The sequence below is a fragment of the Mesorhizobium sp. M1423 genome (assembly GCF_040317575.1).
Classification (GTDB): Bacteria; Pseudomonadota; Alphaproteobacteria; order Rhizobiales; family Rhizobiaceae; genus Mesorhizobium.
Genome location: NZ_JAMYKU010000009.1, coordinates 56,287 through 109,193, shown reverse-complemented (window position 1 = coordinate 109,193; position 52,907 = coordinate 56,287). Strand labels below are relative to the sequence as shown.

Here is a 52,907-nt window from a genome sequence, read left to right as displayed (position 1 = left end):
TGCTGCGGCCCGGGCAGCCATTCACGGTCATTGTCGGTTTCGGCGCGGATGGCTTTCCAGTCCTCGCGCGACAGCCGGATCATTTCCATGAGATGGCGGCGTGCCGCTTGCCGGCGCTCAGGCTCGACCACTTGCCAGTTGATGAGGTGCACCAGGGAGATGAAGTCGGCGAGGCGCCATTCGGACGTCAGGATGCCGCCGCCCATGCCGCCGTCCAGCGGCACGAGCGTGTCCTGAAGCGGCAGGTTGGCGTGGGGGAACAGCATATGGAAGGAGCCGTCGAACGTGTTCCTGAAATCATGCGCCAGCCAGAAGTCGGCCTGCGCCATCAGGAACTCGGCATAGCCCTGCAGCCAATAACCGTCGGCGCGGTCGAAGCGGAACGTGAAGGCGGGTGCGGCCGCGTCTGGCGCACCACCGCCGCGTGACAGAGACGCCATGATCGCGGCGGCGCTTTCGTCCGGCGCGATCGTGCCGTCCTCATTGAGGTCGATGCCGAGACGGATGAGGTCGATGACCATGCCGATGTCGGCGTCGGCGGGTACCGAGCCCAGCGTGGCTGCGGATTTCTCCAACCGGTCGCGGAAGGCGACGAGAATGGCGCGGAATTGTTCGTAGGTCAGCGGCTCGGGATCGGCATTGTCCGGCACCGGCAGCCGCATCAGCGGCAGCATGAACGATTGCGGGCTTTCGAAACCGTGGCGGTGCAGACCGCCGGCCAGGATCTCCAGCGCGGTGAAGAATTCACCGGCGCCGGTGGCATAGGCCGATGCAGGATCGCCGGGCGCGGCGGCTTCCAGCGCGGCTAGCGCGCTGTCGCGCTCGGCCACGGTTTTTGCCTCGAACAGGGCCGCCGGTTCGGGAGCTGCGGTGCTGGCCGCGGACAGCGGCAGGAGAAGAACGATGGCGCATGCCACCAGCCTGGAAAAACGCGTCATCGTGATCGCCCCTTCGTCGCTCCGCAGTGGATCATACACGCATTTGGTTCGCGCGCCTGTAGCCCTGTGATTCACCGATAACAGTCGACGCTTCAATCAATCCGGCGGACGGTTTACACAGGGCAAACGATTGGGCGTCGCGTGTCGAATTATCCGCTTTCCTACAAACTGTCCTGGCTGCCCCGTTTCCTCCGGCCTTCGCTCGGCGGCGCGGCTCGCGGCTTCGCTCCGATGGCGGCAGCCCTGCTCGAACCGGCGCCGGCGCGGACGGTGCGGCTGGCATTCGTCGGCGACATCTCGGCGGTGGCCAATCGTCGTGCGCCGGACTGCGATCCGGCGATCGCGGCGCTGCTCGCCTCGGCCGATCTCGTGGTCGGCAATTGCGAAAGCCCGGTCGTGGAACGGCCGAGCTCTGTTTTGGGTACGAGGTTCGGCACGCACCATGCGATGAGCGAGCGGTTTCTTGCCGAGGCGCTGGCCGCCGCCGGCATTTCGCTGGAAAGACTGGTGCTGTCGCTGGCCAACAACCATGTGCTCGACCAGGGCATTGCCGGCTTCGACGAGACTGTCGCCGCGATAGCGCGGCTCGGCAGCCGCACCATCGGTGCTGGGGCTCCAGTCGAACGGTTTGCGGTCGGGCCGCTGACCATCGGCCTTGCCGGCTTTACCCTGTGGCGCAACGCCGGCGCGGCTCAATTCGCGGGCCGAGTCTCGATGCAAGGCGATCCGACGCAATGGCCGCGCGGTGCCGCATCGGGTGTCGATCTCCTCTGCGCGGTGCCGCATTGGGATTGGGAGTTCCGGCATTTTCCGCGCGCAGAAACGCGAAAGCTCGCCCAGCGCCTGGCCGAACATGGCGTCGGCCTGGTCGCCGGACATCATGCCCATGTCGTGCAGCCAATCGAGCGGCTCGGCAAGACGCTCGTCGCCTATGGGCTCGGCGATTTCTTCGGCACCGCCTTCGCGCGCCAGCCATGGCCGAGCCGTATCGGCGCCATTCTCGTCGTCGACATCAGCGCCGATCCCGGCACGCGCGGGGCCATCGCCGCCTACCGGCTGCATGCCTTCATGCGGCTGCGCACCGGCGATCATGAGCGGCTGGTGCCGGTTGAAGCGCTGGCGGGAAAATCGAGGCAAAGGGTTCTGGCCCGCCTTGATGCGATCTTCGCCGCGCGCTGACGGCTGCGCTGACGCGGTCCACAAAACCGGCTATCATGCGCTACGCGGGCAGGCTTGTGGCGGCGGGTGGGCGATGGAAACAGCGGATTTCATGCCGAGCGAAGCGGTGATCGCCGGCATCAGGAAGAACATCGAGGCCTACGAGGCCGAAAGAGCTTCGGCCCATCGCCAGACGCGCTGGCGGGTGCCGATGTTCATCGGACTGCTGCTGGTGTTCGTGGCGCTTGTGGCCTGGCTTTTCAACGGGGTTGCCGACCCGAACGAGCAGTGGTTCTCGACCCCGCATGTGTTCCTCTATATCGGCGGCTTCCTGGCGGCGATCCTGCTCTATTTCCAGGCGATCAAGCCGGCGGGCAAATTGCAGCAGTCGTTCCGCAGCACGCTGCTGCCGATCGTCTTCGGCTTCATCGAGGACATGCGGTACCGGCACAATATCAAGCCGAATTCGTTCGACCGGCTGCCGCGCGAGACGGTTGGTCCGTTCAGCCGGCAGTCTTTCGACGATGTTTTTTCCGGCCGCTATGAAGGGTTTCCGTTCGAGCTTTACGAAGCAGATCTCCGGGAAGGGACGGGCAAGAGCACGACAGCAGTGTTCAAGGGCGTCATCGTCGCCTTCGAGACGATCGTGCCGTTCCCAGGCACATTGGTCGCCGCGCGCCGGACCAACAAGGTCGTCGGCTTCTTCCGCGGCATCTTCGGCAGCAAGATGCAGGAACTGTCCAGCGGCGCGCCGGAGCTCGATGCCGCCTACGAGTTCCGCACCGACAATATCGAGGCGGCGCGGCCGCTGGTGACCGGCCGGCTGGCGCAGGCGCTGCAATGGCTCGGCGAAACCCGGCCGCACGATCCGGCACGCATTGCGCTCAGCGGCAGTGACGGTTTCCTGCTGCTGCCGCAGGAAAGGAATTTCTTCGAGCTGCCGGATATCTCCACGCGTCTCGACTACACCAAACACGTCGCGCCGATGATCGCCGACATGGGCGCGATCCTGGCGACCGCGGCACTGGTGCGAAAGATCGGCGTGAACGATGTAGAGGCCAGTTGAACTGGAATTCAGCCGTCAACAATCGAAGCCATAGTTCTGGCGATAATAGTCGGCGTCATCCTTCGACATTTTTTTGAAGAGAACGCAGACAGTGAAACTTCCCACCCTGCGGCCGTTCTTCATGTAGCCCCAGTCGGAAATATCGTCCCGGCTGAATTCGATCTCCTGGCCTGCCACGACGTTGTGAACGGTCTGCGGCTCGTTGTCCAAGGTTCCCGCAAATCCGGCCGCCGTACGGTGGAAGGGAATGACCCAGAAATGTTCCGTGGCGTCCCCGTCCCTGACCATGACTTTCAATTGGAAGTCGGCGGTTCCGGATGGCGGCGCGTCGGCCAATGCCAGGAAGTCGTCGAGACCGGCACGCGCCTGCTCGATAGCGGCCGCCATTTCCGGATCGTCGCCAGCTACGCTGACGACTTTGTCGTCGCCCTGACCAGGGGTTTGCGCGTCGGCTGATACCGCAGCAAACGCGAGCAACAGGGCAAGCGCGGTACGGGCTGCAAGCTTCATGGTGCGACTGCTTTCGACATTTCCGCCAGACAAACCGGATCATCATTCGCCGAACGTCTGATTGGCAACTGGTTTTTGTCTCCATCAGGCGCTATTCCTGGGACAGTGGGGTGGGGCTATGATCGAGGAACGCAAGGGGTTTCGCCTGTCGCGGCGGTTGCTGCTTGGTGCGGCGGTGGTCGGCGGCGCGATGGTCTGGGGCGGGACGACCGTGGCGCGGCTGGCCCGCGGCCCGTCGGCGCAGAAGAATTCCGGGCGCATTGCCGACATTGACGGCATCGACCTGGCGCTGAAGCCGCTGGAGAACGCGCCGGCATACGATCCATCGCTGCCATGGCTGAGCAAGGGTGGCGACATCAACGATGCCAGCGGCCTGTCGGTGACGCCGGTCTACGGCGTTATCGAAGTCAGCGAGGAAAACCACATTGCGAGCGCGCTGGGCTTTGCCCGCGCCAATGGCCTAAAGATCTCGGTCGCGGCGGTGCGCCACTCGATGGGCGGCCACGCCTTCGACGACAATGCGCTGGTGCTCGACATGCGCAAATTCAACAAGGTCAGCGTCGATGCGGCGGCGAAGACGATGACCTTGCAGCCGGGCGCGCGCTGGCACGACATCCAGGACCTTTTGCACCCGCGCTTCGCTGTGAAGGCGATGCAGTCAACCGACATCTTTTCGGTGGGTGGCTCGCTGTCGGTCAACGCCCACGGCATGGACCATCAGGCCGGCTCGGTCGCCGGCTCGATCCGTTCGATTCGGGTGATGCTGGCCGACGGCTCGGTGACGACTTGCTCACCGACCGAAAACACCGAGCTGTTCCGCCACGTCGTCGGCGGCTACGGCCTGTTCGGCGTGGTGCTGGAGGCGACGCTCGACATCGTCGACAACGCCGTCTACCGGACCTCGCGCGAGATCATCAAATCGGACGATTTTCCGAAATTCTTCGCCGAGGTGCTGGAACCCAACAGGGACATCGGCCTGTTCTACGGCCATTTGTCGACGGCGCCGGGCAATTTCCTCGAAGACATGATCGTCTACCGCTACGACAAGGTGGCCGACCAGCCGTCGGCCGACCAGCCGGCAATCGGCGAACCGGGTTCGGTTGGGCTCAAGCGGGTGATCATCAACCTGGCGAAATGGGGCAGCCTGTTCCAGGAGCTGAAATGGTTCACCGAAAAGACGCTGGAGCCGAAATTCGAGAGCTGCACTGTGGCCCGGACGACGGCAATGGCCGAAGGTGAGGCCTGCCTGGTCACGCGCAACAACCCGATGCACGATTCAGTGCCCTATCTGTTCAACGATCTGCTCGACGAGACCGATATCCTGCACGAATATTTCATCCCGCGGGCAGCCTATAATCCGTTCATCGCGGAAGCGCGCGAGATCCTGCGCAACCAGAGCCTGCCGGTGCTCAACGCGTCGGTGCGCATCGTCCACAAAGAGGATGTGGCGCTGAATTATGCGCCGGAGCCGGCCTATTCGCTGGTGCTCTACATCAATCAGCCGACCGACGCCGACGGCAATGCCAGGATGCGGGCGCTGACAAGGGCGCTGATCGACGTGACGATCAAGCATGGCGGGCGGTTTTTCCTGCCTTACCAGCTCCATTATACGGGCAAGGAGCTGCTTGCCTCCTATCCGGAACTGCCGTCTTTCCTGGCGAAGAAGCGGCAATACGATCCGGGCGAGCTGTTTTCGTCTACTTTTTATCGCGCCATCAAAGCACTGATCGGAACGGCCTGAGGGCCGGTTACAGACCGTCAGGCAGTTTCGCCGCCAGCCAGTTCGCCGAGCGCTTGGCGATGCCGATCGTTGCCGATGCGGCGCGGCCGAGATCGCTCTTGACCACGGCGTAACCGGTCTTCGTGCGGTAGAGCATGGCGCGGCCGCCATCGACCGCCGCTTCGTAGGCGACCGGCCGGACGGCTTCTGTTTCCGTCGCCGTCGCCTGCGTTCCGACCGCAGCGCTGGGCCGATGGCTCAGTTCCGATGGCAGCGGATCTGTCGCGGCCGTGCTAGCCGTCGTCAATTCAGGCTCGGAAGCGGTCGCGAGCTGCGATGACGAAGACGAGTTCTGTGTCCGGCAGATGCCCGAGACCAGCGGATAATCGAAATTGCGCTCGCGCAGCATCTGGCTTTTCATCGCCGCTTCGCATTCAGCGATGGTCGACCACTTGGCGGGCGTCTCGCCGATATATTCGCAAAGCCTGGCGTCGCAGTCGCAGCCGACGATGGTCATGGCGACAAGGGCGGTCTTGATCACGGTCTTGTCCCTCCGAATTGCCCGGCGCATGTGCGCAAGATCAAAGTGCTACGGCATCATCAATCGTTGCGGAACAAGGCGGGATTTGGCCGCGATTGTGGAATGAGCGTGGCGGAGCGTCACGCAGCGTCTTGCCGAGGCCGGCTGTGACTGAAAGGCCTCAGTAATCGTAGACGTGTTCGAGCCTGGCGCCTGCCGTCATCAGCGCCGGCAGCACGATGTGCAGCTTGCGCACGGCGACGGTCAGGCCGGTGCGGCGCGTCGAAGGTTCCGCCGGAAGCGGGTAGCTGAACAAGGTGCGTGCGCCTTGGGGAACATTGATCTCGTCATTGGAAAGCACGGTGACCATGATCTCGTCATTGCCGCCGATCTCGACGAAGGAGACGCCCTTGCCGATCAGGCGCGGGATCATGTCGGTGAACACCTGATAGCGCCTGGTGACGAAGACCGTGCCGTCGGCGCCGAGATCGCGCTCCAGCAAGGTGTCGGGCTCGTTGCGGGTCACCTCGCTGACCGGACCCTTGGCCCAGACGTGGATGTCGAGCAAGGCCGGGTCGGTGGTGGCGGCGAGCGCCGACTTGATCAGATCGGCGTAACCCTGCTTGATGGTGTAGGCGAGGCCGAAGGCGAGCTTGCGTTCGCTGGTGCGGACGGCGCTGTCGTCCGCTGCCGGCTGGACGGCAAACAGGCCGGCACGCTTTTCGGCATAGGGAAACTGGTACCACGGCACCTGGTCGAGAAAACCAGCATAATCGGCCGCTACCTTGGCCTGGTAGATGTCGACGGCGGTGCGCTTGCCGGCCGTCGCTTCGGTAATGCGGCCGACCGTATTTTCATAGGCCCACTGGATTGCGTGCTCGATCGTGTGGCTGGTGCCGATGATCACCAGCATCTGGTGGTTGTCGAGGTTGAACTTGTAGGCGGAGCTGGCGCGGACGACCATCGCATAGTCCTGCCAGAAGCGGCCGATATAGGAGAGATAGGGAAAACCACTCGGCTGGTTCTTGTCGATGAAGCCGGCATATTCGCGGGCGGCGTAGACGATGGCCCATTCCGGATAGGTGAGAAAGGTCGATTCCTCCGGCCGCTGGTAGCCGGGGATCTCGGCACGGACCTTGTCGGCCAGCGCCGTCGGCGGGGCACCCTCAGTGACGCCCGGCAATGGTGTTGTGTCCAGCGACGGCGTCGTGAGAAAGCCGTAGGCCAGCCCGGCGATCGGGATCAACACGACAATGACGACGAGCCAGAGGATCGCCTTGATAATGCGCTTCAGCCAGCGGAACAGGAACATGGCCGGTCAGGCCGTGGCGAAATGGTCGTACACGCGTTTCGACAGCCAGAACCCGACATAGACGGCGAAGCCGCCGATGACGATGTGAGGCAGGTTGGCGAAGAAGCGGGCGGGGAATTCGATGTCGTTCAAGGAGCGGAAGCCGTTGATGAAAATGCCGCCATCGAGGCAGCCGGAACCGGTGACCAGGCCGAGCACGCCGTCGAACAGATAGACCGATCCGAACAGCTTGAAATAGAACACCGCCTGGCGGTGCGAGATGAAGGCGGCGGCCAGCGCCCACACGCCGGAGAAGGCGTGCAGCAAATCGTCATACCATTGCAGCGAGAACAGGCCGAACAGATTGCCGCCGGCATCGTTGAAGGCCGGCACATAGCCGATGGCAACAACACCGAAGAACAGGAAAGCATAGGCAACAGCAAGCTTCTGGATGAGCGTCATGAAGTATCCCCCTGCCGTCAGCCTTCTCAAACGGCCCCCGACGGCTAATGGATAGTAGCTGATTTTGGCGCAGGGTGAAGCGTCGCCGGCAAAATCGTCAGGCGGAGCCACAAAGACAGTCGGCGCCGGGATTTCTCCCAGCGCCTCCCTGTCAGATCAGGACACGGTCGCGGCAGCAACTCCCGAAAGATGTCCCGCCATGCCGGCCTTGATTTTGACGGTCCCGCCAGTCGCCACCCGAGGGCAGCGTCCGTTCCGGACCACGCCAGTCTCCACTCTTGCGAGCTTTGCCCAGCGCGCCATCGAAGGTTTTTGCCGTCCTTCATGGCAGCATCGGTCCGCCGTTGGCGTTCGCACGCTTTCCGCGGCCCCGTAGGTCTCGGCTTCCATCCCTCCAACAAGCAAGCCTGTTCTCGTTCAGGGCCGTACGGGCCTCAGGAAATCCGCCGTTCCGCTTTGCCTTTCGGCGTGGCGATCGGTAGCCGCCTGAGATGGGTTTAATGTACGCCGGATAAGCGTTTGGCGAAACTGCCGCGCGCCTGTGGATAGCGGGATTATCGGGGACTAAGGCGCGTATTCGCAGAGGGGTTCGTGGGCAGTTGATTGGCGGTGCCCGCCTGCCAAGCCGTCAATGCAGGGTGTCAGCCATGTGCCTGAGCTTATCGGGGTTGCGCACGACATAGATGGCGACGACGCGACCATCCTCAATCTCCAGCGCAGTCGTTTGGAGAATGTCGCCTCGCTCGATGGTGATGAACCCCGGCAGGCCGTTGATAAAGCCATAGCGCAGCAGGCGAGATCGGCTCACCGCATAGACAGACGCGAACGTCGCGTACTGGCGCATCACATCATCGAGCCCAATGGCCGGGGCCTTTCGCGCCGGTGCCTTGCCGCCGCCATCGGCGTAGAGCGTGACGTCCGCCGCGAGCAGTGCGCGCAGGCTGTCCAACTTGCCGTCCCGGGACGCGGCGAAGAAGGCTTCGGCGATCTCCAGGCCCTGTTCCCGCGGCACGGGATAGCGAGGGCGGTCGGCGCGGACATGGGCTCTCGCCCGGCTGGCGAGCTGGCGACAGGTGGCGGGCTCGCGGCCGATCGTGGCCGCGACCTCGGCGAAGTCGAGGCCGAACACGTCATGAAGCAGGAAGGCAGCGCGCTCCAGCGGCGACAGGCGCTCCAGCGCCATCAGCAAGGGCAAGGTTACGTCATCGGTCTCGTCCTCAGCCGATTCCATAACCGGCTCAGGCAGCCAGGGGCCGACATAGGTCTCGCGCCGCCGCCGCACCGACTTGAGCCGGTCCAGGCACAAACGCGTGACGACCCGGCGCAGAAAAGCTTCCGGTTCGCGCACTGCGTTTCGGTCGACATCGAGCCAGCGCAAGAAAGCGTCCTGGAGAACGTCCTCCGCGTCCGCGATCGAGCCCAGCATTCGATATGCAACGCGGACAAGGGTCGGACGTAGGGGATCGAAGACGACAGCGGCGTCCTGGCCCGATGCGGGTGCCATCAGGCGGCCTTCCGTTCCTCAGCCGCGTGTACGGAACGAAAGCCGATCCTGATCCGGTTCCAGGCGTTGACTTGCGCGATCAGCAAGGTGAGCCTCACCTGCTCGTCCTCGGTAAAATGCTGGCGCAGCGCCTGGTAGACATCGTCAGGCGCACGGGTCTCGGACACCAGCGTCAGCGCCTCGGTCCAGCCCAGCGCGGCCCGCTCGCGGTCGGAATATAGCGCGGACTCGCGCCAGGCGCTGAGAAGATGGAGCCGGTCCTCGGTCTCTCCGTACTTGCGGGCATCTTCAACGTGATGGTGGATGCAGAACGCGCATCCGTTGATCTGTGATGCCCGCGTCATGACAAGTTCCCTCAACAAGGGCTCGAGACCGCTGGTCTGAATTGTTTTCCCCAGCTCGATCCACGGCCGCATTGCCGCGGGGCTGGCGGTAAAGGGGTTTAGCCTGGGTGCCATCGTGATCTCCTTTCAAGGGTTTCCGGAGACATGACGAGTTGGATTTGCCGAATGTGACATGAGCTGGACTCTTTTTCAGCCAAGTCTCAGCCGAAATCGCTTTTCATGCTCGATCGCATTGTCGGACATTCGTCCCTTGCCCCGCGGCTCGGCGCGGGCTTCAATGCCGGCAAATGATTGGAAGGCGTGTTCGATGGCCTTGGGGAGGCAGGCTTGAAGGTCGCGGTGGTTCTCAATCCGATCGCCGGCGGCGGCAGGCTCAAGCGGCATTGGCCCGAAGTTGCGGATTCGCTGAAAAGACATTTCGGCGATTTCGAGCTGCGTGAAACGCAGGCCGAGGGGGATGCCGAACGGCTGGCGCTCGACCTTGCCGCCATCGGCTTCGAGCTGGTGATCGCGGCCGGCGGCGACGGCACCGCCAGCGAGGTCGCCGACGGGCTGCTGAAGGCTTTCCGGGAAAGCGGCCGGACGGCCGAACTCGGGCTGCTGCCTTGCGGCACCGGCATCGACTTCGCCCGCGGGCTTGGCCTGTCGGACAATGTCGACCTGACACTGAAGCGGATTGCCGAGGCCAAGGGGCGCAAGGTCGATGCCGGGTGCATCAGCTATGTCGACGACCATGGCGCGCTGGCCAGCCGCCATTTCATCAACATCGCCAGCCTCGGGCTTTCCGGCGCCACCGACCGCGCGGTCAATGCCGACAAGCGCAAGGGCAAGGTTTCGGCCAAGGCGTTGTTCTATTGGCGCACGGTCTGGGAGTTCCTCCGCTACCGCTTCCAGGAGGTTGCGATCACTGTCGACGACGGTGCCCCGGTCGAGGCGCGCATGGCGCTGGTGGCGGTGGCAAACGGAAAATTCTTTGGCGGCGGCATGATGATCGCGCCCGACGCCGAGCTTAACGACGGCGAGTTCGACATCGTTATCCTGCGCGCCGCCGGCAAGCTGAAGCTGATCTGGGACATCCGCCTGCTCTATGGCGGGCGGCACCGCAACCATCCGGCGATCACCATCCTGCGCGGCAAGAAAGTGGTTGTCGAGCCGCTCGGCGATGTGCAAAAGAACGCCGCGCTGATCGACATAGACGGCGAATCGCCGGGTCGCATACCGGCGACCTTCGAGATCCTGCCCGGCGCATTGACGCTGAGATATTGAATCAAGCCGTTGAGGGATTGATTCAAGTTGTTTCGGCGGTGATTCCGATCCTAGGTCCAACACGTTGAAATCGCGCGACATTGTTGGTAGGTCCCGCTGGACAACTCACGGCATCAACGGTGTCTGCATCATCTGCAAATGCAGGTCCTTGCCGGTCCAGGGATGCGCCTCGCAGACGGCCTCATCGAGCTCGACGCCGAGGCCCGGCTCCTTAGACGGGATGACGTTGCCGTCCTGCCATTCGATCTTCTTCTTGAGCAGCTTCTCGTGAAAACCGTCCCACTGCTTCAGTGATTCCAGAATGAGGAAGTTGGGCAGCGTCACCGCAAGCTGGATGTTGGCGGCGCCGACAATCGGCCCGCAATAGCAATGCGGCGCGACCTGGATGTGATAGGCCTCGGCCATGGCGGCGATCTTCTTGGTTTCGAGAATGCCGCCGGAGCGGCCAAGGTCGGGTTGAAGAATGGTCGCGGCACGGTTCTCGATGACCCGGGCAAATTCGAACTTGGTCGTCAGTCTTTCCCCTGTCGCGATCGGGATCGAAGTGCCGCGCGCCACTTGAGCCATGACCTCGGGCATGTCGGGCGGCACCGGCTCCTCGAACCACAGCGGATCATAGGGCTCGATGGCGCGGGCGAGGCGCAATGCACCCGAAGCGGTGAACTGGCCGTGCGTGCCGAACAGGATGTCGGCTCTGGTGCCGACTGCCTCGCGGATCGCCTTGACCATGCGGGCGGAGAGGTCGATGTCGACGAGGCGCGGCTGGTGCCCATCGAAGGCGGTGTAGGGGCCGGCCGGATCGAGCTTGACCGCATTGAAACCCTGCTCGACATATTCGAGCGCGCAGGCGGCGGCCAGATCAGGATCGTTGTAGACGTTCTTGCCGCGCGCATCCTCGGAGTGGACGCTGCCGGTGTGCGGATAAAGGTAGGTATAGGAACGCAGCGTTTCGTGCACCTGGCCGCCAAGCAGCTTGTAGACCGGCTTGCCGGCCTCCTTGCCGATAATGTCCCAGCAGGCGATTTCGAGCGCCGAGAAACAGCCCATGCCCGACACGTCGGGGCGCTGGGTGAAGCCGGACGAATAGGCGCGGCGGAAGAAGGTCTCGACGTCGTGCGGATCGCGGCCGACGAGATAGCGCTCTGCCATATCCTCGACCATTTTTGCGGTGACATGGGCCGAGAAGGTGGCGTTGTAAGCCTCGCCATAGCCGACGACGCCGCCATCGGTGGTGAGCTTGACGAAGATGAAATACTTGCCGCCGATGCCGGGCGGCGGATTGCCGACCACCCAGGTCTTGACGTCGGTGATTTTCATTTTTGATCCTCCAGAACCAGTTCGGCGCCCTTCCATCCGGTCATGATCGCGGCGGCGTTGGTGTTGCCGGTGATGTTGTCGGGAAAGATCGAGGCGTCGATGACGCGCAACGCCTGGATGCCGTGCACCCTGAGGCGCGGATCGACGACGGCGCGCGCCGCGTCCGGCCCCATGCGGCAGGTCGAGACCGGGTGATAGACGGTACCCGAGCGCTTTCTGAAATCCTGAATGAGGTCCGCATCGGAGGTGATCGACGGACCCGGCAAAACCTCTTCCTCGATGATCTCCGCCATCGCCGGCATCGAAGCGACCTTCCGGACGAATTTCACCGCCGCCAGCATTTCGGCGACATCCGCCTCGGTCGAAAAGGCATTGGCGACGATTTTGGGATAATCGCGCGGATTGGCGGAGCGGATCATGATTTCGCCGCGGCTCGACGGACGGCAGTTGGAGAGCCCGATGGAAAAGCCCGGCCATGGATCGGGCGTCAGGATCGGCCGTTCGCCGCTCTTCGGAATGACCGTCGAAAACGCCTGGAAATAGAGCTGCATGTTGGGCCGTGCCGTGGCCGGATCGGTGCGGAAGAAGCCGCCGGCATTGTTCATCGACAGCGACAGCGGGCCTGACCGCAAAAACACGTACTGCATGCCGACTAGCAGCTTGCCCCACCACGGGCGCAGGATCTGGTTGAGCGTCGGCTGCCTGCCCTTGAAAGTGTAATTGATGCCGACATGATCCTGCAGGTTTGCCCCGACATTCTCATTGGCGTGAACGACAGGAATGCCGAGCGCGCCAAGAAGCGCCGACGGGCCGACACCGGAAAGCTGCAGCAGTTGCGGCGAATTGACCGAACCGCCCGACAGGATGATTTCGCGGCCGGCGCGAGCGGCCTTCGTCACGCCATTCTGGAGATACTCGACGCCGACCGCGCGCTTGCCTTCGAACAGGATTTTTGTCGCCAGCGCGTTGATCTCGACGCGGACGTTTTTGCGCTTCATCGCCGGGCGCAGGAAGGCGCGCGCCGCCGACATGCGGCGGCCGTCCCTGGTGGTGATCTGGTAGACGCCGACGCCTTCCTGCGAGGCGCCGTTGAAATCCGGGTTGAGCGGCAGGCCGGCCTGGTTGGCGGCGGCGAGATAGCGCTTGGTGAGCGGATGGACGGAGGTCGAGCAGTCGGTGACATGCAGCGGCCCGCCGACGCCGCGCCATTGGTCGGCGCCGGCCTGGTTATCCTCCAGCGCCTTGAAAGCGGGCAGCAGGTCGTCGAAGCCCCAGCCGGGATTGCCGGCCGCTGCCCAAGCGTCGAAATCCTCGCGCGCGCCCCTGATCCAGACCATGGCGTTGATCGAACTCGAGCCACCGAGCAGCTTGCCGCGCGGCCAGTGGTCGACATTGCCGGCCAGGCCCGGATCCGGCTCGGCCTTGTAGTTCCAGTTGACCGCCGGGTCGAAGAAGGTTTTGCCGTAGCCGAGCGGCATCTGCACGTAGAAGCGGCGGTCGCTGCCGCCGGCCTCGAGCACCAGCACCGAGAAGCGGCCGGAAGCCGACAGCCTTTCGGCCAGGACCGAACCGGCCGAGCCGGAACCGACGATGATGAAGTCATAGGTCTGCATGGTGGATAAAGATGGCCCTAATTTTCGCCCAGCCTAGACGCCGCAGACCGCCGCCATCACCGGAGCTTCCGGCATCGCTTGTGAAAAAAGCGACCGGCGATACCCGGTTTGGATTTCAGCTCGCGACCACCCGTTGCGGACGTTAGCCTCGGAAACTACGCTGGGAGCGCTCGGCTGGCACTGGAGGATGGGAATGCAGCAATTTGGGCGGGATGCACCATTGCCGGATCAAATGCAGGGCAAGTGGGTCGACGCTGATGATCCAACGGTCGAACTCATCATCTCGGGAGGTTGCATCACCTGCTTCGGTGAGGGCGTTGCATACGATTATAAGGAAATTCATCAAGTAGACGGTGCGCTGACGGTGAGTTTGAAGGTCAACGACCCCGCGGTCGAAGATAGCTTCGAACGGGCGAACATCACAGGGTTGATAATCATGCCCGACGGTGATTTTCACGTCTACAATGTAAGGTTCGCCAGCCGGTTCATTCGCCCGGAGACGTAAGCTTGCCAAGCTGCGATCCGCTGCGGAAGTCTAGCTGTTGCAATGTCGGTGAGCGCCTCGCTACGGCTTTGATTGATCCGTTTGCGTTCAGTAATGTTCGCCGGTGACGCTCAACATTACGATTGCCGTTGAAGAGGTTAGATGTTCTCCAGCTTGATCGAAAGATTTCGTCGGCAGCCAGACCTCGGTCGTGCGCCTCAGCATGGTAAAGCGTTGGGCGACATTGCCGCTGGAGCATTGGAAGGCGGCTTGGCATCCGATTTTCAACGAGTAGGGGATTTGTTCTGGGCTGGCCGTCCAACAGATCACATACGCTATCTGCTGACATTTCAGGCGCTGAAAGGCATGACCTTCTCCGCCTGTTGGGGCGTCTCGATCGACTTTGTACCAATTTTCAGAGGCGGAAGCCTCCGGTGGAAAAGAACGGCGAAGTCAGCGAATTTTGACCTTTGCATTGACCCGATTGATTCATCGGGCCGGATTCCCAACTGGTGCTCATTCTATAGTAACGATAGCGCCTATCGGGTTGAACGCGCCGCGTTGGCGGCGCTCAATGCTGCCCAGCGGGACTGGTCCAGAATCACCACACTAAAGGACGTTGCTGCTAGTTTCGAACGACGATCAAAGATGAAATTTCGACGTTTTTCGTTGGAAAACTATGTGCAGACAGACCTCGCCTGGGGCTTGGCCCTTGTTGCCATTGGAGACGCGGATCGGGGCCAGCATCACATCGATGCATTTTGTGAGCAATTTGCCATTGCGCCGGAGACGACCATCCTCGCAAAAGCGAGAAGCGAAGCGGGTGCAATAGCGGCTGGATGACAACTTTCCACCCATAGCCGAACTTCAAGCTGCGATCACGGGCGATGATCAGCAATCTGCTTGAAATCATAGCGCATGATCGGGCGGGCCGGCGTCCTGCGGGCGACGACCCTGAACCCGGCGCGCGCGAAGGTGGAGGCATATCCGCTGCCGGAAGCGCTCGGCGATATTTCGGCGTCGAAAGGATAGGCTTCGAGTGCAGGGGCATTTGCGCGCCTTGCGACTTCCAGGGCCTGCGCAATCAGCTGAGATGTTACGCCCCGCCGGCGGTATTGTTTTCGCACGTAGAGGCAGGACACGGACCAGACCGGCCTGTCGTCCACGCGCTTGAGCTGCCATAGCCGATCGAGCCAGGGCAGGGCATCTCGCGGTGTCACCTGGCACCAGCCGACAGCCATATCGCCGTCGAAAGCAAGCAAACCCGGAGGCGGACCATGCTGGACGGCTTGCCGGAACGCCGCCTTGTTTTCCTCGCCGGGCCGCTTTCGATAAGAACGACCGATCCGCCCGTACATACACCAACAACGACTGCAGACGGCGCTGTCGCCGAACAGGTCCTCGAGCGCCGGCCACAGATCGGGCGTCAGTGCGTGAAAGGTGAGCTTCATGTCATGTTCTTCACGATGAAATCACAGGTCCGCATGATGGACGCGGGCGGCTTTGGAAATTAAGCTCTATCCCAGACAGCGCGCGCCTCTGGCGTCACTGAGGCTTCTGGCTTCCCTTCTGAAAGAGGCGACTGGCCCTCAAGTCTGTCGCTTTCCGTAGGCGTGTAGAAACGATATCAAATCCCTTGTCCAACGTTGTCCCTGCGACCCTATGGGGTTAAATCCAGGACTGCTGTCCTGCTCCGCATGTTGACGGGGAGGGAAACGTGCTCGTGCGTGATCGTCCATCTGTTTCCAGATCGACGAAACGCATTGCTCACGCGCACCCAGTAGTCGACATTCGCGCCTGTTTTCATGGTGCCGTGCGCTCGGATGAGCATCCATGCGGCGGCAACCGCGTCGCCGGCTGCGACATCCAGTTGGCCAAGCTCCTGGCCAATCGGACCAGACCAGCGAGGAAACCAATCCAAGAACCGCTCGCGAAGGGCGTTCGATCCCACATACCGAAGCGGCGGTACGAGGTCGAAATAGACTATGTCATCGGAGTAAAGGGACATAAGCCACTCGATGTCTTTGGCGCCCATGGCAGCCGATCGACTGTCCAGCAATTCCCTAATCGCGGTTTCATCACCTGGCATCGTCTCCTCCAATCTCATCATTTCGCCCGCTTGCCGGGCGTGAGCTGTCCTCCCGCGTCGTCATCAGGGTAACCACCGATGGTGCTCCCCGACAACCAGCGTTCACCCTTTCAAACGATAACGAAAGTCATCCTGGCGTACGGCGTCGCGAGAATCCGGCGGGACCATGCATGGTGACGCCACAAAGCGCCGACACCTCCCGCGGTCGGCTTCACCCGCTGAGCGGTCGACGGCAACGTACGCCCAACGGCTCATTGAGCTCGTAGCCGAATTTTCAAACTGCGACATTCCCGACGGTGCGTTGACGCATCGTCGCCACCCCGATACGGGATGGGACAATCGATCTCGAAGGATTTCCCGCATGGTGCATTACGCGGACGGGCGGCCGATCGGCGATTTGACTCTGCGGACGCTGGCCATGCCTTCCGATGCCAATGCGGCGGGCGATATCTTTGGCGGCTGGGTGATGGCGCAGATGGATCTCGCCTGCGGCATCCGCGCCGCCGAGCGCGCCAAGGGCCGCGTGGTGACGGCGGCGGTGAAGGAAATGTCCTTCGCCAAGCCGATGAAGATTGGCGACACGCTGTGCATCTACACGCATGTCGAACGCGTCGGCCGCACCTCGATGACGCTCAAGGTCGAGGCCTGGGCGCAGCGCTATCTCTCCGACCTGATGGAGAAGGTCACCCATGCCGACTTCGTCATGGTGGCGCTGGACGGCGAAGGCAAGCCGAAGGCGGTTCCCGCGGAAGGCTGACCGGCCTGATTCCAGAAGATGGATTTAAACAGCCGTCTCTCCCGCGCGGGGGATGCGGGCAGCGATCCGGCGTGGTCTTTGACCAACGGGTTCCCGCATGCGCGCCTGCAGCGCGAGCGACGGGATCTTGGGAGGAAAGACAATGCGTCAACACATGCTGAACGCTGCCCCGGCCGGTGCGTTTGCAGCCTTGCTCTGCCTGTCGTCCGCAAGCGCTTTTGCCGAGGTCAAAAAAGGCGATCCAGGCGCCACCTGCACGTCGGAAAACCGCACCATCAACGGGCAGGCGGCCAAGTGCGAGATCTGCTCGGCGACGAAATGCGACACCAGCGGTACGACGGTGAGCAATTGCCGGAAGGAGACGACCACGACCTGCACGATTGGCGGCAAGGTGGTCAGTCCCAACCCGAAATGGAACCGGATCGAGAAGCTGCCGAAGAGCAAGATGCAATTACAGCAGTAGGGCTCATCCGGAGGATCCCCGTCAGGTTCAAACCCTTGCAGCGCAAGGGCTCAGCTGTGCATGGCGTCGAATTTTTCGCGCGCGACCTTGACACGCTCGGTGTTCTTGCGCGCCCATTCGCCGAGTGCACCGACCGGCACCAGAAGCTCGTAGCCAAGGTCGGTCAATTCGTAGTCGACCCGCGGCGGGATGGTCGGGAACACGGTGCGCGTGACGAAGCCGTCGCGCTCGAGCCCGCGCAGAGTGGTGGTCAGCATCTTCTGTGAAATGCCGCCGACCGCGCTGCGCAGCTCGTTGAAACGCAGCGGCCCGTCGCCGAGCTTGCCGACGACGAGCACGGTCCATTTGTCGCCGACGCGCTGCAGGATTTCCGAGATGGCGCGGCAGTCCTCGGTGCGGTGCGGGTGCCTTGGTAACAAAAAAGTGCCTCCTTGCACATTGAGCGGCCAGTTACTCATATAGCGCAGGTATCTAAACGATACCAGTATTCCTGTAAGGAGAGCCCCTCTATGTCAAAACCCAAAATCGCCATCGTCATTGGTTCGACCCGCGCCGCGCGCTTTGCCGACGTCCCGGCCCAATGGATTGCCAAGATCGCCAGGTCGCATGCCGACATCGATGTCGAAGTCGTCGACCTGCGCGATTTCCCGCTGCCGTTCTTCGATGAGGTCGCATCCTCCGCCTGGGCGCCGTCGCAGAACGAAGTGGCGCAGCGCTGGCAAAAGAAGGTCGCCGGATTCGACGGCTTCATCTTCACCGCCGCCGAATACAATCATGGCCCGACGGCCGTGCTGAAGAACGCCATCGACTACGCCGCCAACGAGTGGAACAAGAAGGCGGCCGGCTTCGTCGGCTATGGCAGCGTTGGTGGCGCGCGTGCGGTCGAGCAGCTGAGGCTGCATGCGATCGAGTTGCAGATGGCGCCGGTGAAGTCCGCCGTCCACATCGCCTGGGCCGAGTTCCTTGCGGTCAAGCAAGGTGAGAAGAAGCTCGATGAATTCGAGCACCTCAACCAGGCGGCAACCGCGCTCGTCAACGACATTGCATGGTGGGCCAGGGTACTGAAGACGGCGCGTCAGGCCGATGCCGTCGCCGAGGAAGTCAAGGCGGCCTGAGCGCAGGTTCGAACAATCCTCCCAGGGATTAATTCTCCCAAGGATTCAGGGCGGCGCATGCGCCGCCCTTTTTTCAGACGGCATGCGCGTCCTGCGCTTGCCTTGGCCTGATGATGCAATCGGCAAGGCGGTCCATCTCATTCAACTCGTCGGCGTGGTGCTGACCCCACTGGCAAAGTGCCAGCAGGATGGGCTCGAGGCTGAGGCCGAGCCGCGTCGCCGAATATTCCACGCGCGAGGGAATCTCGGCAAAGATCTCGCGGCGAACGAGGCCGTGCTCTTCCATTTCGCGAAGCTGCTGGATCAGCACTTTCTGCGTGATATTGGGCATCAACCCTTGCAGCGCCGACAGCCGCCGCGGCCCGTCGAAGAGATGGTAGAGGATGATCGCCTTCCAGCGGCCCGAAATCACTTTCAGCGCGCGCTCGGCCGGCAGCATCGGCAGTCTCTTGATCAGCTTGGCCATGGTCACCTCCCGGTCAGCGGCGGACAAATCGGTGTGTGGTCGAAGCCAGGCAGATAGTGGCAAACAGCGGCCGATGCCAATAACGATCGGTGCATGTGATGAGAGCCATTCAACTGAACCGTTTCGGCGACCCTGACGTTCTCGAAATGGTTGAGGTGCCGAAGCCCGAGCCGCAAGCCGGCGAGGTCCTGGTCCGCGTTCGTGCGGCCGGGGTGAATTTCTTCGAAGTGCTGATGCGCGCAGATCGCTACGCGGTGACGCCGCAACTGCCGATGATCCTTGGCGTCGAGGCCGCCGGGATCGTGGAGGCGCTCGGGCATGGGGTGGATGCTTCCTTGCTCGGCACGCGCGTCGCCGCGCCGTTGTTCGCCTCGAGCCGCCCGTTAGGCGGCTATGCCGATTATGTGACGATTGACGCAAGCCTGGCCGTGCCCTTGCCGGATGCGCTCTCGTTCGAAGCCTCGACGGCATTGATGGTGCAAGGACTGACGGCGTTGCATCTGTCGCGGCAAAGCCCGCCGGCCGGCAAACCGGTGCTGGTCGCCGCTGCCGCGGGCGGCGTCGGTTCGTTGCTTGTCCAGCTTGCGAAGCGGGCAGGGGCGAGCAATGTCATCGCGGCTGCCGGCAGCAAGGCCAAGCTCAATCTTGCTTTGTCGCTGGGGGCCGACGTTGCCGTCGACTACAGCAAAACGGACTGGCCAGAGCGCGTCCGGGCAGCGGCCGGCGGCGCCGGCGTCGACATAATCTACGACATTGTCGGCGGCCCGCTGACGGCGGTTGCGCTGGAGGCTCTGGCACCTCGCGGAGAGCTGGCGTTTGCCGCACTTGGCAGATACGCGCTCGGCGCCCCGGAGATGGAGGCGATGATCGGCCGCAACCAGTCGCTGAGGGGTTTTGCACTGCTGCCGCTGCTTTCTCCAGACGTGCTCCGTGACGGCCTGTCGGGGCTCTTCAATCTGGCGGCAAATGGTGAGCTTAAAGTGACCAACGGCGGTCGCTTCCCGCTCGACCGGGCCAGTCAGGCGCATCGCCTGCTGGAGGAGCGCGGCGCGACCGGCAAGGTCGTCTTGATACCCTAGTAGGTGCTCGGCAAGGAGCCGGGGATCCGGGCTTGTGCCGTTCCGGCCGTCAGCGAACCCGATAGAACGGATTTGGCAGCAGGAACAGCTTCTCGGCATGCCCCCCGAACAAGTCGGATGGCTGGTCGCCGACATTGGCAATTATCGTGTAGCCGGCATTTTCGATTTCGGCCCTTATGGGTGCCTTGAAATCTGCGGCGGAGCCGTATTTGGCCCCAGGCTGGACCATGTAAAGGTGCTCATAGCCGGCATAGCCGGCCGACTGCAGGTTCTGTTCGGTTGCCTGACGCTGGTCCTCCGGACGTCCGGTGATGAAGAACACCGCGACTTTCGCCGTTTGCGCCTGCCGGAAGACCTCCAGCACCGGGTCGATGGCCGGATCCTTCGCAAGCTGGTCCCAGGCGGCCCAGCCACAGGGACCGTCGATTGCGATATCGCAGGCGCCGCTGATCGGGCGGCCGAAATTGTCACGTGTGATCACTTCCCAGTTGGCCAAAGCCGTCTCGTCGATGTCGAGCACCAGTGCGGGGCGAGGCACCTCCGTCGCGCGCTTGACGACCCAGTCGCCGGCCTGCTTCGCCACTGCGGCAAGGTCGCGATCATAGTCGCCGGAATCATGATAATTGGCGGCCGCCAGCATCGCATCGCCGACATTGGCTGGCTGGGACGGGCTTGTGAGAAGGAGCGAATCGGAACGTGCCGGCACAGGAACATTTGTGCCGATCATCAGCACGATTGCCCCGACACGCGCAATTCTATTCCAACCAATCGCCCGCATCACGAGACTTTGCGGTCACGAGAAGTCCGCTGTCAAGCGAGACCGAACAGACGACCGTGCTCCCGGGTGAATTGTGACACGCTTTCGTAACCGACCGCGAACGCCGCGCTGCTCGCGGTCTTTTCCTCCGACAGGTGACGCACCGTCGAAATCTCCGGCGCAAGTGCGTCACCCCAGGTCATAGCCAACACGGCCTTGACCGTGCCCTACGCCGCCTGAACGATCTCGACCAGTTCAACGTCGAACACCAGATCCCGCCCGGCCAACGGATGATTGCCGTCGAGCTTGACGCTGGCGTCGTCCACGCCGACGACTGTTACCGGCATCGGGCGCCCTTCTGGGGTTCTGACCTGCAATCGAGTGCCGATATCGACGTTGATGTTGTCTGGTACGCGGGCGCGGTCAACGGTCATGACCGCTTCGGGGCGGTGGGGGCCATAGGCGGCCTCGGCGGGAACAGTCACGGTGCTTTTCGCGCCCACCTCCATGCCCTCGACATGGATTTCAAGACCGGGAATCACCTGTCCTTCACCCAGCGTGAATTGCAGCGGTTCGTTGCCGGAAGAATCGAATTGGGTGCCGTCTGCCAGGCGTCCATTGTAATTGATGCGCACGGTGTCGCCATTCTTGGCCTGTGTCATGGTAGTCATCCTTTTGGAAGGTTTTGAGGGGCCGGCCAGAGCTCACGGTCCCGTCCTCGATCATCCACGCACTCAAAGTGCACGGCGCGAAACGTTAACACTAGGTGCCTGGCTGCCGATGTAAACCCCGATTGAGCTACGCCGGTATGACGCCGCCGGCGCTCGCCACCTTCGGCAGGAGTGCGCCGGACTAGCGGTCATGCCGCCTCAACCCATTCAGGCGCCGTGCAAATGGCGGCTAGATCAGGTTATGGCCGCCATCGATGCGGATTGTCTCGCCGGTCGTGAAGTCACTTTCCATGAGGTAGAGGTAGGCGGCGGCGACGTCCGCAGCGGTCGGAATTTTTCTCGATGGCAACCGGGCAGCCATGTCGGCAAAGAAGCCGGATTTGGCTTCTCCAACGATGTCCCACATCGGTGTGTCGACCCATCCGGGCGACACGACATTGACGCGCGTCGGGCCCAGTTCGAGCGCCAGGGCGCGGGCGAAGTAGCTGAATGAGCCGGCAATCGCCGCGACGACTGAGCCTCCCGGCACCGGCGGCTTGTCCTTGTTGATACCCGACGTGAAGGTCATGGAGCCGTCGGCCCTCAGGGTGCGCACCGCGTGCTTGGCGAGCATGACGGCGCCAATCAGCTTGTTGTCGACGAAGCGCCGCACCGCCTCCATGTCGGCGCGCTCGATGGGGTCGCCGGGCGGCAGTGTTCCGGCTGTCGATACGAGGTGATCGAACGCACCGACTTTGTCGAACAGGCGAGCGACGCCCGCTTCGTCGGTCATGTCGGCGACCAAGCTTGTCACGCGATTACCCGCATTGAGCGCCCGTTCGGCGGCCTGCAGTTTCTCGTGCGACCGCCCGACGATCACGACCTTAGCTCCGCTGTTGAGCGCAGCTTCCGCGACGCCAAGACCGATGCCGGAACTGCCTCCGACGACGATGACTTTCCTGTCCACGAGCGATGTCACGGGAGGTCTCCATTCGTTTGCGATGTAGGTGAGGGTCAAGCCTTGCCGGCGTAGGCGGCTTCGAGGTCGGCGATGATGATCTTGCGCATCCCATACATCGCCTGCCGGACGCGGTTGGCCTTTTCGCGATCCGGATCGGCACTGAGCCGCGGCAGGATTTCCGGGATGACCTGCCAATAGACGCCGAACTTGTCAGTGAGCCAGCCGCAGGGTTGTTCCCTGCCGCCGCCGGCGGTGAGCGCCTCATAGTAGTAGTCGGTCTCGGCCTGGTCCTTGGTCTCGATGTAGAGCGAGAGCCGCTCGTTGAAGGGCGGCTGCGGCCCGGCGTTGAGCGCTGTAAGGTGCAGTCCCTCGAGCTCGAAATCGAAGGTGGCATGCGGGACCGTCTTGTTGGTTCCGGACACCCAGTCGGTGTATTCGATCGTCTCGAGCACTTTGCCGTTCTTGAAGACCGAGAGATAGAAATCGCGGGCCTCCTTGGCGTCGGTGTTGAACCAGAGGAATGGATGGATGGTGGCCATGTCCGTTCTCCGTTAATTCCTTGCGACAGCGATCTTTCGCGAAGAACCTGTCCGCCGTTACTTTCGTTCAGGCTAGCGGCGGTCCGACTGCCGATAGATCGAGCCGTCCCAGTCGCGGGCAAACCCGAGGTCTTCGAGCCGGCGGGTCGAGAAGCGTGCAATCAGCCGCTCGGTCCGGCGCCGGCTGCTCGAGGCGAGGATGCGGCCGGCCATGCCGGTCAGGACGTCGACGATGGGTTCAACTCGTTTGGCGCTCATGGTGCTCTCCGTGGATGTGGGCGGTTGCCCCGCGACTTTCGTCAGCGAGAGTATCAGTCACATCAGACTTGCCTCTTGCAGCGGCGGCGGATGACTGATTACGTGAGCAAACATGCCGTCTTCCGGTCTGGACGACAAACGACTTATCGGCGACAGTATGTGAGCAACGCTCACACATGCAGGTATCGAATCATGCCCCGGAAGCTGCCTCCCCTCACCACCTTGCCGAGCTTCGAGGCCGCGGCGCGCCTGTTGAGTTTCTCCAAGGCGGCAGAGGAACTTCATGTCACCCACGGCGCCATCAGCCGGGCGATCAAGAACCTTGAGGATCAGCTCGGTGTGCAGCTGTTCGAGCGCGGTACGCGTTCGGTGAGCCTGACCGCCGTCGGCGAGCCCTATGCGCGGGCGGTGCGCGAGGTGCTCGACCAGTTGGCCGCCGCCACCGCTGCAGCAACGGCCCGCTATTCGAGCTCGACACTGAACGTCAGTACCTCCGATGGCTTCGCGGGGAGATGGCTGGTGCCACGCCTCTATCGCTTTCACCGCGCGCATGGCGACATCGATGTGCGGGTTTCGACGAGCGGGAAGCTGACCAATTTCCTCGGCGACGGCATCGATGTCGCGGTCCGCTATGGCAGCGGAAATTATCCGGGGCTCACGTCAGAGTTTTTGACCGGCGAGGAGGTGTTTCCAGTGTGCAGCCCAAAGCTTCTTGAGGGTGCACATCCGCTCCGCACGCCTCAGGATCTCAAACATCACACGCTGATCCGTGACAGCTTTCCGATCGACTGGGCGACCTGGCTCGCAAGCGCCGGGGTCGAGGGCGTGGACCCGCAGAGCGGGATTACCTTCGACTCTGCCACCTTTGCCATGGAGTCGGCAGCACAAGGCGAAGGGGTGGTGCTCGGCCGGACCATGCTCGTTGCAGCCGACCTTGCCGCCGGGCGACTTGTCCGGCCCTTCGGCCACGCCCTGAAATCCCCCTCCAGCTTCTATCTCGTCTACCCGCCAGCGGCGATCCGTCAGCGCAAAGTCAGGGCTTTTCGGGATTGGCTGCTTTCGGAAGTCACGCCGTAAATGGGGTGACGGGAAGGCCGAGCCGAGGGGACAGTTCGCCTACAGATCAATGTCCGAAAAACCGCTACTATCAGCTCGCCCGAACTGCGGTGATGATCCAGGCACGCGAGTCGAAAAGCACGCCGTCCGCGGTCAAGCGCGCGTCGAGCAGTTCGCGCAACCGCCGCAGCGCCGCAGCGACATCCACATCCGCGCTAGCCAGCGGATCCTTCACCAGTTGCAGGCCAAGCAAAGCGTCATAAGCCGCGTCGACGTCCAGGCCATAGAAAACCGGTTCATGCACTTCGGCAAAGTCGACCGAAACAAAACCGGACGCACGCAAGACCTCCGCGGTGATGACGGGGTCACCGAGTGAAAACGGGGTGGCGGCGGCTGCCGATATGGCGGTCCCCGGCGCAATCGCCCGCTGAATGGCAGTCGCCCACTCGTTGCGGTCCTGGCCCTGCCATACCATCCACACAAGACGTGCCCCTGGTCGCATCGCCCGGCCGATATTGGCGAACGCCGCCGCCGGATCGGCAAAGAACATCACGCCAAAGCGACTGATGCACAGATCGAAGCCGGCAGGCGGAAACGCCAGCAATTGCGCATTGCCGCGCTCGAAGGCGACGTTTCGCAATCCCTCGTCCGCGCTACGCCTCCGGGCGAACTCGAGCATCTCGGCCGATACGTCCACCCCGAGCACGCTGCCTTCCACCGCGACGCGGGCAGCATCGCGAGAAGATTGTCCCGAGCCGCATCCGATATCGAGCACGCGATCACGCGTTCCCGCCTTGACGGCAGCCCTGAAGACCTCGTTGTGCCGTCGCAGCTCGGCGTCGTAAAACTCGGCGCAGTTCAACACCATCGCACGCCTGCCTGGACATGATGGGCACGGCGGCATTCCCAGCCGCTCCGCTCTGATCTTGTCGATGATCTCCTCAGCCGGGTGATGCACCGACTTCTGCTTCGGGTCACCCCAGCACTATCAGCCGCGCCGCGCTGCCTCGATCGCGGCAACGTCGATTTTCTTCATCTCCATCATCGCCTCGAATGCGCGCTTTGCTTCGTCGCCGCCGGCAGCCATCGCCTCGGTCAGAACGCGCGGCGTGATTTGCCAGGAGATGCCCCATTTGTCCTTGCACCAACCGCAGGCACTTTCCTGGCCGCCATTGCCGACGATGGCGTTCCAGTAGCGGTCGGTCTCCTGCTGATCGTCGGTGGCGATCTGGAAGGAGAAGGCTTCGTTGTGTTTGAACGCGGGACCGCCATTGAGGCCGAGGCAGGGGATGCCGGCGACCGTGAACTCGACCGTCAGCACGTCGCCCGCCTTCCCGGATGGATAATCGCTGGGAGCACGGTGGACGGATTTCACCGAGCTGTCGGGAAAAGTGTCGGCATAGAAGCGGGCCGCAGCCTCGGCATCCTTGTCGTACCAAAGGCAAATCGTGTTCTTGGCGATTGTCATTGCTGGTCCCTTTGCTTTTGAATCAACCTGGGCTTTTGAAATCAACCTGGGCTGTTGAAATCAACCCGGACCTTTGAAGTCAATCCGGGCTTTTGCAGCCAATCCGGCCATTTTCCTGTCCTCGGGGCGTTTCACAGCCAGCCTCGGCGTTGCACTACGAAAATGGAATGCGCTCGTGCCATCTGACGTTCCGACAGCAACACCTGCACGGCATCAAGGTATCACGGCTGGCACTTTTAAGACCAGATGTGGGCAGTGACTCGAACGGGCGACGGTCCGCCGGGTCCCGACCGGTGGCCTTCACTTTTTTGTCTGGGGCAGCTTTGTCTGGGGCAGCGCCGCTTTGCTCAAGGGCGTGCTGGCTTTCGGTTGGGCGCCCCGGTGCCTCAGGAGGCGCACAAGCAAGTTCCGTCTGCCCTTGCGCGGGACGAGATCGATATCGCTGACAAGCTTTGCGCCGCCCTCGCGACGCTCCAACGTGATCTTGCGGCTATGAAAGGTTTCCAGCTCGGCGCGATGCGCTACGCTGATGATGGTGACCTTCGGCAATTCGCGAATGATCATCTCCATCATCTTGTCCTGGCTCTTCTCATCAAGTGCTGAGGTTGCTTCATCCAGCACTATGATATCGGGGCTGTGCAGCAGAAGACGCGCGAAGGCGAGCCGCTGCTTTTCGCCACCCGACAAGGTCTGGTCCCATGGCGCGTCCTCTTCGATCTTGGCGCTGAGATAATCGAGTCCCACCTTGTCGAGAGCCGCCTTGATCTTTTTCAGCGTCCAGTTGTCGGCGGCGCCTGGATAGGCGACTGCGCGGCGAAGCGTCCCGGTGGGGATGTAAGGCCGTTGCGGCAACATGAACAACCGTCTGTCGGCGTGGATGTTGACGCTGCCGCTACCCCACGGCCACAGGCCTGCGACGGCCCGCACCAGCGTGCTCTTGCCTGAGCCGGATTCGCCGGCAACGAGCACCCGCTCGGCTGGTTTGATCACGACCTCGGTTTCCTTGACCACGGCGGTACCGTCGTCGAGCGACACGGAGAGATTGTTCAGCCCAAGCATCGCATCGCCTTCGGTTTCGCCGCGCTTAATGCGTCCAAGGGTGTTGCTCTGTTCCGCCCGCTCGAGCCCGTCGAGCGACATCATCAGCGAGGCGATGCGCCGTGCACAGGCATTCCAATCAGCGAGACGGGGGTAGTTGTCGACCAGCCATCCGAACGCGCCCTGCACGATGGCAAAGGCCGAGGCAGCCTGCATTACCTGTCCAAGTGTCATGCTGCCTTCGAGAAACTTTGGAGCGCAAAGCAGAACCGGCACGACCGGCGCAAACAGGCTCGACCCCTGCGACACCAGCGCTGTGCGCATGTGCTGGCCTGCAAGGAGCGCCCACTGCCTGAGCACATGGGCGAATGTCTTGTCCATGCCGCTGCGCTCCTCCTCCTCGCCGCCGAGCAATGCGATACTCTCGCCGTTTTCCCGCACGCGCGTCAGCGTGTAGCGGAACTCAGCTTCCGCCTGGTTTTTTTCCTCGGAGAGGTGGACGAAATGGCGGCCGATGACCGCCATCGAGGTGGACGTGATTGCGGCATAGATTACCGCGGTGACGACCAGGAAGCCGGGAATGGTGACGGTCGAACCTGCAATCGGCAGGGTCAAGGCGCCGCCGATCGTCCACAGCACCACGATGAAGGTCGAGGCCGACAGAAATGCGACGATGACACCGGCAATGAAATCGACGGGCGATTCTGTGGCAATCCGCAAATCCTCGGCGATGCGGGCTTCGGGATTGCTGTGGTCACCGCCGACGAGGTTCAGCTGATAGTAGCGGCCGCTTGCGAGCCAACGTGCGATGACTGCGGTGGTGAGCCAGGAGCGCCAGCGGCGCTGTATCGTCATACGAAAGAAGACTTGTGCCACCACAAGGCTTGTGCTTCCGAGCACGAGCGGCACGAAAACGGCGCTCAGCCGATATACGGTATGGGCGTTGCGTTGCTCAATGGCGTCGAAAATCGCGCGATTCCAGACATTGATCCCATACTGGAAGCCGACATTGGTGACGATCAGGACCAACAGCCCGATCGTGCACGGCCAAGCGAGCCTATCGCCAATGCTGCCCCAGTAACCGCGCGCGCTGATCCAGAAACGCTTCAGCAGGTACCTCTTGCGCGCCTGCTCGGCCTCTTCGGGTGTCAGCTCCGGATCGGGTTCGATGAAATCCGGCGGCGGCGCGGCCTCGCCGACGACCTCGGACGCGGCTTCGACAGTCGATTGTTTCTCGTGGCGCGACTTCTCGGCATCGCGCAATTGGGCGGCGTCAACCGATTTCGGCTTGAATCTAGCCTCGGGCATCCGGCGATAACGGCTTAAAAATCAGAAGGTTTCATAGCGTCCGCTCGAGATGGTCAGCTGCCAACAGCGCCTGGGTTTCGCTCATGATTGCCGGCTGCCGTAGCGGCCTCGCTCCTGCATCGGCTCCTGTGACCGCGACGCAGCTCCGCCGGCAGGCGCATCGCATGGAGAAGCGTCGCGCGAAATTAGCTGCAAGGTCGGCCTGACATCGCTTTTCCCGAAGCGACTGCCTCAGGCCGCCTTCCGCTGGGATTTCCATGCTTCGTGGTGCTTTCCCCACGCCGACATCACTGTCACGGCATCGTTCAGGCTAAAGCCCAGCGGCGTGATCGAGTATTCCACGCGCGGCGGAACCTCGTCGTAAGAGCGCCGGCTGATCAGGCCGTCGGCTTCCATCTGCCGCAATTGTTGCGTGAGCACTTTCTCGCTGACGCCGGGCAACAACCGGCGCAGTTCCGCGAAGCGGTATGGCCGCAGATGCAGTTCCCACAGCAGCGAGGTTTTCCATTTTCCGCCGATGGCCTGCAGTGCGGCGGCAAAACCGCAGCTGTCCGGTTCCTTGCATCTCATTTGGCAGTCCCTGTCATGATAGCGCTCGCTTACCTCGAGGTGCGTACTTCTCAGCGCATTGAGAATTTATATCTTCGGCTTGGGCGCGCCAAACATAAACGAACCCTCGTCGCGAGGGCCAACGCCTATCGGAGAAGTCATCATGATATCGAATGTCTGCGTGCTCGGCGCGGGCCGAATGGGCTCGTCCATTGTTCGAACGCTGCTCGGCTACGGCTATCCAACATGGGTCTGGAATCGGACCGCGGCAAAATGTGGCCCGTTGGCGGCTTTGGGCGCGACGGTCGCCCCTTCGGTGGCGGATGGATTCCGAGCAGCCGATGTCGTGATCATCAATGTTCTCGACTATGCCGCCAGCGACGCTTTGCTGAAGCAGGACGGCGTCGCTTCGGTATTGGCCGGTAAAGCCGTCGTGCAACTCACCTCCGGCTCACCGCGCCTGGCGCGGGAAGAAGCTCGCTGGGTGGAGGCGCATGGTGCCGGATATCTGGACGGAGCAATCATGGCCACTCCGGATTTCATCGGAAAACCCGAGACTGCATTGCTCTATTCGGGTTCCCGCGACGTTTACGAGGCGCACAAGCCCCTGCTTTTCGCGCTCGGCGGCGGTACCAGCTTTGTCGGGGAGATTCCCGGCCAGGCTTCCGCGCTTGATACCGCACTGCTCACCCAGATGTGGGGCGGGCTCTTCGGAGCATTGCAGGGGATGGCTATTGCCGAGGTCGAAGGTCTCAGCCTGGAGATGTTCCGGAGCCATCTCTCGGCATTCAAGCCGGTGGTCGATGCGGCTCTCTTCGACCTGGTCGATAGGACAAATGCCAGGCGCTTTGCCGGCGACGACGCAACGCTGGCATCATTGGGCGCCCACTACAGCGCCTTCCAGCACCTGCTCGAGGCATGCGAGGAGCGAGGGCTCGACGCGGGTATTGCCTCGCGCCATGGATACGATCTTTCGGCAGGCGCTTTCGCTCGGGCGCATGGAAGATGATTTTGCATCTCTCGCGCCTCTGTTTCGGAACGGCTCACCGCATCAGAGCAGGAAAACGGCAAATGCATAGCGGCGGTAAGACGAGACGAACCGCGACCTGCTCATGCCGGGCGGTGGAACTTATCCTCACCGGAGAGCCGCGGGGTGTCTACGCGTGCAGTTGCCTGGAGTGTCAGCGATGTACCGGCACGGCGTTTTCGTACCGGGCCATCTACGCCAACGCGGCCCTCGTCGGACAGAAAGGGAGACCAGATCGTGGCGCAGAACCGGGTCGTCGGGACAATGGTTGGAGCAGACATTCTGCACCATTTGCGGATCGGTCGTCTTCATGCGGGCAGAAGGATTGGGGGATGCGCTGTCGGTCTCGGTCGGCTGTCTGGAGGACCCGCATTTTCCGGCCCCGGCAACGCTCCACTGGCCTGACAGGAAACATAAATGGCTTTGTTTGGAAGGCTTGCCCAAGGTCGCTTGAGGAGCGAAATGGCGATGCGTGCAGACGCTGGCACAGAGTTGCAACAGACATTCAGGGTTCACTCTGCTGGACGAGCAGTCTCTACAATTCGCTTCAGGCTCTCAAGATTTGTTCGCATGCCGCGTTCGAAGAAGCTGGACGCGAGCGGCGCGAGAAGCGCCATCGGCCCGGGAAGCCCTTTTCCGGTAATCGAACCCTCGAGGTGGAGATGCGTTTTGTGGCCTGTCGGCGCCAGCCGAGAGCGGTAGGTGAATGGCGTCGGCCCGCTCAAGCTGGACAAAGTCAGCAGTGCATCGACGTCGAACTCGGTGACCTCCACGATGTTTTCGAGGACCCGCCCGGCAAGGTCGCGGCTGAAGCGATAGCGCTGCCGGGCCCGACCGGGCCGGGCGTGAGCTTGGCTACCGACTGCACAGCCGAGTACCAGGCCGGAGCCGCTTCAATATCCTCGATATGACGGAAGACGGTCTGGGCAGGCCTGTCGATCTCGATTGATATGTCGAACATTTGTGACTTATTCCTTCGGGAGATCGGATGATGGCCCATCGCGCCGGGTGATTGCGTTGCCGGCAGCTGTTCCGGCGACCAGAACTCGCAGCAGCCCGACGGCGGTTGTGATCTCGTCCAGGGTGAGCCGCTGGCCCAGCCATCCGTAAAGCCGGGATTCGACCTGCCGGATTTCGGCGGCGAGCCGGTGCCCCTCCTGTGTCAGTTCGAGTTCCACCTCCCGGCGGTCCTCCGGGTTTTCGCGCCTGACGACGAGCGCCCGCTCGACCAGCGTGCTTACCAGCCGGCTCGGACTGCCGGTCTCACAGACCAGCAGCTTGCCAACGGCATTGAGCGACATTGGTCCGCCGGCCTTCAGGCAGCTGATGACTTCAGCCTGGGAAGGGGTGACGCCAAGCGGCGAGAGCAAGTCGGTAAGCAGCCTGTTGCCTTCGCGCTGGGCGCCGAGAATGAGGAATCGCAGCTCCTCTTCCGGTTTCATGCCGCCGCTCCCAGTTCGAGCGGGGCGGTCACCAGCTGACGCGTCGCCAGCCGCACGGCGCTCTCCGGATCATGGGTCGGCAGATAGATCGTCGGCCGCTGCTGGGCGAGCTGCCGGACGGCCCTCAGGGTCGTCGCGGCAAGTTGGGTATCGGGTCCCACGCCGTCCACCTTGCCGGCAAGCATCAGTGCCTGGTTGTATGAGGTGTCGCCGGCGAGAAAGAGCGTTGCGTCGCCATCCTCCACCAGCACCGAAAGATGACCGGCAGTGTGACCGGGGGTAGCGATCGCAATGACGTCGCCCGCTTTGGTCAAGCGCTTACTCGCCGCAAACGGGCCGAACGGCCCGTCGTCGAGCTCGAGCCGTATGGGGTTGAACCAGTCGGGCCAGCGCTGCGGCAGGTAGCCGCGGAGCATTCCCATGAAACCCGACGCCGTGTCGATCTCACTGGGGGCGGCGAGTATCTCGCTATGGGGAAAATGCACCAGGCCCGCATCGTGGTCCATGTGCAGATGCGTGAGCACCACCCGTTTGACGTCGCGCGGCCCGATACCCAGGCCACGCAGCTGCGGCCCGATCTCTTCTTCCGGCTCGATACGAAAGTGCACTTCCCAGCGAAAGAACGGATGCAGCGAGCGTCCGTGCCCGTTCAGCAGATGCGCCGCCTGTCCAGTGTCGACTACAATGACGCCTTCGTCATGCTCGATGGCCCAGGCGAAGGTCGGCAACCAGCCGGACCAGTTCCTGTCGGCAAAGATGCTGGCAAGCCCATGACCGCGTCCTTCGATCTGGGCCGTCTTGATGCGGACCGACCCGGTCCGGATGGCATGTACTTTCATTTTTTCCTCTCCATTAGATGATATGTCATCGTATGACACGTCATATATTTAAGAGTCAATAGGACGGAGGAGAAAAGATCAGCGCGATGGCGATCGCGAGCATCTGCCGCTCAGCCCGATCGCGCAGGCGCTGAATTCCGGAACAAGGGTGCGATTTTGCCGTTGAGCCAGAAACTGGAAGCGACCCGCATGTCCGAATTGCCGAATGAAGAGATCGAAGGGCGGCTGAACGCCCAGCGCGAGACTTTGGCGCTGGTCGTCGCACTGCTTGCCAGCAAGGATACGGCACCCGAGCGAATATGGGCCGAACTGGAGGCCCGTTTTCAGTTTCAGAACAGTCAGGAGGACCCCGGCGTCCTGCCAAGCAGCGCATTCGCCATCGAGGCTGCGAAGATGCGGGAGTTCAAGCTGATCGCCGAAGAGGCGCGGGCGCGCACTGCGGAATGGAACGGCAGGGACAAGCCACAGGGCGCCAGCTGAAGCCCCGGCGAGTGGTTGCAGGACCGGCTATTTTGCGAGGGGCCGAGCAGGCGTCAGCTTTGCCCTAGAAGTGCACGCGCCAACTCTTCCCATTCCTCGTCAAGCGTTGAGGTCGACGGCGCGGCATTGCTGCGCCGATACCAATATTCGGCATTCGACTGGTCGCCTTCCTTGCGGTGGAGATAGGCATGCACGTGCATGCCCGCCGTATCGTCGCGCTGCTGCGCGCATTCGTGCGCCTTAGCCCAATCGCCCTTTGCCTCCCACCACAGCGCCTGCAGGGCAGGGCTCAAGCCGGCTGGCGGCTGTGGTTTTGCAATCGAATCCCTGAAGATTTGCAGATCCATTTTTCCACCCTAGCAACGTACAGGGCGCCGATAATACCTGCACCGGCAGCCGACCGATAGCGTGCATCGGGCGGGACAACCGGAATGGGTGTCGGGAGCCGATAACCGCACGGCCAGATGCTTGATTTGGTGACGTGCATGAAATAGTGCGCACCACGGCACCATGATGCCTGAGACAGCGAGGATGGGTAGCGAGCCGATGACAGCCCCCGACAACGCACGCCAATTCTACCACGGCACCCGGGTCGACCTTAAACCGGGAGACCTGATAGAAGCCGGCTACAGCTCCAATTACGGCGCGAGAAAGCAGGCAGCCTGGGTCTATCTGACCGGCACTCTGGATGCGGCCATCTGGGGTGCCGAGCTGGCCGCTGGTGACGGGCGGGAAAGGATCTACATCGTGGAGCCAACCGGCCCGATCATGGACGACCCCAATCTTACGGACAAGAAATTTCCCGGCAATCCGACGCAGTCCTATCGCTCCCGCGAGCCGCTCAGGATCACGAGCGAGGTCGCCAAGTGGCAGGGCCACTCCCCGGAGCGGCTGAAAGAGATGAAGGACCATATCGAACGGCTGAAGGCGCAAGGCATCGAGGCGATCGATTGATCGCTAAATCCTGCGATTGCCAAGCTTGGCTCTGACCTACGGTCGGCGGCAGTCGCCGCGAAATACGGCTCCACGTCCGCAATGGGTCCGCGAGTTGTCGTTCCTTGCAGGTTGGAGAGCGGATGCTCCTTTTCATCTCGTCGCGAACGTGATGATCTCGGGGCTCGAAGGGCCAAGTGGGCTGCCGTCAAAGCCGCCGAATTGCTGTTCGATCCGTAGCCCCGCGTTCCCCAGCAGGCTCGATAAGGCGTCCGTGTCGAGGAATCGCAAGGTGCTGCGACTAACTTGCGGAAGGCTCGGATGCTTTCCGCCGAACCTGTGGGTGAATGTCACCGTCTGTCCATCGAACGGCATGATCACCTCTGTTGTGATCTGCACCAGAGACCCGTCAGGTAGCTCAACGACGACCGCATTTTCGGGTGTCCAGCGCTCCCACGCCCGCACAGAAGGGTTCCGCGTCTCGAACGCGAAGCATCCGCCTGGCACAAGGGCCTGTCGCGCAGCCGCCATCAAATCCCGCAGGTCTTCGTCGCTGACAAGGGCCTGGAATGCATGCCCCGTCATCACAATGAGATCAAACTCGGCTGTCCAGCCGGCCGATTGGAGATCGCCGAGGACCCATTCGATATCCGTGCGCGTTCGTGCGCGATTCAACACGCCGGGTGCTGGGTCGATGCCGCAGAGCCGCCCTGAATGTCCGGCCAGGCGTGCCTCGTGAAGGAGGGTGCCCGTTCCACATCCGACATCAAGCACCGCGTCTGCTGTTAGAATGCGGGGCAGGTAGAAATCATAGTCGTCGCGCGCAGATCTCGGGTGCCAGGCATCGTAGACGACAGCGAGATACGGGTCGGCGAAAAGGTGGTCGACCATAGGCGGTATTCCCAATCAACTTTGATTGTGCGAGCGGTGTCGCCGCGAGCATATAGCCCATAAGTCGCGTCGATCGTTACCGCACGACCTCGCGGTGGGCGCCGGGCAGTCGGGTGGCGATGAGCTTGTCGATGCGGCGGCCGTCGAGGTCGACGACCTCGAAGCGCCAGCCTTGCGCGTCGACGCATTCGCCGGTCGCCGGCAGATGGTGCATATGCGACAGCACATAGCCGGCGACGGTTTCGTAGTCGCGGTTCTCGGGCAGGTCGATGCGGAGAACCTCCGCCATCTCGTCGGCCTGCATGTAGCCGGCGAGCAGCCATGAGCCGTCCTCGCGCTTGACGGCGTTTTCCTCGTCGCCGGCATCGAGGTCCGAGCGGAAGACGCCGGTGATCGCTTCCAGTATGTCGGCTGGGGTGACGATGCCTTCGAAATGGCCGTATTCGTCATGCACCAGCGCCATGGGCACGTCGGATTCCTTCAGCGTCGCAAGCACATCCAGCGCGTCGGCCTGGTCATGCACGATCGGGGCGGTGCGCACGTGCCGGCGCGGGTCCAGGGCGCGGCCGCCCAGCATCGCGGCCAGCACGTCGCGGGTCTGGACGACACCAATCATGGCGTCGACGCCGCCGTCGCCGGCCGGCAGGCGCGAATGCTGGGTATCCATCAGCAGCTTCCTGATGGCGGCCTCGTCGGCTTGCAAATTGATCCAGTCGACCTCGGTGCGCGGCGTCATCACCGCGCGCACGGCACGGTCGCCGAGCCGCATGACGCCCGCGATCATGCGGCGTTCGTCGGATTCGATGGTGCCGTGGTGCTCGGCCTCGGCGACCAGCATCTTGATCTCCTCGTCGGTGACCTTCTCCTCGCTCTGGCCGCGCTGGCCAAGCAGCCACAGGAGGGCACGGCCGGAAAAGTCGAGCAGGAAGACCAGCGGCGCCGAGAAGCCGGCGAGGATGGTCATTGCCGGAGCGACCCTGACGGCGACCCGTTCGGGGTCGCGCAAGGCGATCTGCTTGGGCACCAGTTCGCCGATGATCAGCGAGCCATAGGTGATTAGGGCGACGACGATGCCGACGCCGAGCGGGTCGGCGAGGCTTTCGCGGATACCGGCCGACGCCAGGAAGGTGGCCAACCGCTCGCCAAGCGTGGCGCCGGAAAAGGCGCCGGACAAGACGCCGACCAAAGTGATGCCGATCTGCACCGAGGACAGGAATTTTCCCGGATTGGCGCCGAGCGCCAGAGCCCGGCCGGCGCCCTTGACGTTGCGGTCGATCATCGCCTTGAGCCGCGCCGGCCGCGACGAGACGATGGCGAGCTCGGACATCGACAGAAGGCCGTTCACACAGATGAGGACGACCACGATGGCTATTTCAGCATAAAGCATGCCGGGTCCATAGCATTGCCACGCGGTTTTCGAAAATAGGACGGTCGCGATTTTTCAGGGCAATCGCTTCAGACAGAAAAGATAATGCCCAATTCGTGTTGGAGGTTATCAATTGTCGAAGTCGGCGCCGCCCTGGCAGCGCAAACCTTAAGCAATGGCCCTTTGTCTTTTCAACTAGCCGGCGGAGCAATCAAGCGGCATCCCAGGGCGGCGCGGAAAAATGCTCGATCAGGGTGTCGACGACGACGCGCACCTTTGGCGCGAGGTTGCGTGTTACCGGCCAGATGGCATGCACCACGGTATTTTCGACAAGACAGTCCGACAGAACCATTTCGAGCTCACCGCGCCTGATGCTGTCGGCCGTCAGCCATGTCGGCAGAAAGACGATGCCGCAGCCGGCCAGTACCGCATCGAGCATCGGTTCGCCGTGGCCGAGCACCAGCCGCGCCTTGGGCGCGAATTTTTCGAGAGGGCCGTCGGCATGCCTGACGGTCCAGGGATGGACAGCGCCGTCGCGGCCGTAGCCGATGAGGCTGTGCCTGGCGAGATCCTCGATCGATTGCGGCCTGCCATGGGCGTCGAGATAGGCGGGGGCGGCGACGATGCCCGAACGCTGGGCATAGATGCGGCGCGCGGCGATCGAAAGGCTGTCGTCGAGATCGCCCATGCGCACTGCTAGATCGATGCCTTCCTCGATCAGGTCGACGCGCCGGTCGTTGAACGAGATTTCCATCGTCAGATCCGGGAATTTTTTGGAAATGTCGAACAGCACCGGGGCGACGCATCGCCGGCCGAAAGCCAGAGGCAGGTCGACGCGCAGCCGCCCGGAAGGCACCTGCTTGCGGGAAGCGAGCAGTGACTGGGCGGCTTCGATCTCGGCCAGCGCCCTGACGCAGGCTTCATAGTAGCTCAGGCCCTCGCTGGTTGGGCTGAGGCTACGGGTGGTACGGTTGAGCAGGCGAACGCCCAATCGCTGTTCCAGCTGTGCGATCGACTTGCCGACCGCCGATTTCGTGACATGCAGCCGGACAGCGGCGCCGGTGAAGCTGCCAGCCTCCACCGTATGAACGAATGCGACGATGCCCTGCAGATTGGCCGTTTCCAATGAAGCGCTCCTATTGTAGAGTTTCGCTCATTAATCTGTTGCGAAACATGCCACATCGAAGCGCTTTTCTCCATAGTGAAACGGCGTAAATGTCCGCGCAGCCATCAACCGCGGAGCGCGAACCAAATGAGCACCGAAAACAAATCCTGGCAGATGAACGGTTTCGGCCTGTCCAGGCTGAAGCCGGCCGAGGGAAAGCTGCCCGAACCCGGGCCGCATGACCTTCGGGTACGCGTCACAGCGGTATCGCTGAATTACAAGGACAGGATGATCGTCGATGGCGTGCTGATACCCGACCTCAGCTTTCCGTTCGTGCCGACATCGGATGCGGTAGGCGAGGTGGTGGCGATCGGCGGCAAAGTCAGCCGCTTCGGCATCGGGCAGCGCGTGCTCGGCCAGGTGATCGCCGACTGGCCGGACGGCGACGCGCCGCCGGTGCTGCACAAGCATACGCTGGGTTCGTCACTGCCCGGCACGCTGTCCGAGCATGTGCTGTTTCGTGAGGATGCCGCCGTGGCGGCGCCGCCGTCGCTCAGCGACATCGAGGCATCGACGCTACCGATCGCGGCGCTGACGGCGTGGTTCGCGCTGGTCGAGGCGGCCAAGCCGATCCCGGGCGAAACCGTTCTCATCCAGGGCACTGGCGGCGTGTCGCTGTTTGCGCTGCAATTTGCCGCCGCCTTCGGCCTGCGCGCCATCGTCACTTCGAGCAGCGACGAGAAGCTTGAGCGGGCGAAGGCGCTGGGCGCCTGGAAGGGGATCAATTATCGCAGCCAGCCGGCATGGGACGAGGCGGCGCGCGAACTGACAAACGGGGCTGGCGTCAGGCATGTGCTGGAAATGGTCGGCGGCGACAATGCGCGGCGCTCGCTCAATGCGCTGGGCGCCGACGGCAGGCTCTCGCTCATCGGCCTTCTCGGCAGCATGGAGCTTAGTTTCCCGATCATTCCGTTCCTGCGCAACCGGATCGTCGTACAGGGTATATCGATCGGCCACCGCCGCGCTTTCGAGCGGATGAACCAGGCGATCGAGACGCTTGCGATCAAGCCGGTGATCGACAAGGTGTTTGGCTTCGACGAGGTGCCGCAGGCATTTGAGCGATTGGAGACGGGACCGTTCGGCAAGATCGTGATCACCGTGCCCTGACCTCGTCGACGAAAATGGCTGTCAGACGGGAAGGCTGATGGCGCCTACGGCAGTTGCAGCAGCACGCCGACAATGGCCTTGCCGTCGGTGAAATAGGGATCGCCTTCGCCGTTGCGCCCGGTCTTTGTGGCGCCGACGCCTGGTATCTGGCTGGTCGAGATCAGTATGCCGGCAGCGGCGAGGTCGCGCATCAACTCGTCGCGCTCGGCGTCGATGTCGGGGCCGATGTGATGGGTGATCGCGCCGGTATCGTGGCTGAGGCCAACGCCGCGATCGAAGCTTGCCGAGCCCAGCCAAAGCGGCCGGCCGTCGTCGCCGGTCGCATCGGTCTGCCAGAAGCGGACGTGGTGGCGCCGGTCGGCGCTGGCGCCGACCGGTTTTTCGAAGGCGAGGTCCTGGGCGCGGCCTTCGAACAACAGCCGGCTGACCGGCGCGTCGGGATAGGGGCGGTTAAACAGCACGCTTTCGCCGATCTCGATGGCGGTCTTCAGCGTGATCGCGTCTGCCGTATCCCAGCCGGCGACGGCAAAAGCATGGACAAGCTCCTTCTTGGTGCCGACCAGGCCGACATTGATCGGATCGCCCGGAATGCCTTGCGGCGTGTGCGTCACCATCTCGAATTGCTGATTGCGAAAATTGCGGTCCCGCAACGTCCAGAACTCAGGCGCGGCGAAATAGGCGAGCGAAAGATAAGCGGCACAGCATGCCACCAGCCAGGTCGTTGCACGTCGTCGAAGGCTTCGTTGGCTCATGCATTGGCGCTCGAACTGGCAGGCCCGTCAGGCCGTCGAAATCCTTGGCAAGCGGCGCGCAGCCGATCTATCCTCATATTTTAGCATGAAATGGGGTAGGACCGGCTAACACGAATGAGGGCGTGATGAAGGGCAAACCAGCGCGCGTCACTGCCATGGCGTTGACGGCCGACCTTGTCGCGCTGGTCGAACGTGTCGAGCCCGACCCCGGCCCCGAGCCCGGGACGACAGAGCACACCGACGCCGAGTTCGATAATCTTGTCGAGCAACTGCTGCTGGAATACCGGCCCGAAGCGCTCTGGGTCTTTGCCTACGGCTCGCTGATCTGGAATCCCGAATTCGATTATGTCGAGCGGCGCCCGGCTACGGCGCCGGGATGGCACCGCTCGTTCTGCCTGAAGCTGACCCGCTGGCGCGGAACCCGTGATGTTCCGGCCTTGATGCTGGCTTTGGACCGGGGCGGCAGCTGCAAAGGCGTTGTCTACAGACTTCCGGCAGAAGATCATTTCGGGCAACTCGGTCGGCTGATGCGACGGGAGATCGACGCCAACCCGCCTACCAACGTGCCGCGCTGGATCTGGGTCGAGACCAGCGACGGGCCGCTACGCGCCCTGGCATTCGTCGCGGCGCCCGACGGCAAGGCATATGCCGGGCGGCTGCCGCTCGATCAGGTGGCACAGACATTGGCGCGCGCAGCCGGACATTGGGGTTCGTCCGCCCAGTATCTGTTCCGCACCGTCAGCATGCTCGAGGAGAGCGGAATCCGCGACAGAAACTTGTGGCACGTCCAGGGTCTGGTCGCGCAGCACATCAAGGCTTCCATCGACGGCACGCAACGCAGCTGATCCGGGCGCTCTCGCACGTATGCTTGCCCCATTTATTTCATCTGAAAACCGGAACGGTCAGCGGCAGGCGCGGTAGCCGTTCTTGCGGTTCTTGATGTCGAAATGGAAATGGTTGCGGTGATCGTAATTGTAGCCGGGGCCGAGCACGGTGGTGAAATACTGGCAGCCGTCGGCGCGCACATTGTTGAGGAAGCCGCGTGTGCGGAAGGCGAACAGGCCGGGCTTGCGGACGTCGATGTCGTCGCCATTGTTGAGCTCGATGCTCATCACGTCGAGTGCATTGCCCTTGCCGTGTTCCGACAAAACACCTTCGCCGGCAATCCTGCGGCAGGAATAGCTCGAGCCCTGGTGGATGGTCCTGACGCCTGAAAAATAGCGCCAGCGGGCCGACGGGACGAGTTCGTTCCTGGTCCAGCCGGCAAAGGTGGCGGCCATGTCGCAGGTCAGCGTCGCGGCCGGCTTCATCTCGACGCTGCCGATGGCCGAGACCTTGACCGGATAGTCGATGCCGCACTGGCCTTCGTGGATCGGCGCAACGTCGGTGTAGATGACGCCGAGGCGCTTCAGTTCCTTGCGGCAATCGATCTCTGCGGCCGGCATCTGTTCGGCCGGCGACATCGGGTTGTCCAAGCGCGGATAGGCGGCCGTCAAATAGGGGTTGGACGGGACGAGGCGCTGCATGCCGGAATATTCCGGGCCGGAATCTTGGGGGCCGGAATCTTGGGGGCCGGAATCTTGCGGGTCGGAATTGGGCGGGACGGCAGCGGTCTGGCTGCCGACATCGACGGCCGGCTGCAGCGACAATACGCTGCCGGTGTTGCAGGCCGAGATCGCCGCAATGGCAAGCATGGCGGCAAGCCTGCCGGCCATGCGTGCGCGTCCTGTGTGCCGCGCAGCGGCAAGCGCAGCGCCAAATAGCCCGGCCATCGGAAGGGTCCCTGTCCCTGGATGACACAGACTCTAAACCTGAAGAGTAAAGGAAAAATCAGCGGCGCCGTTCACGCCTGCGGCCAAATTGCGGCGCCCACTGTCGGCGCCCGGCGTCATTGGCAAAACGTGCCGCCATTGCGGCGCGGTTCGAGGTCGAAGTGGAGATGCAGCGAATGATCGGCGTCGCTGCCCGGGCCAAGCACGGTCTTGAACGGCCCGCAGGCGGCCTTGCGCACTGCATCCAGGAATTCCGCGTCCTTCTGTGGCGGCGTTGGACCGACATCGATCTCTTTCCCGTCGGAAAGCGTGAAGCTGGCGATGTCGAGGGCGTTGCCGAAGGCGTGCTCCGACAGTTTGCCGCCGGCGTGGCGCGGCCGGCAGACGAAGGCGGAGGCCTGGCCGATCGATTTGATATCCGTGCCGAACTCGGCCTTTGCGGCAGGCTGGATGACCGAAGCAGCAAAGCGGGCGGCCGCTTCCGCCATCTGGCAATTGAGCTCGGTTTCGGGACCGATGGCGATGGATTTGCCGAGCGTTTTCAGCACGACCGGGTAAGGGATCGAGCAACCGACCGCCGTATCATGCTCGGGCTTGCGCTCCTCGAAATCGACGCCCATGGACTTCAGCCGCCTGCGGCAGGCCAATTCTTCGGCCGGCATTTCCTTCCCGGCAATGGCGGCCGAGCGAGGATCTGGAAGGATTTCTTGCTCCGTCTTTTTGTCTGCCTCGGCCGGGTTTGGTGGCGCGGCCGGTGGGCTTGCCGGCGGCTCAGCCTGCGCCGGCTTTTCAGGAGGCTGTGGTGCAATCGCCGGCGGCTCCGGCTGCTGGGTCTTGGGCTGGCCATTTTGGGGCTGCCCGTTTTGCGGCTGCTCGTTTTGGGGCGGCTCAGCCTCCGGGGCATCCGCCGGGCGCGGTTCGGGGACCGGGATGTCGGCTGGCGACGGCGGAGTGGCTTCCTGGTTGAACTGCGGAACCGGTGCAGTTTGCGGCAGTTCGGGCGCCTTGGCCAGAGCGGGTCCCGTCAGCGACGTAGCCGTAACGGCCAGCAGCAATCTACCCAATCTGAAAAAGCCAAACGCCGCCATTACTTCGCAACGGCCAGAATGCAGGGAAGTTGCCTTGGGCGAGGCGGGCCGGCGATCACAATCGGTAACCGCGCCGTCACGCGCCGATCGCTTCCAGGCCCTCCTCGAGCCAGTCCGCCAGCAGCGGCATGCCGAGCAGGTACTTTGCCGTGCGCTGGTTGGCGCGCTCGCGGGCGGCGGTCAGCGCGTCCGTCCATTCCGTCGCGTCATAGTCGCCGCGGCCGACCCAGGCCAACGCAATCAGTTCGGCCGCTTCGTCGACATTGAGGTCGTCGATCAGTTCGCGCAGTTCCTCCTCGGTGAGATTTTCGGAGCTTTCCTCGGCAAGGCCGTCGTGATGGTGGTTGTCGTGCGCGTTGCCGTCGAGCTCTACCTCGTGCTCGGCGCCGTCGGCATAGTCTTCGTTGACGGCGGCGCTGAGCGCCTTCGCCTTCAGGATGAACAGGCGCACGGTGTCGGGACCGATCGAAAGCTCCCAGTCTCGTTCAACGCGTTGCTGCACCGGCCGTCTCCCTGCTTCGTGCTCGGTCGGCCCGATGATAGCGGATTTGCAGCGCTCGTCACGTTCTCGCGTCGGCGTTAATCGTGAACCATGATTTCCGATGCCCTCTGTTCCCGGGATAAGATGGCCTTCCTGGGAGAGATCGCGGTTTTGAGATAGAATGGCATTTTCCGGGGACGAAACGGCTTCGGCCCGGCGTTAGTGTTGCATTGTCAGGTTCAAAGGAGAGTGTAATGCGCAGACGACTGCTGATTCAGGTCATGGCCATCGCCGCCCTACCGCTGTTTGTGGCGCCGGCGTTTTCGGCTGGTGAAGGCGGGGGAGGTGGCGGTGGCGGCCAGAGCCAGTGCAAGAAGGGGGAGGTCTGGGACAAGAAGCAGAAGAAATGTGTCTCGCCGAAGCAAGGCATGCTGGACGACGACAGCATCTATGATGCCGGTCGCGCGCTGGCGATGGATGGACGCTATGACGAGGCGATCGCCGTGCTCAGCCTCGCCGCCAACAAGCAGGATCCGCGCATCCTCAACTATCTTGGCTATTCGCACCGCCATTCCGGCCGTGTCACCGTCGGCCTCGGCTATTACGAGGAAGCGCTGCGCATCGACCCGAATTACACGCTGGTGCGCGAATATCTCGGCGAGGCGCACCTGCAGATCGGCGATCTTGCCGGCGCCCAGGAACAGCTCCGCGAGATCGAGAAGCGCACGGGCAAGGGGTCTCGCGAATACGGCATGCTGTCGGAGCAGATCGATCATTTCATGAGGAGCTGATCCTCCGGAACGCTCCTCATAACCGGCTGTGAGCGATCGCAGCCGGTTTTTTGCTGTGCTGCGCACGTTTGGCACAACCGGGATTTGGCATCACAGTACACACGATGCGATCTTGGAAACCCGCTTGACGTGGGGTCAGCCGCGCAATCGGTGGATGATTTTTCAAAAACCGACTTTTTGGACGTGAAAAACCCGCGAAGATTGCTATATCTTGCGAAATTGTGGTGAGACGGTTCCGTTAGCCCGAGGCTGCCGGACCGTTTTCTTTTTGTACCATCGACAAGGTCGCTCCCGATTGCGGGGGCGGCGGCAGGAAAGGTCAGGCATATGAACAAGGTCCCGATGACAGGCGAGGGGTTCGCGTCATTGAAGGAAGAACTCCGCTGGCGCCAGCAACAGGAGCGGCCGCGTATCATCGAGGCGATTTCCGAAGCGCGCTCGCATGGCGACCTCTCCGAAAATGCCGAATACCACGCGGCAAAAGAGGCGCAGAGCCTCAATGAGGGCCGGGTCAACGAGCTTGAGGATCTGATCGCGCGGGCCGAGGTGATCGACGTCACCAAGCTCAGCGGCGACAAGGTCAAGTTCGGCGCCACCGTGGTGCTGGTCGACGAGGATACCGAGGAGAAAAAGACCTACCAGATCGTCGGCGACCAGGAGGCTGACGTGAAGTCCGGCCGCATCTCGATCTCCTCGCCGATCGCGCGCGCCCTGATCGGCAAGGAAGTCGGCGACGCCATCGAGGTCAACGCACCGGGCGGCGCCCGGGGCTACGAGATCGTCCAGGTGCAATTTATCTAGGACCTTTTGATAATTCTACTCCGGCGGCCGACTAGCGCGGTTTTCTGCGCTTCCGGTGCTCGCGTACTTTAAGTACGCTCCGCTCCGGTTCTCGAAACCCACGCTATTCGACTCGCCAGAGGCGAATTCTGAAAAGGTCCTACGCCGCGCCTTGTGATTTAAGCGCCAGCAATCTCTCGGCTTCCGCCATCACCTCCGGCGGCGTGATGCTGCGGCCGGGTCTGGCCAGCAGCGTCGATGAGAATGGGCCGCGCGGGCCGGTCAGGCCGGGCTCGGTGGCGAGGAATACCGCCACCGTCGGCAGGCCGAAGGCGCTGGCGAGATGGGTCAGGCCGGTGTCGGCGCCGATCACCAGCGCTGAGCCGCCGATGACACCGGCGATCTCGGCAAGCGGCGACCTGGGAACCACCACGGTTTGCGAAACGGCGCCGGCGATCGCCTCGGCAACTGCCTTTTCCCGGTCGTTCGACCAGGTGGTGACCGGCGTCATCCCCTTATCCACCAGCAGGCGGGCGGTTTCGATCCAGTCCGCGACCGGCCATTTCTTGTCCTCGCGGCTGGTGCCGTGCAGCAGGAAGGCGGTCTTTTCGCCGACAAAAGTCGATCTTCCGGCTGGCGGCACGATGCCGGAGTCAAGCCGGGAAAAATCCGGCTCGTAGCCGAGCGCCAGCCCGAACAGCCGTCTCGTGCGCTCGATGGCATGCAGGTCGCGCGGCACGGCGTAGCGATGGCCATAAAACAGGCTCGCCGAAGGCTCGCGGGCGCTCGAGCGGTCGAACCCGGCGATCGGTCCTGCCGCCAGCCGCGCCACCAGCGCCGATTTCAACAAGCCTTGCGCATCGAGAACGAGGTCGTAGCGGCAATCGCGCAAGGCGCGGCGCAAGCCGACCACTTCCCGCCATGTGCCGGGCTCGAGCAGCTTCCTGCGCCAGCGCCGGATCGCCACGCTGTGGATGGTTTGGATGGCTGGATGCAGCGCCACGATGCCGGCAAAGGCCTCTTCCACGCACCAGTCGAACGATAGGCCGGGCCGGGCGCGGCGCGCATCCTCGATCGCGGGAAAGGTGTGGATGACGTCGCCCATCGACGACGTCTTGACGATCAGCACCTTCATGCGGCGGCCGGCATTTCCAGCAGCCGCTCCGCCGCTGCTACGACCCGTTCGACGTCCAGCGTCTTCAGGCAGTTGAGATGACCGAGCGGGCAGGTCTTCCTGTGGCACGGCGAACAGGACAGGCCGAGCCAGACCAGTTCGCGACGCTCTGCGAGCGGCGGCGTGTTCTGCGGCGAGGTCGAGCCGTAGACAGCGACGACGGGCGTGCCGACGGCGGCGGCGACATGCATCAGCCCGCTGTCGTTGGAGACGGCGAGCCTGGCCGCCGCGATCAGGTCGATGGCATCCTCCAGCCGCGTCTGGCCGGCAAGATCGACGGCGCCCGGCGCAAGCGCGGCGATTTCCGCCGTCACCCCAGCGTCGTTCTTCGATCCGAACAGCGCCACGCCAAACCCTTTCGCCATCATCTCGCGGGCAAGGCCGGCATAGTGTTCGCTCGGCCAGCGCTTGGCCGGGCCGAATTCGGCGCCGGGCATAAGTGCGACGAATTTCCTCGCCGTCAGCCCGAAACGGCCGAGCAGTGCCGCCTGGTTATCCTGATCGACGGCAAGCTTGGGAGCCCGGAAGGCGCCGCCCTGGGCAAGGCCGAAATAGGCCTGCGCGGTGCGCCGTTTCAGGCGATCGGGCAAGGGCACGATGTCGGTCAGCAGCCCGTAGCGCATCTCCTTGAGATGGCCGACGCGGCGCGGAATGCCGGCAAAGAACGGGATCAGCGCCGACTTCCAGCTGCCCGGCAGGATATAGGCCATGTCGTAGCGGCCGCGCAGCAGCCGGCCGAAGCGCCTGCGGATGCGGAATTCGAACGCGCCGGATTTCAGCGGCAGATCGATCTGCTGGCGTATTTCGGGCATGCGCTTGACCAGGGGGGCTGCCCAGGCCGGCGCCAGCACGTCGATGGCGGCGTTCGGATGAAGCTCCCTCAGCGCCTGGAACAGGCACTGCGCCATCACCATGTCGCCCACCCAGCGTGGGCCGATCACGAGGATCGTTGGGCTTTCAGCCATTCGACATAGTCTCTGACGCCGGTTTCCACTGTGCGGAACTGGCCATTGTAACCGGCTGCGCGCAAGCGGGACATATCAGCTTGCGTAAAGCTCTGGTAGCTGCCCTTGAGGTGGTCGGGAAACTCGATGAATTCGATCTGGCCTTGGCCGAGCGTATCGATCACCGTTTCGGCAATGGCGCGGAACGGCTGGGCCTTGCCGGTGCCGCAGTTGAAGATGCCGCTCGAGCCGCGTTTCCACAGCCACAGATTGACGTCGGCGACATCGCCGACATGGATGAAGTCGCGGCTCTGCTCGCCGGGCCCGAAACCATCATAGGCGCCGAACAGCTTGGGGTTTTCGCCGCGTTCGACCTGGTTGAACAAATGGAAGGCGACCGAGGCCATGGCGCCCTTATGCGCCTCGCGCGGTCCGTAGACGTTGAAATAACGCAGGCCCGCCACCGGCGAATGGTCGGTATCGAACACGGTGCGGCGGACATAGTCGTCGAACAGCTTTTTCGAATAGGCATAGACGTTGAGCGGCCGTTCGTATTGCGGATCCTCGCGGAACTCGGCGCCGCCGCCATAGACCGAAGCGGACGAGGCATAGAGGAAGGGTACGCGCAGGGCCAGGCAGGCGTGCAGCAAGTGCTTCGAATAGGTGTAGTTGACCTCCATCATGAACTTGCCGTTCCATTCGGTGGTGGTCGAGCAGGCACCCTGGTGGAAGACGGCCTCGATGCGGCCGAGGTCCCCGGCTTCCATCCGCGCCAGGAAATCGTCCTTGTCGAGATAATCGGCGATCTCGAGATCGGCGAGATTGGCGATCTTGTGGCCGTCGGTGAGGTCGTCGACGACGAGGATGTCGCTGAAACCGTCGGCGTTGAGCGCGGCGACGATGTTGGAACCGATCATGCCGGCGCCGCCCGTGACGATGATCATGAAAGCCTCTGGTACCTTGTGTCGGTTGTAGCCTTGTGGGATTCTGGCCTTATAGGGGAGCCGGGCCGGGCTGTCGACAAAGCAGGTGGCGGGCGGCAGGATGAGCGTCATAGTGGCGCCGCAAAGGTCTCGTTTCGGTCGGCCTGCCGGCCGACCGGCGACAGGAGCAAGGTAATGCCGTCAACCGAACTGCTTGTCGCCTTTTTCGCCACCACGGCGATCTTCGCCTATATCCCCGGTCCGGCGATGCTCTATGCCGCCGCGCAAACCATGGCGCGCGGCCGCTGGTCCGGCCTGATGGCGGCGCTCGGCATCCATCTCGGCGGCTATGTCCATGTCTTCGCCGCCGCTGTCGGCCTGTCGGTGCTTTTCCATGCCGTGCCGGTGCTTTACATGGCGGTCAAGCTGGTCGGTGCACTGTATCTGATCTGGCTCGGTGTTTCGCTGTTTCGCGCCAAGGCCCAAGGCGATGCGGTTTTGCCGGGAATTCAGCCGAAATCCGCCCGCCGCGCCTTTTTCGAGAGCGTTGCCGTCGAGGTGCTCAATCCCAAGACGGCGATTTTCTTCATGGCGTTCCTGCCGCAATTCATCGATGCCTCGGCAGGGTTTCCGGTCTGGCTGCAGTTCGTCGTGCTTGGAACGATCGTCAATTTGATGTTCTCGTCGGCCGACATTGTTTGCGTGATGCTGGCCGGCGCGGTGACCGCCAGGCTGCGGCGCTCGAGCCGGGCGCAACGACTGATGCGGCGCGCCGGCGGTGCGGTGCTCGTCGGGCTGGGCGTGCATGTCGCGTTGCAGAAAAGCTGACGCACCGTCGCGCTGCCGCGATCGGTCGAAGGCCTGCCGTTGCGTTGGCTGGAATTGCGGTATATCGGCATCGCCATGAACGGCCGGCCCTGCCAATCGAATTTCCCTGTCACTGAAATCGGCTCTCCCGCGCGTTGACATGATCAAGCTGCCTTCACCCGAACCTCTTCACCGCGCCATCTCGCGCTTCGGCAGCGCCACCGTGCTGGTGGTCGGCGATTTCATCCTCGACCGTTTCGTCAATGGCGTAATCGAGCGCATTTCGCCGGAAGCGCCGATCCCCGTGCTGCACGGGCGCGGCGAAACGCTGGCGATGGGTGGCGCCGGCAATGTCGTCGCCAATATCGTTTCGCTCGGCGCCGCCGCCATACCGGTCTCAGTGATCGGTGCTGACGAGGCCGGCAAGAACCTCATGCGCATGCTCGACGAGTTTGGCGTCGACACCGGCGGGCTGGCGCAGGATGCCGATCGCATGACGTCGTCGAAAAGCCGCTTCAGCGCGCTCAACCAGCAGGTGCTGCGTTTCGACGAAGAGGAAATCAAGCCGCTGGGCGATGCCGAGCGGGCGATGATGGTCGGGCATTTCCGCGACGCGCTGGCGCGCGCCGACATCGTCATCCTGTCCGACTATGGCAAGGGCGTGCTGCTCGACGGCGTCGCCGGCGAGCTGATCTCGATCTGTCGGGAAGCGGGCAAGCCGGTGCTGGTCGATCCGAAGGGCAGCGACTATGCGCGTTATGCCGGCGCGACGGCAATCACGCCCAACCGTAAGGAGCTCGGCGAGGCGGTCGGCCGCGCGGTGTTCGCCGACGACGAGATCGAGGCGGCGGCGCGCCAGCTGATTGCGGCGCACGGTTTCGATTTCGTCGTCGCGACGCGCAGCGAAAAGGGCATGAGCGTCATCGGTGCGGACGACGCCCGGCATATCGCCACGCAGGCGCGCGAAGTGTTCGACGTTTCAGGCGCCGGCGACACGGTGATCGCGACGTTTGCACTGGCGCTTGCTGCAGGGGCGGATCGCGTCATGGCCGGATCGATCGCCAACGCCGCCGGCGGCGTTGTCGTCGGCAAGCGCGGCACGGCGCGGCTGACGATCGAGGAACTCACCGGCGCGCTGTTTCGCTCGCATGGTCCGGTTGCCCACATGGATGCCATCCTCGATGCCGCCGCCGCCGCGCGGCTGGTGGCGGGCTGGAAGGACGAGGGCTTGAGCGTGGGCTTCACCAATGGCTGTTTCGATATCCTGCATGCCGGCCATGTCAGTCTGTTGCACGCGGCGCGCAGCCTGTGCGACCGGCTGGTGCTCGGCCTCAACAGCGATGCCTCGGTGCGCCGGCTGAAAGGGCCGGGGCGCCCGGTCAACGACCAGCATGACCGGGCCTGCGTGCTGGCAGCACTTGCCTCCGTCGACGCCGTCGTCATCTTCGAGGAGGATACGCCGCTTTCGCTGATCGAGGCGCTGAGCCCCGACATACTAGTCAAGGGCGCCGACTATACGGTCGATCAGGTGGTTGGCGCCGATGTCGTGCAGAAGGCCGGCGGGCGCGTCGTGCTGGTCGATCTCGTTGCCGGCAAGAGCACGACCGGCACCATCGGCAGATTGCGCGCCGGGAACTGAGGATTTCATGTCCGAACTGAACGATTACCTGGCCCGCTCGGCGGCCGCGATTTTGGCGATGGTCGAGCGCGACCTGACCAGCGAGATGGAGCGGGCGGTCAGCGCCGTCGTCGCCGCGCTTTCGCAGGGCAAGGCGTTGCTGATCGCCGGTAATGGCGGCTCGGCCAGCGATGCCATCCACATTGCCGGCGAGCTGGTCGGCCGCTTCCTCAGGGAGCGCAAGGCCTACAACGTCATCGCGCTGCCCGCCAATGCGGCGGTGCTGACAGCCTGGGGGAACGACTACGGCTTCGACACGGTGTTTGCGCGCCAGGTCGAGGCGCATGGCTCGGCGGGCGCCGTGCTGCTCGCCATCTCGACCAGCGGCAATTCGCCAAGCATTCTCGCCGCCGCCCAGCAGGCGCGCATGATGGGCATGACGGTCATCAGCCTGACCGGCGACACCGGCGGCAAGCTGAAGCCGCTATCCGACATCCTGCTCAACGTACCCTCGACCTCGACGCCGATCATCCAGCAGGGGCATTTGTGCCTCTACCACCATCTCTGCGAAATGGTCGAAACGCGCCTCTGCGACGCGGGGTGATTGGGTATTCGATTAGGCGCCAGCGCTGAAGCTGCCGATCTCCCCCCTTGTGGGGGAGATGCCCGGCAGGGCAGAGGGGGGCGCTGTCCCGCCGACCTGTCGATGGATTTTCAATCATGCCCTCAGACATGTTATCGGCTGGTCGCAGGTGAACGAGGTTGGCGTTCCTTCACGCCCCCCTCTGTCCTGCCGGACATCTCCCCCACGAGGGGGGAGATTGGATGTAGCCTCGGTTTTCGCCAATCTTCAACGCTGAAGACAATTTTGTTCTTGCTTTGTGCCGGCAGCTATGCTACTAATTTGGGTATGGTGATGATTTCCACCAACGACCCGCCCGCCGAGGCGGGTTTTTTGTTTCCGGGTTTTTGTTTCGCAGGCGCTTTGCCTGGTCTCTCAAGCTGAAAGTGCCACCAGCCCTTTGTCCTTGACCCGGCGGATGGTCAGCGCGGTTCGCACCGTATCGACCGAGGCGCTTGGGTCAGAGCACAATTAGTTGGCTTCTGCCAATGTCGCGAAGTTTAGGATTTTTGCGTCATCCAGCGGCGAAAAAGCCGGCCATCTATGATGAGCAGGCTTGCAATGATCGATGTCATCCCCGCGAACTCGAACGGCTCCAGCCTTTCCCCGAGAAACACTGTGCCAAGCAGGATCGCGCTGGCAGGCACCAGAAGCGTCACGAGGGAAGCGTTTGTCGCTCCGGCCGAGGCGATCAGGTTGAAATAGAGGATGAATGCCAGCGCCGTCGTGAAGACCGCAAGAACAGCCACTGCCGCCCATATGGGGACGCTTGACGTCACGATCGCCGCCGGACTGTAGAGAAGGAAAACGATCGGTAACATGACTATGGTGGAGGCAGTGAGTTGGCCGGTCGCCACCACCGATGGCTTCATGTTCTTGAATCGCTTGGCGTAGACGACGCCGAAGCCGTATGAGATGGCCGCCCCGATCACGGCGAGCTTCGCCCAGGCAGGGCCACCAAGATTGGACAGCAGCCCGGGGCCGATCATGATGGCGGCTCCGGCGATTCCGAGCCCCACTCCCGCCAGCTTGGTCGCCGACAATTTCTCATCCGCCGTCAGCAGGTTTGCAACGAGGATCGTCCACAGAGGTGTTGTTGCATAGAAGATAGAGGCAAGACCCGCACCAATCTCGGTTTGTCCTGTGAAGATCAGGGAGAACGGAATCACGTTGTTGAGCAAAGCCAGGCACAGGAAGGGGCCGGGCCTCGCCAGTGCGGGAGCGAAAGAAATGCCGCGCGTCCTCAGCCATAAATGCAGGACGAAGGCGGCGATCGACACCCGATAAAGGACAAGGGCCAGTGGCGGAATCTCGGCTACCGCGATGCGCGCGAAGAAGAAGGTGCCGCCCCACAGAAAACCCAGAAGCAGCAACTGCCCCCAGTCGCTTGCCGACATTGAGCGTGTCGGTGCTGTCGTGCTCAACGCTTCGCCTGTCTAATTTCGGAGTGTAAGTGCAGACGATAATACGAATTAAACTGGCGATTATATTGGAAGTTTTGCCTAAATCGACCAGATTTATTAGAATATTAATATTGGAATTAATATTCTAAAGTGTTTTAGAATTCCTATTGTCGAATATCAAAGCTTCCGTTGCTGCGGTCCCGATCAGGCGTTGAACGCCACTAGCCCTTCATCCTTGACCCGGCGGATGGTCAGCGCGGTTCGCACCGTATCGACATTGGCTGCCGAGGCCAGTTCCTCGATGACAAAGGTCTGGAAGGTGCCGAGGTCGCTCGCCACGCAATGCAGCAGGAAGTCGGACTCGCCCGACACCATCCAGGCATCGCGCACGATCGGCCAGCCGCGGGTGCGCTCGGCGAAGGTCTTGAGCTCGGCGTCGGCCTGGTGATGCAGGCCGATCAGGCAGAAGGCGACGACGTCGAGGCCGAGCGCCGGCGCGTTGAGCAGAGCGCGGTAGCCGCGGATGATGCCGGCCTCTTCCAGCCGCCGGACCCGGCGCAGGCACGGCGGCGCCGAAATGCCGACCCGGCTCGACAGCTCGACATTGGTCATGCGCCCGTCCTGCTGAAGCTCGCGCAGGATCTTCCAGTCGATGGCATCGAGATCGGCCTTGATCGGCATGGTGGCTTCCGTGCGGCTTCCATGGTGACGCGAAAGAATCTTTCGCGACTTTGTAGTTAAACGACTTTGCTGTCTATTCCATCCGCTGGATCGAGGATTTTCGCATCATCTTGCTGCGGGTTGCTTGTCGCCGTCGCCGGCGCTGAAGCTTTCCGGGGACGAACGGCAACTTGCCTTGCTGGCGTCGCAGGCAACACTTACATTACGCGCAACAATCGACGAGAGTTCATGCCACAATCCATGGCTGCTCCCCCGCAGAGGCTTTTCATGATCACCAAGCACGCGCCTGTTCTCATCATCGGCTCCGGCCCTGCCGGCTATACGGCGGCGATCTATGCCGCCCGCGCCATGCTCAAGCCAATGCTGGTCGCCGGCCTGCAGCAGGGCGGGCAACTGATGATCACCACCGATGTCGAAAACTATCCGGGCTTCGCCGACCCGATCCAGGGCCCATGGCTGATGAGCGAAATGCTCAAGCAGGCCGAGCATGTCGGCACCGACATCGTCAACGACATCATCACCGAGGTCGACCTCAATGTGCGGCCGTTCCGCGCCAAGGGCGATTCCGGTACGACCTATACCGCCGACGCGCTGATCATCGCCACCGGCGCGCAGGCGAAGTGGCTGGGCATCCCGAGCGAACACACCTTCATGGGCTTTGGCGTCTCGGCCTGCGCCACCTGCGACGGCTTCTTCTATCGCGGCAAGGATGTCGCGGTGATCGGCGGCGGCAATTCGGCGGTGGAGGAAGCGCTCTATCTCTCCAACCTGGCCAAGAGCGTCACCGTCATCCACAGGCGCAGCGATTTCCGCGCCGAGCGCATCCTGCGCGAGCGGCTGCTGCAGAAGGACAATGTCCGCGTCATCTGGGATACGGTCGTCGACGAGATCACTGGCCGGCCCGGCAAGGCGCCGATGCCGCCTTCGGTCGAAGGGCTGAAGCTGCGCAATGTGGTGACCGGGCAGGAGATGCATCTCGTGGTCGACGGCGTGTTTGTGGCGATCGGCCACGCACCGGCGGTCGAGCTGTTTGCCGGCAAGCTGAAGCAGAAGCCGAACGGTTATCTGTGGACGG

The 52,907-nt window shown here is 62.8% G+C and carries 62 protein-coding genes and 2 pseudogenes (2 of these 64 only partly in view); 24 read left to right on the top strand and 40 right to left on the bottom strand.

The genetic code is table 11. The annotated features are described in order from the left end of the window. Nucleotides 1–938, bottom strand: partial view of a hypothetical protein gene (locus NKG95_RS13830; RefSeq protein ID WP_353041139.1) — the 5' portion only. Its footprint begins 316 nt before the window's first position; the window shows 938 of its 1,254 coding nt (coding positions 1–938); its start codon is at nucleotides 936–938; its stop codon lies off the left edge, out of view. 141 nt (nucleotides 939–1,079) lie between these two features. Between NKG95_RS13830 and NKG95_RS13825 the strand changes: the two genes are divergently transcribed. After that, complete coding sequence (locus NKG95_RS13825) at nucleotides 1,080–2,117, top strand: CapA family protein (RefSeq protein ID WP_353041137.1); 1,038 nt, start codon at nucleotides 1,080–1,082, stop codon at nucleotides 2,115–2,117. 73 nt (nucleotides 2,118–2,190) lie between these two features. Next, complete coding sequence (locus NKG95_RS13820; RefSeq protein WP_353041136.1) at nucleotides 2,191–3,162, top strand: hypothetical protein; 972 nt, start codon at nucleotides 2,191–2,193, stop codon at nucleotides 3,160–3,162. 15 nt (nucleotides 3,163–3,177) lie between these two features. Here NKG95_RS13820 and NKG95_RS13815 read toward each other — a convergent pair whose 3' ends face one another. Then, nucleotides 3,178–3,672, bottom strand: coding sequence for a YegJ family protein (locus NKG95_RS13815; protein ID WP_353041135.1), 495 nt, complete (start codon nucleotides 3,670–3,672; stop codon nucleotides 3,178–3,180). Nucleotides 3,673–3,790: 118 nt separating this feature from the next. On the opposite strand from NKG95_RS13815, the gene NKG95_RS13810 reads away from it, so the two are divergent. After that, complete coding sequence (locus tag NKG95_RS13810) at nucleotides 3,791–5,413, top strand: FAD-binding protein (RefSeq protein WP_353041133.1); 1,623 nt, start codon at nucleotides 3,791–3,793, stop codon at nucleotides 5,411–5,413. A gap of 7 nt (nucleotides 5,414–5,420) precedes the next feature. On the opposite strand, the gene NKG95_RS13805 is transcribed toward NKG95_RS13810, so the two are convergent. The 5 genes from NKG95_RS13805 to NKG95_RS13785 form a co-directional block, all read right to left on the bottom strand. Continuing rightward, nucleotides 5,421–5,933, bottom strand: coding sequence for a hypothetical protein (locus NKG95_RS13805; protein ID WP_353041131.1), 513 nt, complete (start codon nucleotides 5,931–5,933; stop codon nucleotides 5,421–5,423). Between the two features lie 160 nt (nucleotides 5,934–6,093). Continuing rightward, nucleotides 6,094–7,224: a hypothetical protein gene (locus NKG95_RS13800; RefSeq protein WP_353041130.1), complete on the bottom strand. Its 1,131-nt coding sequence runs from the start codon at nucleotides 7,222–7,224 to the stop codon at nucleotides 6,094–6,096. A gap of 6 nt (nucleotides 7,225–7,230) precedes the next feature. Next, nucleotides 7,231–7,665: a DUF4383 domain-containing protein gene (locus tag NKG95_RS13795; RefSeq protein WP_023719157.1), complete on the bottom strand. Its 435-nt coding sequence runs from the start codon at nucleotides 7,663–7,665 to the stop codon at nucleotides 7,231–7,233. 628 nt (nucleotides 7,666–8,293) lie between these two features. Further along, nucleotides 8,294–9,169: a sigma-70 family RNA polymerase sigma factor gene (locus NKG95_RS13790; protein ID WP_353041128.1), complete on the bottom strand. Its 876-nt coding sequence runs from the start codon at nucleotides 9,167–9,169 to the stop codon at nucleotides 8,294–8,296. Beyond that, a complete protein-coding gene (locus NKG95_RS13785) occupies nucleotides 9,169–9,627 on the bottom strand; it encodes a carboxymuconolactone decarboxylase family protein (RefSeq protein WP_353041126.1) in 459 nt (152 codons plus the stop codon). Before NKG95_RS13785 ends, NKG95_RS13790 begins: the two co-directional genes overlap by 1 nt. Before the next feature lie 213 nt (nucleotides 9,628–9,840). On the opposite strand from NKG95_RS13785, the gene NKG95_RS13780 reads away from it, so the two are divergent. Beyond that, entirely contained in the window at nucleotides 9,841–10,779 is a 939-nt protein-coding gene (locus tag NKG95_RS13780; protein ID WP_352856853.1) for a diacylglycerol/lipid kinase family protein, read from the top strand. 105 nt (nucleotides 10,780–10,884) lie between these two features. Here NKG95_RS13780 and NKG95_RS13775 read toward each other — a convergent pair whose 3' ends face one another. Together NKG95_RS13775 and NKG95_RS13770 are read right to left on the bottom strand one after the other, a co-directional pair. Then, nucleotides 10,885–12,096, bottom strand: a complete 1,212-nt coding sequence (locus tag NKG95_RS13775) for a mandelate racemase/muconate lactonizing enzyme family protein (protein ID WP_352859321.1) — start codon at nucleotides 12,094–12,096, stop codon at nucleotides 10,885–10,887. Further along, nucleotides 12,093–13,709: a GMC family oxidoreductase gene (locus tag NKG95_RS13770; RefSeq protein ID WP_353041124.1), complete on the bottom strand. Its 1,617-nt coding sequence runs from the start codon at nucleotides 13,707–13,709 to the stop codon at nucleotides 12,093–12,095. The genes NKG95_RS13775 and NKG95_RS13770 overlap by 4 nt, the downstream gene beginning before the upstream one ends. Nucleotides 13,710–13,902: 193 nt before the next feature. On the opposite strand from NKG95_RS13770, the gene NKG95_RS13765 reads away from it, so the two are divergent. Both NKG95_RS13765 and NKG95_RS13760 read left to right on the top strand, forming a co-directional pair. Next, a complete protein-coding gene (locus tag NKG95_RS13765; RefSeq protein ID WP_352846644.1) occupies nucleotides 13,903–14,214 on the top strand; it encodes a hypothetical protein in 312 nt (103 codons plus the stop codon). 141 nt (nucleotides 14,215–14,355) lie between these two features. Further along, nucleotides 14,356–15,036 (top strand): hypothetical protein, encoded by a 681-nt coding sequence (locus NKG95_RS13760; protein ID WP_353041122.1) that lies wholly within the window; start codon nucleotides 14,356–14,358, stop codon nucleotides 15,034–15,036. Between the two features lie 35 nt (nucleotides 15,037–15,071). Here the strand turns inward: NKG95_RS13760 and NKG95_RS13755 are convergent, their stop codons facing one another. After that, on the bottom strand, nucleotides 15,072–15,551 hold the full coding sequence (locus tag NKG95_RS13755; protein ID WP_353041219.1) for a GNAT family N-acetyltransferase: 480 nt from the start codon (nucleotides 15,549–15,551) through the stop codon (nucleotides 15,072–15,074). Between NKG95_RS13755 and NKG95_RS13750 the strand changes: the two genes are divergently transcribed. Then, nucleotides 15,471–15,707 carry a hypothetical protein gene (locus NKG95_RS13750; protein WP_353041225.1) on the top strand — a complete coding sequence of 79 codons (237 nt, stop codon included), beginning with the start codon at nucleotides 15,471–15,473 and terminating at the stop codon, nucleotides 15,705–15,707. The two genes, NKG95_RS13755 and NKG95_RS13750, sit on opposite strands and share 81 nt — an antisense overlap. A 146-nt stretch (nucleotides 15,708–15,853) precedes the next feature. Here the strand turns inward: NKG95_RS13750 and NKG95_RS13745 are convergent, their stop codons facing one another. After that, nucleotides 15,854–16,282 carry a YybH family protein gene (locus NKG95_RS13745; protein WP_353041120.1) on the bottom strand — a complete coding sequence of 143 codons (429 nt, stop codon included), beginning with the start codon at nucleotides 16,280–16,282 and terminating at the stop codon, nucleotides 15,854–15,856. A 361-nt stretch (nucleotides 16,283–16,643) separates the two neighbouring features. On the opposite strand from NKG95_RS13745, the gene NKG95_RS13740 reads away from it, so the two are divergent. Together NKG95_RS13740 and NKG95_RS13735 are read left to right on the top strand one after the other, a co-directional pair. Then, complete coding sequence (locus NKG95_RS13740) at nucleotides 16,644–17,039, top strand: acyl-CoA thioesterase (protein WP_023678380.1); 396 nt, start codon at nucleotides 16,644–16,646, stop codon at nucleotides 17,037–17,039. A gap of 142 nt (nucleotides 17,040–17,181) precedes the next feature. Then, nucleotides 17,182–17,502, top strand: coding sequence for a hypothetical protein (locus NKG95_RS13735; protein ID WP_353041118.1), 321 nt, complete (start codon nucleotides 17,182–17,184; stop codon nucleotides 17,500–17,502). 50 nt (nucleotides 17,503–17,552) lie between these two features. On the opposite strand, the gene NKG95_RS13730 is transcribed toward NKG95_RS13735, so the two are convergent. After that, nucleotides 17,553–17,921: a winged helix-turn-helix transcriptional regulator gene (locus tag NKG95_RS13730; RefSeq protein ID WP_352494900.1), complete on the bottom strand. Its 369-nt coding sequence runs from the start codon at nucleotides 17,919–17,921 to the stop codon at nucleotides 17,553–17,555. 90 nt (nucleotides 17,922–18,011) lie between these two features. Between NKG95_RS13730 and NKG95_RS13725 the strand changes: the two genes are divergently transcribed. Further along, nucleotides 18,012–18,617, top strand: a complete 606-nt coding sequence (locus NKG95_RS13725) for an NADPH-dependent FMN reductase (RefSeq protein ID WP_352494901.1) — start codon at nucleotides 18,012–18,014, stop codon at nucleotides 18,615–18,617. Between the two features lie 73 nt (nucleotides 18,618–18,690). Here NKG95_RS13725 and NKG95_RS13720 read toward each other — a convergent pair whose 3' ends face one another. Beyond that, entirely contained in the window at nucleotides 18,691–19,083 is a 393-nt protein-coding gene (locus NKG95_RS13720) for a winged helix-turn-helix transcriptional regulator (RefSeq protein WP_352639978.1), read from the bottom strand. Nucleotides 19,084–19,181: 98 nt separating this feature from the next. Here NKG95_RS13720 and NKG95_RS13715 point away from each other — a divergent pair, with 98 nt between their 5' ends. Continuing rightward, nucleotides 19,182–20,162, top strand: coding sequence for a quinone oxidoreductase family protein (locus NKG95_RS13715; protein ID WP_353041116.1), 981 nt, complete (start codon nucleotides 19,182–19,184; stop codon nucleotides 20,160–20,162). 49 nt (nucleotides 20,163–20,211) lie between these two features. Here the strand turns inward: NKG95_RS13715 and NKG95_RS13710 are convergent, their stop codons facing one another. The 6 genes and pseudogenes from NKG95_RS13710 to NKG95_RS13685 all read right to left on the bottom strand — a co-directional run bounded on the left by NKG95_RS13710 (nucleotide 20,212) and on the right by NKG95_RS13685 (nucleotide 23,327). Next, nucleotides 20,212–20,889 carry an HAD family acid phosphatase gene (locus NKG95_RS13710; protein ID WP_353041114.1) on the bottom strand — a complete coding sequence of 226 codons (678 nt, stop codon included), beginning with the start codon at nucleotides 20,887–20,889 and terminating at the stop codon, nucleotides 20,212–20,214. 83 nt (nucleotides 20,890–20,972) lie between these two features. Continuing rightward, a pseudogene (locus NKG95_RS34290) lies at nucleotides 20,973–21,056 on the bottom strand (helix-turn-helix domain-containing protein); the annotation flags it as partial. 90 nt (nucleotides 21,057–21,146) lie between these two features. Next, nucleotides 21,147–21,581, bottom strand: a complete 435-nt coding sequence (locus NKG95_RS13700; RefSeq protein ID WP_353041110.1) for an FKBP-type peptidyl-prolyl cis-trans isomerase — start codon at nucleotides 21,579–21,581, stop codon at nucleotides 21,147–21,149. A gap of 238 nt (nucleotides 21,582–21,819) precedes the next feature. Beyond that, a complete protein-coding gene (locus tag NKG95_RS13695) occupies nucleotides 21,820–22,548 on the bottom strand; it encodes an SDR family oxidoreductase (protein ID WP_023719135.1) in 729 nt (242 codons plus the stop codon). A 35-nt stretch (nucleotides 22,549–22,583) separates the two neighbouring features. Beyond that, the gene (locus tag NKG95_RS13690; protein WP_352483124.1) at nucleotides 22,584–23,069 is read right to left on the bottom strand and encodes a VOC family protein; all 486 of its coding nucleotides are present in this window, start codon (nucleotides 23,067–23,069) and stop codon (nucleotides 22,584–22,586) included. 72 nt (nucleotides 23,070–23,141) lie between these two features. Continuing rightward, complete coding sequence (locus tag NKG95_RS13685) at nucleotides 23,142–23,327, bottom strand: DUF1127 domain-containing protein (protein WP_352483125.1); 186 nt, start codon at nucleotides 23,325–23,327, stop codon at nucleotides 23,142–23,144. A gap of 192 nt (nucleotides 23,328–23,519) precedes the next feature. Between NKG95_RS13685 and NKG95_RS13680 the strand changes: the two genes are divergently transcribed. Then, entirely contained in the window at nucleotides 23,520–24,404 is an 885-nt protein-coding gene (locus NKG95_RS13680) for a transcriptional regulator GcvA (RefSeq protein ID WP_353041108.1), read from the top strand. 70 nt (nucleotides 24,405–24,474) lie between these two features. Here NKG95_RS13680 and NKG95_RS13675 read toward each other — a convergent pair whose 3' ends face one another. The 4 genes from NKG95_RS13675 to NKG95_RS13660 all read right to left on the bottom strand — a co-directional run bounded on the left by NKG95_RS13675 (nucleotide 24,475) and on the right by NKG95_RS13660 (nucleotide 28,767). Next, a complete protein-coding gene (locus NKG95_RS13675) occupies nucleotides 24,475–25,251 on the bottom strand; it encodes a class I SAM-dependent methyltransferase (RefSeq protein WP_023719131.1) in 777 nt (258 codons plus the stop codon). Nucleotides 25,252–25,371: 120 nt separating this feature from the next. Next, complete coding sequence (locus NKG95_RS13670) at nucleotides 25,372–25,845, bottom strand: VOC family protein (RefSeq protein ID WP_353041217.1); 474 nt, start codon at nucleotides 25,843–25,845, stop codon at nucleotides 25,372–25,374. A gap of 306 nt (nucleotides 25,846–26,151) precedes the next feature. Further along, nucleotides 26,152–28,197, bottom strand: coding sequence for an ABC transporter ATP-binding protein/permease (locus tag NKG95_RS13665; protein ID WP_353041106.1), 2,046 nt, complete (start codon nucleotides 28,195–28,197; stop codon nucleotides 26,152–26,154). Between the two features lie 231 nt (nucleotides 28,198–28,428). Further along, nucleotides 28,429–28,767, bottom strand: coding sequence for a winged helix-turn-helix transcriptional regulator (locus tag NKG95_RS13660; RefSeq protein WP_352639970.1), 339 nt, complete (start codon nucleotides 28,765–28,767; stop codon nucleotides 28,429–28,431). Nucleotides 28,768–28,909: 142 nt separating this feature from the next. On the opposite strand from NKG95_RS13660, the gene NKG95_RS13655 reads away from it, so the two are divergent. Both NKG95_RS13655 and NKG95_RS13650 read left to right on the top strand, forming a co-directional pair. Then, on the top strand, nucleotides 28,910–29,755 hold the full coding sequence (locus NKG95_RS13655) for an NAD(P)-dependent oxidoreductase (protein WP_353041104.1): 846 nt from the start codon (nucleotides 28,910–28,912) through the stop codon (nucleotides 29,753–29,755). Then, nucleotides 29,665–30,227, top strand: a pseudogene (locus NKG95_RS13650) (GFA family protein). Before NKG95_RS13655 ends, NKG95_RS13650 begins: the two are co-directional and overlap by 91 nt. 58 nt (nucleotides 30,228–30,285) lie before the next feature. Here the strand turns inward: NKG95_RS13650 and NKG95_RS13645 are convergent. Genes NKG95_RS13645 through NKG95_RS13630 form a run of 4 tightly spaced genes read right to left on the bottom strand, consistent with a single transcriptional unit; the run spans nucleotide 30,286 to nucleotide 32,054 of the window. Then, nucleotides 30,286–30,546 carry an SRPBCC family protein gene (locus tag NKG95_RS13645; RefSeq protein ID WP_353041100.1) on the bottom strand — a complete coding sequence of 87 codons (261 nt, stop codon included), beginning with the start codon at nucleotides 30,544–30,546 and terminating at the stop codon, nucleotides 30,286–30,288. Then, the gene (locus tag NKG95_RS13640) at nucleotides 30,510–30,734 is read right to left on the bottom strand and encodes an SRPBCC family protein (RefSeq protein WP_353041098.1); all 225 of its coding nucleotides are present in this window, start codon (nucleotides 30,732–30,734) and stop codon (nucleotides 30,510–30,512) included. Before NKG95_RS13640 ends, NKG95_RS13645 begins: the two co-directional genes overlap by 37 nt. A gap of 7 nt (nucleotides 30,735–30,741) precedes the next feature. After that, nucleotides 30,742–31,215, bottom strand: a complete 474-nt coding sequence (locus tag NKG95_RS13635; RefSeq protein ID WP_353041096.1) for a MarR family winged helix-turn-helix transcriptional regulator — start codon at nucleotides 31,213–31,215, stop codon at nucleotides 30,742–30,744. Beyond that, nucleotides 31,212–32,054 (bottom strand): N-acyl homoserine lactonase family protein, encoded by an 843-nt coding sequence (locus NKG95_RS13630; protein ID WP_353021961.1) that lies wholly within the window; start codon nucleotides 32,052–32,054, stop codon nucleotides 31,212–31,214. Before NKG95_RS13630 ends, NKG95_RS13635 begins: the two co-directional genes overlap by 4 nt. Before the next feature lie 189 nt (nucleotides 32,055–32,243). Between NKG95_RS13630 and NKG95_RS13625 the strand changes: the two genes are divergently transcribed. Continuing rightward, complete coding sequence (locus NKG95_RS13625) at nucleotides 32,244–32,534, top strand: hypothetical protein (protein ID WP_352639966.1); 291 nt, start codon at nucleotides 32,244–32,246, stop codon at nucleotides 32,532–32,534. Nucleotides 32,535–32,587: 53 nt separating this feature from the next. Here the strand turns inward: NKG95_RS13625 and NKG95_RS13620 are convergent, their stop codons facing one another. Beyond that, on the bottom strand, nucleotides 32,588–32,881 hold the full coding sequence (locus NKG95_RS13620) for a hypothetical protein (protein WP_352639965.1): 294 nt from the start codon (nucleotides 32,879–32,881) through the stop codon (nucleotides 32,588–32,590). Nucleotides 32,882–33,080: 199 nt separating this feature from the next. Here NKG95_RS13620 and arr point away from each other — a divergent pair, with 199 nt between their 5' ends. Further along, a complete protein-coding gene (arr, locus tag NKG95_RS13615) occupies nucleotides 33,081–33,488 on the top strand; it encodes an NAD(+)--rifampin ADP-ribosyltransferase (protein ID WP_502913948.1) in 408 nt (135 codons plus the stop codon). A gap of 132 nt (nucleotides 33,489–33,620) precedes the next feature. Here the strand turns inward: arr and NKG95_RS13610 are convergent, their stop codons facing one another. The 3 genes from NKG95_RS13610 to NKG95_RS13600 all read right to left on the bottom strand — a co-directional run bounded on the left by NKG95_RS13610 (nucleotide 33,621) and on the right by NKG95_RS13600 (nucleotide 36,850). Then, the gene (locus NKG95_RS13610; protein ID WP_353041094.1) at nucleotides 33,621–34,358 is read right to left on the bottom strand and encodes a class I SAM-dependent DNA methyltransferase; all 738 of its coding nucleotides are present in this window, start codon (nucleotides 34,356–34,358) and stop codon (nucleotides 33,621–33,623) included. Between the two features lie 76 nt (nucleotides 34,359–34,434). After that, the gene (locus NKG95_RS13605) at nucleotides 34,435–35,745 is read right to left on the bottom strand and encodes a hemolysin family protein (protein ID WP_352846673.1); all 1,311 of its coding nucleotides are present in this window, start codon (nucleotides 35,743–35,745) and stop codon (nucleotides 34,435–34,437) included. A 190-nt stretch (nucleotides 35,746–35,935) separates the two neighbouring features. After that, on the bottom strand, nucleotides 35,936–36,850 hold the full coding sequence (locus NKG95_RS13600) for a LysR family transcriptional regulator (RefSeq protein WP_353041093.1): 915 nt from the start codon (nucleotides 36,848–36,850) through the stop codon (nucleotides 35,936–35,938). Nucleotides 36,851–36,976: 126 nt separating this feature from the next. Here NKG95_RS13600 and NKG95_RS13595 point away from each other — a divergent pair, with 126 nt between their 5' ends. Next, nucleotides 36,977–37,996 (top strand): zinc-dependent alcohol dehydrogenase family protein, encoded by a 1,020-nt coding sequence (locus NKG95_RS13595; protein ID WP_353041091.1) that lies wholly within the window; start codon nucleotides 36,977–36,979, stop codon nucleotides 37,994–37,996. Between the two features lie 44 nt (nucleotides 37,997–38,040). Here NKG95_RS13595 and NKG95_RS13590 read toward each other — a convergent pair whose 3' ends face one another. Next, nucleotides 38,041–38,748, bottom strand: a complete 708-nt coding sequence (locus NKG95_RS13590) for an LssY C-terminal domain-containing protein (RefSeq protein WP_353041089.1) — start codon at nucleotides 38,746–38,748, stop codon at nucleotides 38,041–38,043. 125 nt (nucleotides 38,749–38,873) lie between these two features. Between NKG95_RS13590 and NKG95_RS13585 the strand changes: the two genes are divergently transcribed. Then, nucleotides 38,874–39,593 (top strand): gamma-glutamylcyclotransferase, encoded by a 720-nt coding sequence (locus tag NKG95_RS13585; RefSeq protein ID WP_353041087.1) that lies wholly within the window; start codon nucleotides 38,874–38,876, stop codon nucleotides 39,591–39,593. A 57-nt stretch (nucleotides 39,594–39,650) separates the two neighbouring features. On the opposite strand, the gene NKG95_RS13580 is transcribed toward NKG95_RS13585, so the two are convergent. The 3 genes from NKG95_RS13580 to NKG95_RS13570 form a co-directional block, all read right to left on the bottom strand. After that, nucleotides 39,651–40,520, bottom strand: coding sequence for an extensin-like domain-containing protein (locus tag NKG95_RS13580; protein WP_353041086.1), 870 nt, complete (start codon nucleotides 40,518–40,520; stop codon nucleotides 39,651–39,653). A 116-nt stretch (nucleotides 40,521–40,636) separates the two neighbouring features. Continuing rightward, the gene (locus NKG95_RS13575) at nucleotides 40,637–41,608 is read right to left on the bottom strand and encodes an extensin-like domain-containing protein (protein ID WP_352483137.1); all 972 of its coding nucleotides are present in this window, start codon (nucleotides 41,606–41,608) and stop codon (nucleotides 40,637–40,639) included. Nucleotides 41,609–41,684: 76 nt separating this feature from the next. Beyond that, nucleotides 41,685–42,110: a DUF3775 domain-containing protein gene (locus NKG95_RS13570; RefSeq protein WP_353041085.1), complete on the bottom strand. Its 426-nt coding sequence runs from the start codon at nucleotides 42,108–42,110 to the stop codon at nucleotides 41,685–41,687. Between the two features lie 233 nt (nucleotides 42,111–42,343). Here NKG95_RS13570 and NKG95_RS13565 point away from each other — a divergent pair, with 233 nt between their 5' ends. Beyond that, nucleotides 42,344–42,880, top strand: a complete 537-nt coding sequence (locus NKG95_RS13565) for a tetratricopeptide repeat protein (protein WP_352494917.1) — start codon at nucleotides 42,344–42,346, stop codon at nucleotides 42,878–42,880. 327 nt (nucleotides 42,881–43,207) lie between these two features. Further along, nucleotides 43,208–43,681 carry a transcription elongation factor GreA gene (gene greA, locus NKG95_RS13560; RefSeq protein WP_023719113.1) on the top strand — a complete coding sequence of 158 codons (474 nt, stop codon included), beginning with the start codon at nucleotides 43,208–43,210 and terminating at the stop codon, nucleotides 43,679–43,681. 139 nt (nucleotides 43,682–43,820) lie between these two features. Here greA and waaC read toward each other — a convergent pair whose 3' ends face one another. The 3 genes from waaC to rfaD are packed head-to-tail and all read right to left on the bottom strand — an operon-like array spanning nucleotide 43,821 to nucleotide 46,722. After that, nucleotides 43,821–44,795 carry a lipopolysaccharide heptosyltransferase I gene (gene waaC, locus NKG95_RS13555; protein WP_353041083.1) on the bottom strand — a complete coding sequence of 325 codons (975 nt, stop codon included), beginning with the start codon at nucleotides 44,793–44,795 and terminating at the stop codon, nucleotides 43,821–43,823. Then, nucleotides 44,792–45,799 (bottom strand): lipopolysaccharide heptosyltransferase II, encoded by a 1,008-nt coding sequence (gene waaF / locus NKG95_RS13550; protein ID WP_353041081.1) that lies wholly within the window; start codon nucleotides 45,797–45,799, stop codon nucleotides 44,792–44,794. The genes waaC and waaF overlap by 4 nt, the downstream gene beginning before the upstream one ends. Continuing rightward, a complete protein-coding gene (gene rfaD / locus NKG95_RS13545; RefSeq protein WP_352592456.1) occupies nucleotides 45,772–46,722 on the bottom strand; it encodes an ADP-glyceromanno-heptose 6-epimerase in 951 nt (316 codons plus the stop codon). The genes waaF and rfaD overlap by 28 nt, the downstream gene beginning before the upstream one ends. A gap of 174 nt (nucleotides 46,723–46,896) precedes the next feature. Between rfaD and NKG95_RS13540 the strand changes: the two genes are divergently transcribed. From NKG95_RS13540 to NKG95_RS13530, 3 genes are all read left to right on the top strand, one after another. Next, the gene (locus NKG95_RS13540) at nucleotides 46,897–47,529 is read left to right on the top strand and encodes a LysE family translocator (protein WP_023719109.1); all 633 of its coding nucleotides are present in this window, start codon (nucleotides 46,897–46,899) and stop codon (nucleotides 47,527–47,529) included. A gap of 139 nt (nucleotides 47,530–47,668) precedes the next feature. After that, on the top strand, nucleotides 47,669–49,147 hold the full coding sequence (rfaE1, locus tag NKG95_RS13535) for a D-glycero-beta-D-manno-heptose-7-phosphate kinase (protein WP_353041079.1): 1,479 nt from the start codon (nucleotides 47,669–47,671) through the stop codon (nucleotides 49,145–49,147). Nucleotides 49,148–49,154: 7 nt separating this feature from the next. Next, on the top strand, nucleotides 49,155–49,730 hold the full coding sequence (locus NKG95_RS13530) for a D-sedoheptulose-7-phosphate isomerase (RefSeq protein ID WP_352791417.1): 576 nt from the start codon (nucleotides 49,155–49,157) through the stop codon (nucleotides 49,728–49,730). A gap of 518 nt (nucleotides 49,731–50,248) precedes the next feature. Here the strand turns inward: NKG95_RS13530 and NKG95_RS13525 are convergent. Both NKG95_RS13525 and NKG95_RS13520 read right to left on the bottom strand, forming a co-directional pair. Further along, complete coding sequence (locus tag NKG95_RS13525; protein ID WP_352815537.1) at nucleotides 50,249–51,145, bottom strand: DMT family transporter; 897 nt, start codon at nucleotides 51,143–51,145, stop codon at nucleotides 50,249–50,251. A 210-nt stretch (nucleotides 51,146–51,355) separates the two neighbouring features. Then, on the bottom strand, nucleotides 51,356–51,832 hold the full coding sequence (locus NKG95_RS13520; protein ID WP_352815480.1) for an Lrp/AsnC family transcriptional regulator: 477 nt from the start codon (nucleotides 51,830–51,832) through the stop codon (nucleotides 51,356–51,358). Nucleotides 51,833–52,099: 267 nt separating this feature from the next. Here NKG95_RS13520 and trxB point away from each other — a divergent pair, with 267 nt between their 5' ends. Further along, nucleotides 52,100–52,907, top strand: partial view of a thioredoxin-disulfide reductase gene (gene trxB / locus NKG95_RS13515; RefSeq protein ID WP_023719101.1) — the 5' portion only. 167 nt of this gene lie beyond the right edge of the window; only the first 808 of its 975 coding nucleotides appear in the window; it begins with the start codon at nucleotides 52,100–52,102; its stop codon lies beyond the right edge, outside the window.

Bases quoted from the DNA above. Each gene is read 5' to 3' on its own strand.
- NKG95_RS13575 (WP_352483137.1), bottom strand. From the start codon at position 41,608: ATGGCGGCGTTTGGCTTTTTCAGATTGGGTAGATTGCTGCTGGCCGTT.
- waaC (WP_353041083.1), bottom strand. From the start codon at position 44,795: ATGAAGGTGCTGATCGTCAAGACGTCGTCGATGGGCGACGTCATCCAC.
- NKG95_RS13530 (WP_352791417.1), top strand. From the start codon at position 49,155: ATGTCCGAACTGAACGATTACCTGGCCCGCTCGGCGGCCGCGATTTTG.
- NKG95_RS13785 (WP_353041126.1), bottom strand. From the start codon at position 9,627: ATGGCACCCAGGCTAAACCCCTTTACCGCCAGCCCCGCGGCAATGCGG.
- NKG95_RS13800 (WP_353041130.1), bottom strand. From the start codon at position 7,224: ATGTTCCTGTTCCGCTGGCTGAAGCGCATTATCAAGGCGATCCTCTGG.
- NKG95_RS13590 (WP_353041089.1), bottom strand. From the start codon at position 38,748: ATGAGCCAACGAAGCCTTCGACGACGTGCAACGACCTGGCTGGTGGCA.
- NKG95_RS13675 (WP_023719131.1), bottom strand. From the start codon at position 25,251: ATGGTGTTGAACTGCGCCGAGTTTTACGACGCCGAGCTGCGACGGCAC.
- NKG95_RS13740 (WP_023678380.1), top strand. From the start codon at position 16,644: ATGGTGCATTACGCGGACGGGCGGCCGATCGGCGATTTGACTCTGCGG.
- NKG95_RS13720 (WP_352639978.1), bottom strand. From the start codon at position 19,083: ATGGCCAAGCTGATCAAGAGACTGCCGATGCTGCCGGCCGAGCGCGCG.
- NKG95_RS13660 (WP_352639970.1), bottom strand. From the start codon at position 28,767: ATGAGATGCAAGGAACCGGACAGCTGCGGTTTTGCCGCCGCACTGCAG.
- rfaE1 (WP_353041079.1), top strand. From the start codon at position 47,669: ATGATCAAGCTGCCTTCACCCGAACCTCTTCACCGCGCCATCTCGCGC.
- NKG95_RS13525 (WP_352815537.1), bottom strand. From the start codon at position 51,145: ATGTCGGCAAGCGACTGGGGGCAGTTGCTGCTTCTGGGTTTTCTGTGG.
- NKG95_RS13610 (WP_353041094.1), bottom strand. From the start codon at position 34,358: ATGGTCGACCACCTTTTCGCCGACCCGTATCTCGCTGTCGTCTACGAT.
- NKG95_RS13765 (WP_352846644.1), top strand. From the start codon at position 13,903: ATGCAGCAATTTGGGCGGGATGCACCATTGCCGGATCAAATGCAGGGC.
- NKG95_RS13605 (WP_352846673.1), bottom strand. From the start codon at position 35,745: ATGCTTTATGCTGAAATAGCCATCGTGGTCGTCCTCATCTGTGTGAAC.
- NKG95_RS13585 (WP_353041087.1), top strand. From the start codon at position 38,874: ATGAAGGGCAAACCAGCGCGCGTCACTGCCATGGCGTTGACGGCCGAC.
- NKG95_RS13745 (WP_353041120.1), bottom strand. From the start codon at position 16,282: ATGCCAGGTGATGAAACCGCGATTAGGGAATTGCTGGACAGTCGATCG.
- NKG95_RS13520 (WP_352815480.1), bottom strand. From the start codon at position 51,832: ATGCCGATCAAGGCCGATCTCGATGCCATCGACTGGAAGATCCTGCGC.
- NKG95_RS13815 (WP_353041135.1), bottom strand. From the start codon at position 3,672: ATGAAGCTTGCAGCCCGTACCGCGCTTGCCCTGTTGCTCGCGTTTGCT.
- NKG95_RS13685 (WP_352483125.1), bottom strand. From the start codon at position 23,327: ATGAGCGCCAAACGAGTTGAACCCATCGTCGACGTCCTGACCGGCATG.
- NKG95_RS13625 (WP_352639966.1), top strand. From the start codon at position 32,244: ATGTCCGAATTGCCGAATGAAGAGATCGAAGGGCGGCTGAACGCCCAG.
- NKG95_RS13750 (WP_353041225.1), top strand. From the start codon at position 15,471: ATGCTGGACGGCTTGCCGGAACGCCGCCTTGTTTTCCTCGCCGGGCCG.
- NKG95_RS13620 (WP_352639965.1), bottom strand. From the start codon at position 32,881: ATGGATCTGCAAATCTTCAGGGATTCGATTGCAAAACCACAGCCGCCA.
- NKG95_RS13540 (WP_023719109.1), top strand. From the start codon at position 46,897: ATGCCGTCAACCGAACTGCTTGTCGCCTTTTTCGCCACCACGGCGATC.
- NKG95_RS13565 (WP_352494917.1), top strand. From the start codon at position 42,344: ATGCGCAGACGACTGCTGATTCAGGTCATGGCCATCGCCGCCCTACCG.
- NKG95_RS13735 (WP_353041118.1), top strand. From the start codon at position 17,182: ATGCGTCAACACATGCTGAACGCTGCCCCGGCCGGTGCGTTTGCAGCC.
- NKG95_RS13635 (WP_353041096.1), bottom strand. From the start codon at position 31,215: ATGAAACCGGAAGAGGAGCTGCGATTCCTCATTCTCGGCGCCCAGCGC.
- NKG95_RS13680 (WP_353041108.1), top strand. From the start codon at position 23,520: ATGCCCCGGAAGCTGCCTCCCCTCACCACCTTGCCGAGCTTCGAGGCC.
- NKG95_RS13580 (WP_353041086.1), bottom strand. From the start codon at position 40,520: ATGGCCGGGCTATTTGGCGCTGCGCTTGCCGCTGCGCGGCACACAGGA.
- NKG95_RS13715 (WP_353041116.1), top strand. From the start codon at position 19,182: ATGAGAGCCATTCAACTGAACCGTTTCGGCGACCCTGACGTTCTCGAA.
- rfaD (WP_352592456.1), bottom strand. From the start codon at position 46,722: ATGATCATCGTCACGGGCGGCGCCGGCATGATCGGTTCCAACATCGTC.
- arr (WP_502913948.1), top strand. From the start codon at position 33,081: ATGACAGCCCCCGACAACGCACGCCAATTCTACCACGGCACCCGGGTC.
- greA (WP_023719113.1), top strand. From the start codon at position 43,208: ATGAACAAGGTCCCGATGACAGGCGAGGGGTTCGCGTCATTGAAGGAA.
- NKG95_RS13700 (WP_353041110.1), bottom strand. From the start codon at position 21,581: ATGACACAGGCCAAGAATGGCGACACCGTGCGCATCAATTACAATGGA.
- NKG95_RS13690 (WP_352483124.1), bottom strand. From the start codon at position 23,069: ATGGCCACCATCCATCCATTCCTCTGGTTCAACACCGACGCCAAGGAG.
- waaF (WP_353041081.1), bottom strand. From the start codon at position 45,799: ATGGCTGAAAGCCCAACGATCCTCGTGATCGGCCCACGCTGGGTGGGC.
- NKG95_RS13655 (WP_353041104.1), top strand. From the start codon at position 28,910: ATGATATCGAATGTCTGCGTGCTCGGCGCGGGCCGAATGGGCTCGTCC.
- NKG95_RS13790 (WP_353041128.1), bottom strand. From the start codon at position 9,169: ATGGCACCCGCATCGGGCCAGGACGCCGCTGTCGTCTTCGATCCCCTA.
- NKG95_RS13640 (WP_353041098.1), bottom strand. From the start codon at position 30,734: ATGTTCGACATATCAATCGAGATCGACAGGCCTGCCCAGACCGTCTTC.
- NKG95_RS13770 (WP_353041124.1), bottom strand. From the start codon at position 13,709: ATGCAGACCTATGACTTCATCATCGTCGGTTCCGGCTCGGCCGGTTCG.
- NKG95_RS13810 (WP_353041133.1), top strand. From the start codon at position 3,791: ATGATCGAGGAACGCAAGGGGTTTCGCCTGTCGCGGCGGTTGCTGCTT.
- NKG95_RS13760 (WP_353041122.1), top strand. From the start codon at position 14,356: ATGTTCTCCAGCTTGATCGAAAGATTTCGTCGGCAGCCAGACCTCGGT.
- NKG95_RS13775 (WP_352859321.1), bottom strand. From the start codon at position 12,096: ATGAAAATCACCGACGTCAAGACCTGGGTGGTCGGCAATCCGCCGCCC.
- NKG95_RS13755 (WP_353041219.1), bottom strand. From the start codon at position 15,551: ATGTACGGGCGGATCGGTCGTTCTTATCGAAAGCGGCCCGGCGAGGAA.
- NKG95_RS13710 (WP_353041114.1), bottom strand. From the start codon at position 20,889: ATGATCGGCACAAATGTTCCTGTGCCGGCACGTTCCGATTCGCTCCTT.
- NKG95_RS13630 (WP_353021961.1), bottom strand. From the start codon at position 32,054: ATGAAAGTACATGCCATCCGGACCGGGTCGGTCCGCATCAAGACGGCC.
- NKG95_RS13725 (WP_352494901.1), top strand. From the start codon at position 18,012: ATGTCAAAACCCAAAATCGCCATCGTCATTGGTTCGACCCGCGCCGCG.
- NKG95_RS13795 (WP_023719157.1), bottom strand. From the start codon at position 7,665: ATGACGCTCATCCAGAAGCTTGCTGTTGCCTATGCTTTCCTGTTCTTC.
- NKG95_RS13595 (WP_353041091.1), top strand. From the start codon at position 36,977: ATGAGCACCGAAAACAAATCCTGGCAGATGAACGGTTTCGGCCTGTCC.
- NKG95_RS13820 (WP_353041136.1), top strand. From the start codon at position 2,191: ATGGAAACAGCGGATTTCATGCCGAGCGAAGCGGTGATCGCCGGCATC.
- NKG95_RS13665 (WP_353041106.1), bottom strand. From the start codon at position 28,197: ATGCCCGAGGCTAGATTCAAGCCGAAATCGGTTGACGCCGCCCAATTG.